Below are 55,500 nucleotides of genomic sequence, written 5' to 3' on the forward strand. Positions count from 1 at the left end.
CCAAACCGTCGGTTTCTGGTTCGCGCTCGGCCACTCCACCGTGGTGTTCGTGCTCGTGGCGTTGCTCGCGTTCGGCGTGCGGGCGCTGGCGTCCAACCTGGAGGACGAGGATTCGGCCCTGCAACGCTGGACGGGCCTGTGGGGCACCAGCGTGTCGGGCACGTTCCTGATCCTGATCGGCCTGCTGAATCTGGTGTCGCTGGTGGGCATCTGGCGGGTGTTCCGGCAGATGCGCCGGGGCGAGTACGACGAGGCGCAGCTGGAGCGGCAGCTGGACAGGCGGGGCCTGCTCAACCGGGTGCTGCGGCCGGTGATCGGCCTGGTGCGCAAGCCCAGGCACATGTATCCGGTGGGCGTGCTGTTCGGGCTCGGTTTCGACACCGTCACCGAGGTCGGGCTGCTGGTGATCGCGGGCGGCGCGGCGGCCACCGGGCTGCCCTGGTACTCGATCCTGGTTCTGCCCGTGCTCTTCTCGGCGGGCATGGCGCTGTTCGACTCGCTCGACGGCTCGTTCATGAGCTTCGCGTACGACTGGGCCTTCGCCGAGCCGGTGCGCAAGATCTACTACAACCTGGTGATCACCGGGCTGTCGGTCGCGGTGGCGCTACTGATCGGCGGGCAGGAGATCGTCTCGATCTTCGCCGAGAAGCTCCGAGTCGAATCGGGCATCGTGGCCTGGATCGGGAATCTCGATCTGGGTGATCTCGGCTACATCATCGTCGGGCTGTTCGTGCTCACCTGGGCGGTCGCCATCGCGGTATGGCGTTTCGCCGGAGTGGAACGGCGCTGGCAGGACGGTCTGGCCCCACGGTGAGCGCCGCGTACCGACCCGGACACGGCAATGGCCTGCTACCCACCCTCGGGGGCTCTGGCAGGATGGGTCGCATGCTGTCTCGGCGGGGCGTGCGGCGTTGGGTCTCCAGCGCTTTGATAAGCGCCGCACTTGTCTCCGGTGCGGTGGGGCTCGGCGCTCCACAGGTCACGGCCGCGCCCGGCAATACTCCGCCGGTGAACACCGGGTCCTCGGACGGTCCCGGCCCGGCCGAGCCGACCAGTAAGCAACCCTCGACCCCACGGATCGAGCGCGTGGAACCGATCAACGATCGGTGGCTGCGGGTCTTCGTCGCCTCGCCCGCGATGAGCCGTGTGGTGGAGGTGCAGGTACTGCTGCCGCGCGACCAGTCGCGCCCGCGTCCGACCGTGTACATGCTCGACGGACGCAGCGCCAGCCCCGACAGCAACAACTGGACCGAACTCGGGCACGCCGACCGCTTCTACGCGGACAAGGACGTCAACGTGGTGCTCACCGTCGGCGGTCCGGCCAGCTTCTACACCGACTGGCAGCACCCCGACCCGGTGCTCGGCACCAACAAGTGGGAGACGTTCCTGGCCAAGGAACTGCCCCCGCTGATCGACGCGAAGTTCGACGGCAACGGCACCAACGCGGTCATGGGCGTCTCGATGGGCGCGGAGGCCGCGATGATGCTCGCGTTCCGTCAGCCGACCCTCTACCAGGCGATCGCGGCGCACAGCGGCTGCTTCTCGATGGGCACCGACATCGGCCAGGCGCAGGCGCGGGCCGTCGTGGCCACCTACATGGGCGAGCCGGACAACATGTTCGGCAAGCAGGACGATCCGGCCTGGCTGGCGCACGACGTCACCCTGCACGCGGACGCGTTGCGGGGCAAGACGATCTATCTGTCGGTCGGCAGCGGCCTGCCCGGCGTGCACGACGTGCCGGGAACCCCGAACGTCGACCTCCCCAGCGCCATCACCTTCGGCGGCCCGCTGGAGGCCGCTACCAATGCCTGCACCCGGCGGCTCACCGACCGGCTGCGGTCCCTCGGCATCCCGGTCACCGCGCACTTCCGGGCCACCGGCACGCACTCCTGGCCGTACTGGGAGGACGAACTGGCCCTCTCCTGGCCCACCATCGCGCCCGCGATCGGCGTCCGCTAACCGAGGAACCGCGCGAGCACCTCGGGCTCTCTGGCGAAGCTCAGGAACAGATCGTTCTCGTGTGGGTCGCCGATGGTGACGCGCACCCCGTCGGCCCCGTACGGACGCACCAGCACGCCGGCGGCCGCGCTCGCCTCGCCGAACTCCGCGCTGCGCGCGCCCAGCGGCAGCCAGACGAAGTTCGCCTCGCTCGGCGGCACCGCGTACCCGGCGTCCACCAGCGCGTCGCGCACCCGTTCGCGTTCGGTGACCAGAACGTCGGTGCGATCCAGCAATTCGTGCCGTGCCTCCAGCGACGCGATCGCCGCCGCCTGCGCGAGCCGGTTGACGCTGAACGGGATGTGCACCTTCAGCAGCGCCATGATCACGGCCGGGTCGCCCACCGCGTAGCCCACCCGCAGTCCGGCCAGGCCGTATGCCTTGGAGAAGGTACGCAGCACAACCACATTGGGCCTGGCGCGGCGGATCTCGACGCCGTCGGGGTGGTCGGCCAGCCGCACGTATTCGTAGTACGCCTCGTCCAGCACCACCAGCACGTGCGACGGCACCGCGTCCAGGAACCGGACCAGCTCGGCCTTGCCGACGGCGGTGCCGGTGGGGTTGTTCGGATTGCAAACGAAGATCAACTTGGTCCGCTCGGTGACAGCGGCGGCCAACGCGTCCAGATCGTGGACCTGGCCCGCCGTGAGCGGTACCTGCACGGCGGTGGCGTTGCCCACCTTGGTGACGATCGGATACGCCTCGAACGAGCGCCAAGCGAACAGCACCTCGTCGGACGGGGACGCGCAGGTGATCTGCACCAGCTCCTGGCACAGCGCGACGCTGCCGCAACCGACCGCGACATTCTCGAAGCCGACCCCGAGGAACTCGGCCAGCGCCGCGCGCAGCTCGGTGACCTGGTTGTCCGGATACCGGTGCGCCAGCTCGGCCGCCTCGGCGATGGCCTTGGCCGCGGCGGGCAGCGGAGGAACGGTCGTCTCGTTACTGGCCAGCTTGACCGCGCCTGGATTGCTGCGGCCGGGGGTGTACGCCGGGATCGATTCGAGGTCCGGCCGGATCTGCGCTGTCACACTCCAACCCTAATCCGCGCCGTGGTAGGCCCGATCGGCGTACCGGAAATTATCTGGGCTATAGGCCCTCACGTGCAATTTCTACCGAAGATCAGCAACTCGCCCTACGCTGGTTTCATGTCGGGCACCTACGACGATTTGGCCCCGCTGCGGGGTAGCGACCAGGAAGACGTGCGGCCGACCAGCGGTGGGCAGGTGCCCATCACGGTGGTGGAGCCAGAAGGAAATGCTCGCGGCGGAATCGTGCTGCTGCACGAGTCGCGGGAGTTCACCGGGGCGTTACGCGACCTGATGAACGCATTGGCAGGCGAGGGCTGGACGGTGATCGCGCCCAAACTCTTCCATGGGGTGGACGGCGAACCGGGCACCGGCGTCTTCGGCGACGAGCTGTTCCAGGACTTCGACGCCTGTTTCGACTGGCTCACCCGCCGCGGGGTGTTCCCCGACACCATCGGCGTGCTCGGGTTCGACACCGCGGGCACCGCCGCGTTCCTGGTCGCGACCAATCGTCCGATCGGCGCCGCGGTGAGCGTCGCGGCGCCCGGCATCACCGAGCCGCTCACCGACCAGGCCGACGCCCTGGTGTGCGCCGCGCCGCACCTCCAGGCCCCGTGGCTCGGCCTGTTCGGCGCCGACGACCCGGCCACCCCGCCGGCCCAGGTCGACGAGCTACGCGACGCGACCGCTCGCGCCGCCGTCGCCAGTCTGGTCGTCACCTACCCCGGCCTGCACCACCGCGCCGACACCTCCGAGCCGGACGACGGCGATGCGGTCGATTCGCAGACCAGAATCTTCGATTGGTTCGACAGTAACCTACGCTGACCAGCCGTTTTGTGATCTGGACGGTAGCTCCTGTAACCTTTCTGCTCGGCGGTTCGAAAGGACCGGTGCCCTCGGAAGAGAAGGCTCCAGGAGGCGTGCCAGAGCGGCCGAATGGGACTCACTGCTAATGAGTTGTCCCTTCACGGGGACCGGAGGTTCAAATCCTCTCGCCTCCGCCACACCCGGGAAACCGGGTACAACTGAATAACACATGCGCCCGTAGCTCAACGGATAGAGCATCTGACTACGGATCAGAAGGTTAGGGGTTCGAATCCCTTCGGGCGCACAAGATCAGAAGACCCCTCGCCGGGACCATCCGGGCGGGGGGTTTCTTCATACAGTCCGAGTACCCACGTGGCCGGAATGCTCGTTAACAACTCGATGCGCCGAGCGACCGCGACCTGATCACGCGGCTTGCTGCGGCCGGACTCCCATCCGGCATAGGAACCGGGCGTGACGCCGAGGTTTTCGGCGAACGCTTTCTGATCGAGGCCCGTGGTCTGACGAGCCTTTCTGAGTCGGTCGGAGAATTCCCACGCAGGGATGATCTTGACCCCAGTTGCGCGGCTTGCGCTGATTGCCATGGGAAAAGTATGGCAGAACTATGAAACCCAGGCAAAGCACGCTATATCACCCCAAGTTGTAATGTACGCTGGTTGACTGAATATATCCCAGTATACTGCACATGCGTCATGCAAAACGGCATATTGGTATTTCGCATGAGACTTGGACCTACTTGGCACCTGTCAGGCTGCGGCAATCCTCGGCATAAGCCACGGCTACCTGCCCCGCAAACATGGCGCACAGGTGGGTCACTGGCTGGGCAGTGGAGAGCCCGTCACGCCCGGCGCCGCATATGTCCCGACAACACGAAAACCCCGCCACCCTCGTCTCAAAGCAAGGGGCGGGGCTCTTCCGTGTTCGTCTACGGGCGCGTGAACTCGCCATCGGCTACGCCAGCGGTGAACGCGTCCCACTCGCCGGGGGTGAAGACCAGCGCCGGGCCGGTCGGGTTCTTCGAGTCACGGACACCGACCATGCCCCCGTCCAGATGCGCGACCTCCACGCATTCGCCGCTGCCCCCCGAACTGTGGCGTGACTTGAACCACTTCGCCCCCGTCAGGTCGACTTCAGCGTTCACTGCTATAACTCCTTGCTAGCTCTCTCAATAGGGTGCGGCTCGCGCGGGCATCCATAGTCGCTCCGGCCAGCGTACGGAACGTGTGTCGACAGCGCTGCACGTCCTCGCGCTTCTCTAGATACGCATCCCCCGTGTAGCTCTCTGCGTAGATGACAGATGGTTCCACTGGTCTGCCTTGTGAGTCCTTCGGGAAGGTCATCACAATGAACGGGGTGACGAGCCTGCCGGTTGGCAAGCCAGCTTCTTGCCTGAGTATGCGTAGCTCGATGTTGTCACGCGTACTCATGTCCGCCGCGTGTCGGCACTGATCGGCCATCACCTGCGGGTTGCCGACGATCGTCCGCAGTGCGTTCTCGTGTATCACGGTCGTGAGCTTGCACGGGTTTCGGGGTCGCGTGAGTAGATGCTGACGCCGGGCGCGAACTGCTGCCAATCGCTCTAAGTCCGCCTCCGAGACTTGAGGTTGTCTGGCTCGGTTCATGGCCTGCGCGTAGTCGTGAGTTTGAAGCAGACCGGGGATGATGAGCGGCTGAAATATTGCCAATTCACCGGCGGCAGACTCAAGTTCGACGTACGTGTTGAACTTCGGTTCTAGTACGTCACTGTAGGCTCGCAGCCAAGAACGGACCGGGGCCTGTCCGGCAAGTTCCTTCCACGCCACAAGGTCTTCCGCGTCGACCCCGTACAGTCCGCCCAGGGCGTGAAGGTCTGTCGCTCTGACCGTCTTGTTGCGCCCGTTCTCCAGCCTGCTGATGGTTGCGTTACCCCAGCCGAGTGTCCGCGCGGCCACCTCCAAGCTCAGGCCCGCCCTCATCCGTGCATCTCGTAGCAAACGGCCCAGTTGCCTACGCGGCAGGGTGGTTTCGGTGTCTTCTGGCCCGTCATCGTCTTCGGTCACCCCGTGCGATCCCCTTCCGCGTTGCAATGCAGCTTCCTTCCGCAACGGAAGGAGCGTAGCTCTGTCGGCGGAAGGCTTGCTGCGGTTTCGCGTGAGTTTCGCGAACCGATCGCACCGCGTACCAAACATCGGCCCTCGACAACATGCTGTTTTGCATGGCAGCGACTACCCGACTCCGCAAGGCGCAGGCCAATGCGATGGAGGTACGGGCATGGGGAGCATCAACAAGCGGTCTAGGAGGTCGGCCGATGCCGAACAACGAGCTTCCACAACGAAACCCGTTCGTCGGTCCACCTATCGCGCTGGCGGTCGATGTTTCTGCCGAGGTTGTTGAGCGGTACCTGAACGCCCTACACGAGTGGCAACCCGAGCGGACCCACACCGACCAACTTGACCAAGAGACCTAAACCGATGGAACACACACCGTTCGGGGACACACCCCGGTCCCGCTGCCACTTCTACCGGCGTGTATGTGATCTGCCCGCAGTGATCGACCCACCCGAGCTGGGACGCATAATCATGCGATCGTCGCACGTGGGGGCACTGACCATGCCTGCGCCGTTGGGCCGCGCTGTCAGAGACGCGATGCGGCGGCGTAGAGACGCGTTAGGGCCGATCGTGGCGCATCCTCGCTCGAACAGGTGGACGTATCTGATCAGGCCCGACCTTCCTGAGGACACGAAGCTTTTCGCGGAGCTGTTCCGGATCAACGTGTCGATTGTCCGGGAAGGTGGGACGGTCGCGTTGCCGTCGCCAACGGCGGAGTCCGGCGCGGTGCGGCGTTGGATCGAGACACCCCGTGACCGGTTCCGCCCGTCTGGAATGGTTGTGGTCGAGTGCATCCGGGCGTGTGGTGGTCGGGGTAGGCGTTGGGCGGTCGCTCATGTCTGACTGCACGGTTCCGCTGTCGCGGTGCCGATGGTGGAAGACAGCAGACGGCGCACCCAACGGGCAGCGTGGTTTCGTGACGCATGTCAGATGCCCGGACAGCCGACATTGCCTGCGCCTGGTCCCGTTGGTTGGCGGCAGGATCGGGGAGCACGACCGCAACATCGGCGGTGTCTGCCCGTGGATCGGGTTCCGGGTGGTTGATGACCGGAGGAAAGCGTGATGACTTCTCCTCTGCCGAACGATCCGGATGTGCATTTGTCGGTGTTCCTGCACGGTGCTCGGTTCGACTTCGCGGCCTGCCTCACTGCCGCTCTGATGTTCGTTCACGAGCATCGGGAACGGCACTATGTCGACGCCGTGAACGTGCTCCCTGATAGCGCTGAGGGCTGGCCCAGGCTGCCGTGTGAACGGCTGTATGTCGAGCGATGATGGTTCCTTGCCCGGTGACCGTGCACGCGCGACACTGACCTGTTCGGACCATGACGAGAAGCGAGGTAGACGTGGGGAATGACGAGCAGTTGACCATGGATCTCGGCGTACCCGTCGAGCGGACCGAATGGGGGAAATGGGTTGATCCGGCCCGCCGCAAGGCGCAAGCCCAGAAGTTCATGGACTACGCGGGCGTACGTGAGATTCCTTCGGAGCCGTGGCCGGAAGACTCGGCGGAGGTGAAACGGCTCAACCCCATTGTCGCGGAATTGTTCCCGGACATGGCTACCGCGATGGCTCCCGAGAACGCCGACATGGCCGACGCATTCATTTGCTTCATCGGCGAATGCTTCATCAAGTTCGCGGGGGCTGAATGGATCGAATACGAATGGCCCGGCAGAGAATACACGTTCTATGAAGGCATAAATCCCGCACTTCGGTTCGACACAGACGATGAAGATGAAATCACGGCATGGTACCTGTTGGACAGCATGATTGGATACAACCCCGAAGATCACGAAGGGATGTTCTCGGATATGGCCGCAGCCATCCGTGAATATGCGGGTTATCACGACGAGAAGCGTAGAGAAGATTCCAGCGCCTAACGTAGTCATTCACCTTCAGTCAACTGCTTCACGCCTCCGGGGGGCGCGGCAATGCCCGAGTACGACAGGGACCGCCATAACTACAACAACAATGAGCGTGGCAGGATATTTGAAAATGGCGCGGCTCAGTACTTTCGCGACCGTGAAAACGGATACGTTCAGCAGTCGCGAATTTTCAGGGTTCCGAATGTAGGTAATGTTAGGTTCGACAAGATCAGGGACGACCGAGGGCTGATCTTCACGATTGAAGAGAAGTCTGGGAGGGTGGAGAGTAAGAAGGATAAGAAGCAGCTGGAGGTTGTTCGAGCGCTTCTCGAAAAGGGTGACATACAGCAACACGTACTCCGGACCGTCGAGGGCGAATATAGGTCGCCGGAAGTGCAGAAGCTTATAGATGGTTTGGTCCGCGACTTCAAGGAAAAGTTCACGCATCAGGTCATCCCTCGGCATGTTGCCCGCGAGATTTGGGCGATCGGACTGCAAAGGGAAACGGGTAAACAGCTCGAATTGCCCGGTGTCCGCGAGAAGGCGGGGCAGGAAAAGGCTCAGGAGCTACAGAAGCGGCGGGATAAAATCGCGTTGCTGGCGCGAGCGCGTGCGCGAGCCGAAAAATTCGGGAAGATGCTGCGGTTCCGGGAAGGTGCCACGCGTGGCAGGGCGGATGCCCCGCAGAAGATCGAACGTGATCGGCAAGCGCGAGAAGAGGCCGAGCGAGTCAGGCAAGCACGCGGAACCGATGAGCGTGCACGGATTGAACGTGAGGCCGCTGAACGGGTGGCACTGGAATTCCCGGTGCCTGAACAGTTCCAGGAACGGGAAGCCGCCGACACCGGGGAACAGGTGGCCCGAGATGCGGCCGCCGCTGCCAGCCTGGAGCGCGCAGCAGCGGACGCCCGCACGGCGGAGGAGAAAGCTCGCGAAGAAGCCCGCCAGGCCCGCGAGGCAGACGACAAGGAACGCGCGGAAGAACTGGCACGACTGCAAGCCCGGGGAGTGCCTCCAGAAGTCGTGAAGCTTCTCGGGCTCGGGCAGGCGCAGCCACCGTCAGCGGCGGTGCGGGAGCACCTTGGTCATGCGCCGGGCCTTGTGCGCGGCGGTACCGGGCAGGGGCAAGAACGCTCACGCGGAATATCGCGCGAGCCATAGCCGACTCCCGCCGCTGCTCGCAGTCACGCCGGGGAATGGGTGCAACTGATTTTCGCTCAGGAGCCAACGTTCACCGAGGTAGATCAGACGCCGACCTCCGCGTGCCTCGAACAGTTCCAACGCTTCGGACGCCATCGGATCACCCCATCCGGGAGGGCGGCACAGCAACAGCACCGAGTCGCCATCCCAGCTCTGCTTCGAACTCATCGAGACCACCGACTGGATACCAAGCGTCGCGTTGACCCTCCGCCCCCGGAAACGAAGCATTCGGTACCTTGTGCGGCGGCTCGGAATCAACGGCCCGCGTATGCACCGCACACCGACCTCGGCAAGCAGCCTCGCCCAGTAGCCCCGCGCCCAGCTCGAAAACCGTCCGCGATTTGCTGCATGTTTCACCCAGTCGAGCGTCTCCGGTGACGGGATCGCGTAGGCGTAAGGTGCTCTACAAGATCGTTTGAACGAAGCCCAGCCGGACGCTGCCGGTCGCGCTTCCGCCATTGACGACCCGCCGTTGCCCATCTGCTCCGACGGCAGGCCCCACGATGTCCCAGCACGGATTCCCCGAGGCCGACTCACCCCGGTCATGTAGTAGACAAACCTCAGGTCGAACGCTGCGTCCGTCTCTGCATTGCTCGTCCCTGACAGCATCGGTGCCGTGTCCAGGTACTCGGCCACTCTCGGATACTCAGCTTTCAGCCGAGACTCGTCTCCGAGCAGTTCGGCCAGTTCCGTTCGACGCTCCGGCGTCAGCGCGAGACCAGTCATGAACCCGATTCTCCGTGCGCTTGCGTTGCGCGAGTTGTTGCCGAATTTCGCCATACAGGATCAAGAGCGCCTGCGGCGCCGCTGACGCGGCGCCGCCGCGCTTCGACGCGCAACGCTCGCTCGAAAGGGCCCCGCTCGCGGCGCGTCGGCGCGTCGGCTCCGCGTCTGCGACGTGGCAGGACGACCGGTGACCCTGTCTGGCTGCTTTCTCAACAACCGAGCAGTGCTGGGCACGCCGGGAGCCGTACCCGACTTGCCTCCCGGGGCCGCACACGCCTCTGGCCGGTCCCAGCCCAGCCGACCGGCCGTGGTCACCACGGATCGCCCAGTGCTCGAGGCAGCTTCAGTCAGAGTGGCGAGATGCCGCGTCCGAAGCGCCTGGGAATGCCGGCATCGTCTGGGGACGGCACTGTGTACTGGATCGGAGGACGCTTGGCGAAAACCTCAGGGTCCTCATTCTTCAGAGAGGCCATCACCTTCTCCTGAACCAGCTTGATCTGCACATCCAAGTAGTTGACCCAGCATCGAGCGAGATCCCTCAATCCGAGTGCCAGCTCGACGCCGAGTGGCAGCCCCCTGATAGTCAGCCAGCCGACAGCCGCGGACGGGTCGGTCTGCCCCTCCTCCGCATGAAACAACCCGCCGACCATCACTGCCTCAAATGGGCTTACCGAATGGGCGACATGCTTGTCTCGCATGTCGCAGACGAATTTGTGCATCTTGCGGGCAGCCCCGGGCTCACTCTGGGGCAGTTGGTCCAGTGCAGAGACCTCGAGTTTCCCGCGAACCCCGCTGCCGAAGCATCGCGCGTACGCAATCACCGCTGCCGAAAAGAGCGCCTGTCGATGGACCCAGGGCTCGTCGTCCCCATCTTCCCTCGTCAGCTCGGCCAACTGGTCGAATGCCTCGGCGACGAACTTCATATCCTCCAAAATGCCCACGAAGTTGTAGAGCTCATCAACCTGCGGCACATCCTCGATGTTCACGAGCGTGTTCCAAGACTGCTCCGACGTGTTGCTCACGCGAACACTCCATTCTGGGATGACACCGATGCAACCACCGTGAAGGCACCTCACTGGGACACCCAAATTGGCATCACCCGGACGATGACTTGGCCACAACGATAGCGATAGGGACCGACACGTCCCATCTCTATCGGGACCAGGCTGCTGTCGGTTCAAGCTGTGCGGCCGCTGGCCGCGTGGCCCTGCTGACTGGTGGCCTGCATTGTGTTCCCGCGCCACTCCAGCGTCAAGAGCGCCTATCGGCGTCTGCTTCGCTGATGGCATGCGACACTCTTGACCCTGGAGCCTCTACGCGCGAAGGGGCAGGCCCTTACGGGGCAGGCGGTGAGCCAGCCCCCGGTATGTGCAGCCCACCACCCAGCAGGGGTCAGCGCAAGTCGTGGCAGCGGATCACCCAAATAGGCGCTGTCATTGGTGCTCCCGCGACAAACGGACAGACGGCGTCGCGCCCACGCGATAGTCTTGCCCGATGGAGCGGGAGTCATTCGACCTGGTAAACGGACGTTTTCACGTCGACGGATACCCGGATGCTGTGAAACTCGCACAGCTGGATGGAAGCAACCGCCGAGCGATGCAAGCTGCCGCGCTGGCAAGCCATGTCCAGGACCTCGAATTTGCTCATTCAGCTGTAGCGCGCCTGATCCAGTTCCCTGACGATCCCCCGATCGTGCGCGAATCGCTCTGGCGGGCGGCCATCGTGGCGTACTGGAAGGCATTCGACCCATCATCCAAGCGTTTCAGACGCCCGCTCAAACCCGAGGACATCTACGCGGCTGGCCTACCTCGAGACAACTTTGAGCACTTCAAGAAACTTCGGCATCAAGTTGTCGCGCACAACGACGGCACCTTCGATGCCCATTCTGTCGGGGCCGTGATCGGACCCAGCGAGGAGCGGAAAGTCGAGCGGGTTCTACTGATCGATGCGACGATCCTGCATCTGAACGAGGGAGGCGTGAACAACCTCCGGCTGCTCATCGAGCATGCACACAAGTGGGCAGCGGAGAGGCTGGATCGGTGCTGCGACCAGTTGGCCGACCAACTGCGGACACAGCCATACGAATCGCTACTAGCCCTCCCGGACGCCGCGATCACGCCGCCTCGAATCTGATTGCCGCTGACGAAGAGCGTCCGCAGTTCGTCCGCAGCGCGGCCCGCAGCCACCAAGTCCAGCCAACGCTGCCAGTACTTGAAGGCGCAGGTGGAGGCACTTAGCCGACATCTGCCAACGCTCGCAAACGTCCAGCAGACAGTTCGAGCTCTACTCCGACACCCGGCGAACGACCAGCATGTCGTCGGAGTAGTTGAACCTTCCTACGCCCTCGATCAGAGTTCCGTCCGACCGATGCCACTGACCTTCGAAGTAGTGGGCAGTCAGGAACTCGTCAGGATTGCCGGGCACGCTACCCTCACGACGCTGCGGTATATGCTGCCCGACACTGCCGACCTTCATCCAGATGTCGTCCGAGTCAGGCGCCTTGATGACGTCGCCTTCGATGATGCTGGTTACGGGTACCTCTTCAGTCTCCATGGACTGAACCTACCGAGTACGACCGACAGCACGTGAGTCACTACACCCCAGGCTTTTTCGCGACCTTCGGCCGCGTGGCCCTGCTGACTGGTGGCCTGCATTGTGTTCCCGCGCCCCTCCACCGTCAAGTGCGCCTGCGGCGTCAGCTTCGCTGATGGCATTCGCCACCCTTGACCGCGGAGCCTCTACGCGCGAAGGGCAGGCCTTACCGGGCAGGCGGTGAGCCAGCCCCCGGTGTGCAGCCCACCACCCAGCAGGGCCATGCCGTTGTGACGATGCCACGAGAGTGACACAAGAGCCCCGTACACAGCCGGACAGCCGAGTACCGAACCGCTGAGACACGCGACTTCAACGGCCAGCCTGATACCTCTGAAATCAGTCCGAGGCTGCCTCCGGAGCAGATGGCCGCCGACGACACTTCTGACGACAACGGCGACGACATGAGCCACGAGCCGACGTCATCGCCAAGCAACCATCTCCTGTATCGCCCCGAGCCTGGAACCCCGCCTGTACCTACGGATCAGAAGGGTTAGGGGTTCGAATCCCTTCGGGCGCACCCAGGTAGAAGGCCCCTCCGGTACCGACGGAGGGGCCTTCTGGCTAGGAATAGTTGTCCAGCATCTCGGTGGACCACCGAGCTTGCCGAATCTCTCCCCGTGGACCGCACTGCGCAAACCATGGCTTGATGTCCAACACGGGTGTGCCGTCTACCGCGTCCAGCTCGGCTACGTGCAGGTCCAGCCCGTCCACTCGGAGCAGTCGAGCACGGGAGACCCCGAGCCAGTTGATGCGCGGCATGTTCCGATGCGCGAAGATGCCGACCTCCGGCCATGTTGGATTGTCTCGTGCACTGGAACCATCGAAACCCAGATCCGTCGGGTCGGTCAAGCGGAACCGGAACACGATCTCGAGATGGCTGAACTCCTCCAAGCCTTGCACCGACTTCACGGTGAACCGGCGATCATCGATACGGATGATCGCCTCGGTACCCCAGTGATCGTCTGTAGCTTCGCGGCGACCACCGATGACATGGGCAACGGGCGCTACCTCGAACACTTCGTCTGTCATACGACCTTGTCCTACTTCCCACTGGCGGCTAGGTACTCTGCTGCTTGCTCGTGAATCTCGCGTGAACCAGCCACGGGGTGGCCGAGTGTGGTGCCTCGGCCGAGATGGTTACGTCGCGTCCGGCATCGGCCTACCGGTTCGTACTTCTTCCGGCGGTCGCTTCCGTGATGGACAACGGAGGGGACGCGGGGAAGACGACCGGCAGCTCTGTCACAGCCCGGTGGAACGGGCCCGGCCGCCACACCAGCTGCTCGGGTGGCACAGCCAGTCGCATCTCCGGGAGGGCGTCGAGAAGCTGGTCGATGGCCTCCTGCACGATGAGGTAGGCCACGGACTTGGCCGGGCAGGCATGTGGTCCGGTGCTCCACGCCAGATGCGAGCGATTGCCGGTTCGATCCCCGCCACGGATCTCGGGGTCGTTGTTGCACCCGGCCAAGCTGATCAGCACCGGCTGATGCGCCGGCAACCAGGTGTTGTCGATCAGGATCGGCTGCCGTGGGTACGTCGCGCAGAAGTTGGCCAACGGCGGGTCGTTGAACAGCACCTCATCGAGCGCGTCACGCGTCGACATACTTCCACCGAGCATGTCGCCCCCGAACCGGTCGTCGGTCAGCATCAGCAAGAGGGTATTGGTGATCAGATTCTGCTGCGGCTCGATACCCGCACCGTAGAAGCTGATCAGTTGGGAGAGCATTTCCGTGTCATCCAGGCCGGCGGGATGATGCGCGAGCCGCGAGGTGACGTCGTCCGCGGGCTCCGCGCGTCGCAACTGAATCAACTCCATCAGCGCCTCGCTGAGCGTCTGCATGCCGCGGGCAGCCTCGACAGTGTCGAACAGCGCGGCCATGCCGGTCGCGACCCGCCGCCCCAGTTCCGTCGAGCAGCCGACCATCTGGTTGAGTGCCTCGAAGACGAGCGGAAACGCGTACTGCGACACCAGGTCGGCCGAACCGGCCGTAGCGAAGTCGTTGATCAGCGGGATCGCGATCTTCTCGACCGTGGCATGTAGAGCGTGCAGATCGATCCCGTCGATGCTCGCGGTATACGTCTGTCGATAGCGAGCATGTGCTGCTCCGGTGTTGCGCAACGCGTTCGGATGCCACTCCATCATCGGCTTGATGGGGGAGTCGTCGGGGATGCTCTGCTGCCAGGTCCGCGGATCGGCCGGAAAACGGTCGGGGTCGTTGAGGATGCGCTGTGCGGTGCGGTATCCGATCACCAAGGTCGCAGGCACATTCGGTGCCAACTCCATCGGAACGAGCGAGCCGTGCTGCCGGCGCATCTGGCGGTAGCCGCTGTGCGGATCAGCGGCGAACTTCCGGCTACGCAGACAGACTTGGGGCGTGTCGGTATTGATCGGCGACCCCTGGACAGGGCAGGTTCGGGAAGCGGTGGTGTGGGCCGCGGGTATCGAGGAGTTTGCTGTGGTCATAGATGCGACTCCAGGCGAGGGAACAGGAATCCGGCGAGGGTGATCGGTGAGCCGCCGGCACGTGGGTGGGTCATGCGCGCCGACTTCTCCGTGCCTTCGTTGCAAACATCACGCTAGTGGGCCCGGGCGGCCGAACCTACTGTCGGAAACGACATATTTGGTACTGAAACCGACATGATTGGTGACGCCGCTCCCGGCTGGCGCTGATGATCGCCCACCGATCGAGCTTCGCCGAGCAACTGTCGGGCCGCGTCTCGCCTCCGCGTTGCCCGGCGATTCCGGGCTGGATAGCCCTCATTCGGATTCGGCTCCGGGCCGGATGGCCCCATGCGGGATTCAGCGAATCTGCGCCCGTGCCCGGTGACGCTGTCCGAGAGCCGTGGTCTTGACCGGCGCGAGTGGTCACTACGGAGTGGTCTTCTCGGCCGACGCCGCGGCGGTGTTCCCCTGGTTGGGTTACTTCCAGGCCGGAAGGGGCGGCAGGTCGCCGGTGAGATCGGCGCCCGTGCTGCGGCCGAGTAGCCAGGCGGCGAGGGAGGAGGCCGCGCCGGAGATGATCTGGGTGGTGGGGGCCGTTCCGATGGTGGCGGTGAAGTCGGAGTCCGTGGCTCGGAGGGTGAACGGCTCGACGGGATTGTCGGCGGTGAGACGGGTGAGGTCGGCGGTGGCCTGGGGGAGGATGCGGGCGACGAAGGGGGTGGGCCAATCGGACGGGTGATAGCCCGCGTTCAGGTCGACGTGGTGAATCTCGACCTCCTGCAAGCGCATCCACAGGACTTCGGTCGCTGGGATCGGGCGGCCCTGGCGGGTGCGGACCTGTGCTCGCCAGGCGTCGTCGGTGAGTGAGCGGGCCAGGGCGAGGAAGCGGGTGGTGGCCGCCTCATTGTCGGCGAGGTGTTCGGGGAACGGGCGGCGCGCGCCGGCTTCGATGTCGTGGTCGCGCAGGAAAGGGCTGGCGTATTGCGGGATTTCGACGCCGGTGTGTGCCCACAGCAGCAGGTTGACCAGGCTGTCGGCGTTGCGGGCCAGGTGGGCCAGGACGTGGCCGCGGGTCCAGCCGGGCAGTGCGGAGGGTTCGCTGACGGCGTGCTCGTCGAGGCCGCGGATGGTGTCGAGCAGCCGGGTGGTCGCCTCGGCGACGGTGTCGAGCTGAACGGGGGTCTGCGCGGCGGCGGTGGTCACGGTTTCGACCCTAGCGAGCGAGGACCCGGCTCGCCGCGAACGACGGGCCGGGTTCGCGAACCTCGCCTACCCGCCGACGATCGCGTCGGCTTCGATCTCGACCAGCAGGGCCGGGGTGATCAGGGCCTTGATCTCGTACATGGCCGTCGCGGGACGGATTTCGCCGAACACCTCGGCGTGCGCCTCGGCGACCTCGGGCCAGCGCGCGATATCGGTGACGAAGATGCGGGTGCGCACCACGTCGGCCAGGCTCGCGCCCGCCTCCTCCAGCGCGGAGCCGATGCGCCGCAGGGTTTCCCTGGTCTGCTCGCCGATGTCGTCGCCGCCGACGGCCGTGCCACCGGGCGCCGAGGCGGTCGTTCCGCTGACCGCTATGACATTGCCGAGCCGGACCGCCCGCGAGTAGCCGACGATGTCTTCGAACTCCGAACCCGAGGAGATGTTCACGCGATCACTCATGCGCGAAAGCATCGCACGGGCGCCGGCGCGGCCACGTGGCGGACAGCCGGTCGCCGCAGGCCCGTTGGGCGGGGAGGTGCGAGGGCGACCCGGCGTGGCCCTGCCAGCGCGCCGAGTTCACCGCCGTTGGTGCTCAGGGCGACCGGTCGGCGTACACAGCACGGTGGTACTGCCGTTTGCGCGTGGCCGACTAGCTCGGTTCGGCCCGCTCGCGTCCCTCCACGACCACCGCCGCGGCCAGCGCGATCAGCCACAGCGACATCGCCCCCACCTGAATCCGCTGGGCGATCCCGAGGGCGTAGTTCCCTGGCAGGTTGTCGGCCACCAGCATCCACACCGTCGCCAGCGCACCGATCACCAAAACGACGAGACCGAATTCGCGTAGTACCCGCCAGCGCCGATAGCGGAACGCGGCGACGCTGAAGGCGGAGGCGGCGACCGCGATCGAGGTGACCGCCAGCGTGCTCGTCAGGGCGTGCGGCTGATGCAGCTGCGGGAACAGCTCGCGCGGGCCGCCACACCCGCTCTCGCCGGGGGTGCAGTCGCGCAGCGGTAGCAGGACGTCGGCGATGGTCGAGGCGCCGAAGCAGAACAGCGCGATCCAGCCGATCGTGGTCGCTCCGCGGCGCGGCAACACCAGAAGTCCGGCGATCGCGGCAGGTATGAGCAGCGCCCCCACGATCAGGTCCGCGGTCGCGAACACCTCCCGGTACGGCTTGCCCTGCGCGTCCAGTTCGCTGAGGAACGTGTCGACCGGGTCGAGGCCGATCGGCAGCACGAATTGGAGCACCCAGGACGAGTAGCAGAGCCCTGCGATCGCGATGGCCGCGGCGACCAGCACCGTTGCCGGTCGCACGGGCCGAACGGCGATCTCCTGGCCACCCGTCACGCCCCCATTGTGCTGGTTGCTAGAGCGCGCCGGACAGCGGCAGGCCGCACACGTCATTACCATCCGGGACACAGGGTCTTGTCAGCTTCGCCCGGCACGCTGGACGACAGCTGCAACTCGAGGAGGTCCCCATGCTCGGTTTCGCGACTGCCGCTGCCGGAATCGCGGTCATGACGGTGATGGTGGCGTCCGGCTACCTGGCCGCGCACGCCCCCCGCTCACTCGTGCGGGTTCGACACCGCTGACAGCGCCGCTTGGACGCGGTCGGCCGCGCTGACGGGATCCTCGTGCTCCCAGACGCGGACCACGTGCCACCCCGCCGCGATCAGCGCCGCGTCGGTGGCGCGGTCTCTGGCGACGTTGCCCGCCAGTTTGGCGGCCCACCATTCGGCGTTGTTCTTTGGATCGGTGGCGTGCTGCGGGCAGCGGTGCCAGAAACAGCCGTCCACGTAGACGGCGACCCGCCGCCGCGGAAACACCAGGTCGGCGCGTCGGCGCTGCCCGCGGATCGGTGCGCGGTCGACGAAATACCGCAGCCCGCGCCGATGCAGTTCCCGGCGCAGAGCGAGTTCGGGATCGGTTCCGGTGCGCCGTTGGCGCGCCATCCGCGCACTGGTGATCGCGTCGGTGAGGGGCCGCCGGTTCATGCCGCCCAGCCGCCCATCCGGTCCAGATGGCTCTCCACGTCGGCGAGGAAACCGGGCGGAAAACGCAGACTGCCCATGGTGGTGCGGCGCAGGAAACCGGCCGTCGCGCGGGCGGAGAGCAACTGCGCCTCGGTGAGGAAGTGGGTCAGGTCCTCGTACGGCTCGTGCACCGGCCACGTGGAGACCGGCACCCGATAGGCCGCACCGCCGTGCCCCCACGCGGCGACCGGCCACGGCGTGCCCGGCGCCAGCGGTTGATCGCCGGAGATCGGATCCAGCGGCGCGGCCAGCCGCGAGCCCACCCAGGCCGCCATCCGCACGCTCACCGCGTTGCCCACCAGCTTCCAGCGGTGGCCCTTCCGCACGCCCGGCACCTCCGTCGCGGGCGCAGTCCATCCCGCGTCGAAGCCCTGCAGGCGTTCGGCGTCGGCGATGCCGGGCGTGACGATCTCCCCCGACGGCAACCGCACCGCGGGCGGGCTGGCGATGCCGAGCGCGGAGCCGCCCTTCAGCGTCGGTACCGCGTTCACCGCCCAGCCGAGCCCGCGCACCCCCTCGGTCCAGTAGAAGCCGCATGGATCGATCTCGGGATCGCCGATCGTGCGGGGACCGGCGTCCTCGCCGAACAGCACCGCGCGCGGGTCCTCGGTGCGGGAAGCCAGCATCAGTACCCGCTGCCTGCGCTGGGGCAGGCCGAACGCGCGGGCGTCCACCACCCGGTAGGCCCAGGTGTAGCCGAGTTCGTCGAGTGCGCCGGTGATGTGCCGCATGGCCGCGCCGCGGCCCAGTTGCAGCATGAACGGCACGTTCTCGATCAGCAGCCAGCGCGGGCCGCGCTTGCGGCGCACGAGCCGGAACACCTCGTCGACCAGACCCGAGCGCGTGCCGGTGATGCCCGCGGTGCGCCCGGCCTGGGACAGGTCCTGGCACGGGAATCCGGCCGCGACCAGCTCCGTCCCCGCCGGGATCGCGCGCAACCGGGTGATGTCGGCGTGCAGCGGCACATCCGGGAAACGTGCGGCGAGCACGCCTTGGGCACCGGGCTCGATCTCGCACAGCAACTCGGTGTGCCAGCCGTGCCTGCCGAGGCCGAGCTCGAGCCCGCCGATCCCGGCGAACAGCCCGACCATCCGCGCGCCCGTCAACGACCTTCCCTTTCTCGCGTCCACACCGGCCGCCGCCCACGCGTCCCGTGCCCGGGGAGCAGGTTACTCGAGTCGTCGGGGCGATCCCCGAAGTACGCGACCATCGCCTCCGGCACCTGGTACGGTCCGCGTGTCACGCAGTGTGATCGGTGCGAATTCCCAATAATGCACAGGGGTGGTCGCACACGGACGTGATGACCGGCCGTTCCGCCTGCGCTCCAGTGCCATCCGTGCGGGCCGCCCACGATCCTGGTGGCGCGCCTGCGCGCATTGCTTTTGCTCGACGAAGTTCCAGAGCGACGCTAGGGAAAGTGAGCGAAACATGCAGATGCCTTCCACCAAAAACGGACAGTTCCCCTCTGTGGTGGTGACCAGCCTCGCGGCGACCACGTCCATCGCGGGTGACGTGGATTCCACGTGGAAGGGCCTGCTCAACGGCGACAGCGGCATCGACGTCCTGGAAGACGATTTCATCGACGAATTCGAGCTGCCGGTCCGTATCGGCGGGCACCTCAAGGTCCCGCCCGCCACGTATCTGGACGTGACGGAGGCCCGCAGGCTCTCGTACGTGGAGCAGCTGGCCCTCGTGCTCGGGCGTGAGGTCTGGCGCAACGCGGGCAGCCCCGAAGTGGACAAGCACCGTCTCGGGGTGGCCATCGGTACGGGGCTCGGCGGCGCGGAGGCGATGATCCACGCTCGGGACAAGCTGCGCAACGGGGGCTACCGCAAGGTGTCGCCCTACACCGTCCAGGCGGTGATGCCCAACGGCGCCGCGGCCTGCGTCGCGCTGGAACTCGGTGCGCGAGCCGGTGTGACGACGCCCGTCTCGGCGTGTTCCTCCGGTGCGGAGGCGATCGCCAACGCGTGGCGGATGATCGTCATGGGCGACGCCGACGTGGTGGTCACCGGCGGCGTGGAGGGTTCGATCCAGGCGCTCGCGATCGCGGCGTTCACCATGATGCGCGCCATGAGCACCCGCAACGACGCGCCGAAGTCCGCCTCGCGTCCGTTCGACGCCGACCGGGACGGGTTCGTCTTCGGCGAGGCGGGCGCGCTGATGGTGCTGGAGACCGAGGAGCACGCCAAGGCTCGCGGCGCGACCGTTCACGCCCGGCTGATGGGTGCGGGCATCACCTCCGACGGCTTCCACTTGGTCGCGCCGGACCCAGCGGGCGTCGGGGCCGCGCGCGCGATGACGCGGGCGATGCGGACGGCCGGTCTGGCCAAGGACGATGTCGCGCACGTCAACGCGCACGCGACCGCCACTCCGATCGGCGACACGGCGGAGGCCCGCGCGATCCGCGAGGCAGTGGGCGACCACGCGTCGGTCTACGCGCCCAAATCGGCCCTCGGTCATTCCATCGGGGCGGTCGGTGCGCTCGAATCGGTGCTCACGGTGCTCAGCGTGCGAGACGAAATCGTGCCGCCGACGCTGAATTTGGACACGCTGGATCCCGAGATCGATCTCGACGTGGTGCGCGGGAACGCCCGGCCCGGCCGTATCGACTACGCCCTGAACAACTCTTTCGGATTCGGCGGGCACAATGTGGCGCTCGCCTTCGGCCGGTACTGACCGCCAGGTGACCGGGACACCTGTTGGCCTTCCCGACGCTTCGTTATCGACCTGTGTTCGGTGTCATTGCACGGCCTGAGTGTCTGTGCGCTGGAAAAGGATAAGGCGATGATCGACGAAACCTTCGACGACTATTTGGACGATCAGGGCAATATCGAAATCCGCGGGGACAAGACCCTGATCGACTTCGTCGACAAGCACAGCGCGGAGAACGGCGACGGCCTCGCCTACCGCTTCATCGACTACTCCCGGGAACGGGACGGCGAATACCACGAACTCACCTGGCAGCAGTTCGGTGTGCGCCTGCGCGCGGTGGCGGCCCGGCTGCAACAGGTCACGCGGCCGGGCGACCGGGTGGCGATTCTCGCTCCGCAAGGGCTCGACTACGTCGTTTCGCTGTTCGCCGCGGTGTACGCGGGCAATATCGCGGTTCCGCTGTTCGATCCGGAGGAGCAGGGCCACACCGACCGCCTGCACGCGGTGCTGGGCGACTGCGCTCCCGCCGCGATCCTGACGGTGGGCTCCGCGGCGGGTGGCGTGCGGAAATTCTTCCGGCACCTGCCGCCGTCGCAGCGTCCGCGGATCATCGCGGTGGAGGCGATCCCGGACGGCGTCGGCGCGTCCTGGGTGCGCCCGGAGGTCAACATCGACAGCGTCGCCTACCTGCAGTACACCTCGGGATCCACGCGGACGCCCGCGGGCGTGGAGATCACCCATCGCGCGGTGGGCACGAATCTGCTGCAGATGATCGATGCCATCGGCGTCACCGAGAATTCGCGCGGGGTCACCTGGTTGCCGCTGTTCCACGACATGGGCCTGCTGTGCGTGATCCTGCCGACCGTCGGCGGCGGGTTCATCACGATCATGTCGCCGAGCGCGTTCGTACGCCGCCCCTATCGCTGGATCAAGGAACTGGCCGCGGCCTCCGACGGCGCGGGCACCTTCGCCGCCGCGCCGAACTTCGCGTTCGAGCACGCCGCGGCGCGCGGCAAGCCCAAACCCGGGGAGGAATTGGATCTCTCCAATGTGATCGGGCTGATCAACGGCAGTGAGCCGGTCTCGGTGTCGTCGATGAAGAAGTTCAACGAGGCGTTCGCGCCGTACGGGTTGCCGGAGACGGCGATCAAGCCCTGCTACGGCATGGCCGAGGCGACGGTGTTCGTCTCCGCCACCAGGGCCGAGGACAAGGCGAAGGTCGTCTATGTCGACCGGACCGAGTTGAACGCCGGACGGATGATCGAGGTGGACGCGGACGCCGACAACGCCATCGCGCAGGTGTCCTGCGGATATGTCGCGCGGTCGCAGTGGGCGGTGATCGTCGACCCGGAGCACGGCACCGAGCGCGGTGACGGCGAAGTCGGTGAGATCTGGCTGCACGGCGAGAACATGGGCATCGGGTACTGGGGGCGGCCGGAGGAGACCGAGGCCACCTTTCGCGCCAAGCTGACCGCTCGCCTGCCCGAGGGCAGTCACGCGGAGGGCACGCCGCAGGACGCCAACTGGATGCGCACCGGCGATTTCGGCGCGTATCTCGACGGTGAGCTGTACATCACCGGGCGGGTCAAGGATCTGGTCATCGTCGACGGTCGCAACCACTATCCGCAGGATCTGGAGTTCTCCGCTCAGGAATCCAGCACGGCGCTGCGCCCCGGCTTCGTCGCGGCGTTCTCGGTGCCTGCCAACGAACTGCCCGCGCTGGTCTTCGAGCAGGGCAACCACTCCGGCCTGACGTTCGACGCCGAGGACACCTCCGAGCAGTTGGTGATCGTCGCCGAGCGCAATACCGGCGCTGGCAAGCTCGAGTCGGAATCGATTGCCGACACGGTGCGGGCCGCGATCGCGCGGCGCCACGGAGTCATGGTCCGTGACGTGCTGTTGGTGCCCGCGGGTTCGATTCCGCGCACGTCCAGCGGCAAGATCGCCCGACGCGCGTGCCGGGCGGCCTATTCGGAGGGCACGCTGCGCGGCGGCCACCAGCAGCAGGCGTTCCCGGACGAGGCGCAGGACTGGGATTCCGAGACCGTGGTGATCGGCTAGAGCCGGATCTCCGTCTCACATTCGAATTCCCGGACGTCGGCGCCGACGATCTGGGCGTCGAGGTCGCCCGAGGTGCCCGTGCCGCGGAAGCGTTCCACCGCGGCACGGGTCCTCCAGCGCTCGTAGACGTTGACCCGATCGGGTTCGAGCAGGTCGGCGCCGAGCGTGAAGTCCAGGCAGTCTTCGGTGGCGCGGGCGAGCGCCATCACCTCCCGGCAGTGGTCGAGGTAGCGGTCGCGATCGGTGACGCGCAAATATCCGGCGACGATCAGCATGCGACGAAGTCTAGATCCGGCGGGCTTGACCTCGAGGTCGCTCGAGGTTGTTGTCTGGGTGCGTGAGTGCCGAACCCCTTGCCGCGCCCAGCGCCCTGTCCAGCACGGATGCGTCGCAGCGGCCGAAAAATCGGTTGGTCGACGCCCGCTGCGGTGCGACCCTGGAATGTCGGACCCCGATGCGAACATCACCGGAGGTCCTGCTCTCCGCCGCCAGTCACATACCTCGAGGGGGAGTTTTGTCTGTCGCACTGGACGTTTCGTCGGCCGAACCGGAGGCCGACAGAACGGAGCGGCCCGCCGCCATGGGCCGCCTGCATTCCTTGCGCCGATTCCGGCCGTATCTGCGTCCGCATGTCGGCATCCTGCTCGCCGCCAGCGGCCTCGCGCTGCTCGCCGGGCTGACCGCCGTCGTGATCCCGCTGATGATCGCGCGGATCATCGACGGCCCGATCGCCCACCGCGATTTCGCGGGCGCGCTCGGGCCGGTGGCCGTGGTCCTGGCGCTCGGACTGCTGGAAGCCGGTGGGGTGTGGGGACGCCGCTGGCTGATCGCCGCGCCCGCCACTCGCTTCGAGATCACGCTGCGCGCCATGATCTTTCGCAAGCTGCAAGCGCTGTCGATCGGCAAGCACGACGCGTGGGAATCGGGTCAGCTGCTCTCGCGTGCGATCGATGATCTGGCCACCATGCGCCGGTTCGTGTCCTTCGCGGGGCCGTTCCTGCTCATCCACACCGTGATCATCCCGGTCGGCCTGCTCGTGCTGATCGGCCTGAACCCGCCGATCGGCCTGATCTTCGCGGTGATCTCGATCCCGTTGACGGTCATCTGCATTCGCTTCGAGCGCCGGTATGCGGTGGCCTCGCGGCGTTCGCAGGACCAGTCCGGCGATCTGGCCACCACGGCCGAGGAATCCGCGCAGGGCGTGCGGGTGCTCAAGGCGTTCGGGCGGGGTGCGTTCTTCGGCCGCCGTTTCACCGCCCAGGCGCACGAGCTGCGGCAGACCGAGCTGCTGAAGGCACGCCTGGACGCCACCTTGTGGTCGAGCATGGTGAGCTTGCCGCAGCTGGCCATCGCGTTCGCGCTCGGCTACGGCGGTTACGCGGTGGCGCACGGCACGATGACGCTCGGTACCTTGATCGCGAGCATCACGCTGGCGACCTTTCTGCAGTGGCCGATCATCTGGACCGGCTTCTTGCTCGCCGAACTGAACGATGCGCGCACCGCGGCCGATCGGTACTGGGAGATCATCGACACCCCGGTCGACATCACCGACCCGGCCCGCCCGGTGGACTTGCCGGAGCATGTTCGCGGCGAATTGCGTTTGGAGGGTGTGCGTTTCGCATTTCCCGACGCCGAACACGAGGTGCTGCGGGATGTCTCGCTGCGCGTGCGGCCCGGCGAGACGGTGGCGCTGGTGGGGGCCACGGGCAGCGGCAAGACGGCACTGCTGAACCTGATCCCGCGCCTGTACGACCTGACGGGTGGCGCGATCACCATCGACGGCATCGACATCGCGGCGATGCGGGTCGCCGACCTGCGCTCGCTGGTGTCGGCCGCGTTCGAGGACCCGGTGCTGTTCTCCGCCAGCGTGCGGGAGAACGTCGCGCTCGGCGATCCGGCCGCCACGGACGCCGACGTGCGCCGCGCGTTGGAGGTCGCGCAGGCCACCGAATTCGTGGACGACCTGCCCTGGGGTCTGGACACCAGGATCGGCGAGCAGGGCCTGAGCCTGTCCGGCGGTCAGCGCCAGCGCCTCGCGCTGGCCCGCGCGGTGCTCACCGGCGCGGGCGGGGGCAAGCGCAGCCGGATCATGGTGCTCGACGACCCGCTGTCCGCGCTGGACGTGGAGACCGAGGAGCGGGTGCAGGCCCGCCTGCGCACCGTGCTGGCCGACGCGACGACGCTGCTCGTCGCGCATCGTCCGTCCACGGCGGCGCTGGCCGATCGGGTGGCGGTGCTCGCCGACGGCCGGATCGTCGCCGAGGGAACCCACGATCAATTGCTGCGTACCAGCAGAAGCTACCGCGAACTGATGGGAGGTGAGTAGCGATGAGTACCACGACCACGGTCACCAACGACGACGCGCCGGAGGATGTTTCGACCCGTGCGGAAGCGGCGGCCGACTGGCGCGGCATCGCGGGCGAGGACAAAGAGGTCACCGAGACCGGGAACCTGGTGCTGGCCGGACGCTCCCGGCGGCTGCTGCTCGACCTGGTGAAGCCCTATCGCAAGCTCGCCGCACTCGCGCTGGTGCTCATCGTGCTGGACAACATCGCGATGGTGTCGGCGCCGCTGTTCATCGCGCACGCGCTGGACACCGGCATCGCGCGCGGGGTGGAGGGAAACTGGGCGCCGCTGACGTGGAGCGTGGCGGGTTACCTCGGCTCGGTCCTGCTCGGTGTGGTCTGCACGTTCTCCTTCCTGCGGGTGTCCGGCAGACTCAGCCAGAGCGTGCTGTTCGACCTGCGCGTGCGCGCGTTCACGCATGTGCAGCGGCTCAGCGTCGCCTTCCACGAGAAGTACACCTCGGGCAAGGTGGTGGCGCGGCTCACCGGCGATATCGAGACCTTGCAGGAACTGCTGGAAAGCGCGCTCAACCAGGCGCTGAGCGCGATCCTGTCGGTGCTCACGATCGCGGCGCTGCTGATCTACCTGGACCAGACCCTGGCCGCGATCGTGCTGGCCGGATTCGTCCCGCTGGTGGTGGTCACCCGCTGGGCGCAGCGCAGGCAGCGGGCGGGCTACCGCCGCACGCGCGCCGCGATCGCCAAGGTGGTGGTGCAGTTCGTCGAGTCGATGGGCGGCATGCGGGCGGTGCAGGCGTTCCGCCGTGAGCAGCGCAACGAGTCGGTGCTCGCGATCGAGGACGCCGAATATCGGCACGCGACCACCGTCGCGATGCGCGGCATGGGTGACTACGCGGGACTGACCAAACTGCTCGGCAACCTGACCACGGTGATCATCATCGTGGTCGGCGCCTGGCGGGTGATCGAGGGCGATCTCGCGGTGGGCGTGCTCGCGGCCTACCTGCTGTACCTCAACGAGTTCTACGGGCCGCTGGACGAGCTGGCGCAGGTGTTCAACGCCTACCAGTCCGCGGCGGCGGCGCTGGAGAAGATCTCCGGCGTGCTCGAGGAGGAGCCGTCGGTGCCGGAGCCCGCCCATCCGGTGGCGCTGGAGAAGGCGTCCGGCGCGGTGCGGATGGCGAAGGTGTGGTTCGGCTACGGGGCGCAGGCCGCCGATGCCTCGGCGGGGGTGTCGCCCACACCGGGGGACGCCCCACCGGTGCCGTCCACGGAACCGGGAAAGCCCGATCGCCGGACACGACCGGTGCTGCCGGAATTCACTCTGGACATCCCGGCCGGGCAGGTGATCGCCCTGGTGGGTGCGACCGGCGCGGGCAAGTCGACGCTGGCGAAGCTGCTGACGCGGTTCTACGACCCCTCCGGCGGCGTGATCACCCTGGACGGCGTCGATCTGCGCGACCTGTCCGACGCCGACCTGCGCCGCAACGTGGTCATGGTCACCCAGGAGTCCTACCTGTTCTCCGGTTCGGTGGCCGACAACATCCGGCTCGGCAGGCCGGAGGCCACCGACGCCGAGGTCTTCGCCGCCGCGCGCGCGGTCGGTCTGTACGACTTCGTGCAGGCGCTGCCCGAGGGCTTCGCGACCGACGTGCGCAAGCGCGGCGGCAGGCTCTCGGCGGGCCAGCGGCAGCTGGTCGCGTTCGCGCGGGTGTTCCTCGCCGATCCCGCCGTGATCGTGCTGGACGAGGCCACCTCGAGCCTGGACATCCCCAGCGAGCGGCTCGTGCAGCATGCCCTGGAGACGGTGCTGCGCGGCCGCACGGCGGTGATCATCGCGCACCGCCTGTCCACGGTGGCGATCGCGGACCGGGTGCTGGTGCTGGAGTCCGGCCGGATCGTCGAGGACGGCGCGCCGGAAGCCCTGATCGCGGGGACCGGCCGGTTCGCCGACCTGCACGCGGCATGGCGGGAGTCGCTCGTGTGATGAGCGGCGGTTGTGCGGGCAGGGGCTGGGTGTCGCTTACGGTAGATACGTGACAACCCCAGCCCCCGACCCCGAGAGCCCCGCCGCGAGCCCGCAGGAATCCCGGTGGCCGGCGATCCTCACCTGGCGCGCCCACGACGCGACCCGGATGGAGTCGGTGCGGGTGCAGCTCAACGGCAACCGCATCCGCGCCGCCGGGCGCATGATCGGCGGCGCGAGCGGGGAGCACCCGGCGTTCAGCGCGTCCTACGACCTGGTCACCGACGAGAACGGCGCCACAAAGCGGCTGTCGCTGCGGACCACGACGGCCGCCGGTGAGCGGCACGCCTCGATCGCCCGCGACGAGGAGAACTACTGGCTCGTCGACGCGGGCGGCAACCACGTGCGCTCCACCTTCGCCGGGGCCCTGGACGTGGACGTGGTGCTCAGCCCGTTCTTCAACACCCTGCCCATCCGCCGCTACGACCTGCAGCACGCGGTCGAGGACGTGCAGGTGCCGGTGGTCTACGTGCGCCTGCCCGACCTGCTGGTCCAGGAGGCCACGCTGATCTACAGCAGCGCCGCCGACGGCATCAGCGTGCTGTCTCCGGTCTCCAGCGCCACGGTCACGGTGGACGCCGACGGCTTCCTGCTGGACTACCCGGGCCTGGCCGAACGGATCTGACGGCGCGAGGTCAGGTCAGCCGCGTGATGACGCCACCGCGCTCGCCTGCCGCCCGCAGGTCTTCCAGCCAGTTCCGGTCGCCCGGCCGGACATCCGTGATCTCCCAGCGCCGCGCGGATTCGTAGCGTCCGCGCGCGTCGTGCCCGGCCTCGACCAGATCCGCGAGGGACGTCTCCTCGCGCAGGCTGTCGCGGGCCGCGCCGAGTACGGTGAGTGTCTCGTCCAGAACCTCCAGCAGCGCCGCCGAATTCGGTTCGCAGATCGCGCGGACCAGGTCGGGCGCTGTGCCCGCCACGCGGGTGCCGTCCCGGAACGACCCCGCCGCCAGTCCCAGCGCGAGGTCACCCCCTGCGGCGCCCGCCACGGCCAGTGCTTCCGCCAGCACGTGCGGGAGATGGGAGATGCGCGCGACGGCCCGATCGTGCTCCCCCGCCACCACGGGTACCACCACCGAGCCGCAGTCCAGCGCGAGCCGCACCACGCGGGTCCACGGGTCGACCCGAGTGCCCTCGTCCACGCCCACCGCCCACACCGCGTCGCGGAACAATTCCGGATCGGTGGCGGCCCAGCCGGATTCGGACGTACCCGCCATCGGATGACCGCCGACGTATCGGTCGGCGAGATTGTGCTCACGCACGGCCGCCGCGACCGGCGCTTTCACGCTCACCACATCGGTGAGCGCGCACTCCGGTGCGAAGGTCGCGATCGCGGAGAGCATGTGGTCCACCGCGGGCATCGGCACCGCGATGACGATCAGCGCGCCGGTTCGCGCGGCACGACGCAGCGCGGCGGGCAGGTCTTCGGTGACGTCGAATCCGTCGGTGCGAGCGGCCTGCGCCCCCGCCGCGGACCGGTTGTATCCCCACCCGTCGTAGCCCGCGGCGACGGCCGCGCGCAATAGCGACCCGCCGATCAAACCGGTCCCGAGGACGCATACGGGTGCTTTCTCCGTCGAAGTCACCGGAACAGATTGGCATACGACTTCAACATTTCAGCTCGAGCAGACTACCGTTGCGGCCATGGCAGCACAGCGCTCGGGCACGAACAGGGCGGCGTCGGACGATTACGACGACGTGGAAGGGTTCGCAGTGGCGGTTGTCCGCGAAGAAGGCAAATGGCGGTGCAGTCCGCTGAGCCGGGACGCGCTCACCGATTTGTCCGCCGCGGAGAACGAACTGAAGGCTTTGCGCAGCTCCGGGGCGGTGTTCGGTTTGCTCGACATCGACGACGAGTTCTTCATCGTGCTCCGGCCCGCGCCGAGCGGAACCCGGATGCTGGTGTCGGACGCCACGGCCGCGATCGATTACGACATCGCCGCCGACGTCCTGGAAGCCCTGAACGTGGAAATCCCGGACATCGATCCGGACGAATTGGACGACGTCGAGCCGTGGGAGGAGGGCGACCTCGGCGTGCTCGCCGACCTCGGTCTACCCGAACCGGTGCTGAGCGTCATCCTCGCCGAGACCGATCTCTATCCGGACGAGCAGCTCGGCATGATCGCCCAGCGTCTCGGCTTCGCCAACGAACTCTCCGCGGTGCTGGACAAGCTGCCGCGCTGACGTGGCTGCCCTGCCGAACGCCCCGATCCGCTCGGACGCCGACATGGTGCGGGCCGCCCTCGACGCCGCGGCAGCCGCCGGGGATCGTGACGTGCCGGTCGGCGCGGTCGTATTCGACTCCGCGGGCCGGGAACTCGCGCGCGCCGCGAACGCACGCGAAGCGCTCGGCGATCCCACCGCGCACGCCGAGATCCTGGCGTTGCGGCGCGCCGCCGCGGTGCACGGCGACGGGTGGCGGCTGGAGGGCGCGACCTTGGCCGTCACGCTGGAGCCGTGCACGATGTGCGCGGGCGCGCTGGTGCTCGCGCGGGTCGGCCGCCTGGTCTTCGGTGCGTGGGAGCCGAAGACCGGCGCCGTCGGGTCACTGTGGGACGTGGTCCGTGACCGTCGTCTCAACCATCGGCCCCAGGTCCGCGGCGGGGTGCTCGAGGACGAATGCGCGGCCGTGCTCGACGAGTTCTTCCGCACCCAGCGCTGAGCCGGCGTTTCCGCGGGTCTCCTGGCGATTTAGCGATCCGGCGAGGGTCCGGTATGGTTGTCGGCGGTGGCGTGTCCGAGCGGCCTAAGGAGCACGCCTCGAAAGCGTGTGAGGGGTAACCCCCCTCCGAGGGTTCAAATCCCTCCGCCACCGCCAGAGCCCCTTACCTGTTCGCGCAGGTGAGGGGCTTTTCTCTTCTCGTGTCTCTTCTCGTGCACGGCGAGTTCGCCGCCAGTCGAAGGAGGTCAACCCGATGACCGGACCAGACCATCACTACTGGATGAACCGGGCCATCGAGCTCGCGCGGTTGTGCCCGGTGGCCGAAGGCGCGTTCTCGGTGGGCGCGGTGATCGTCGCCGACGGTGCGGAGATCGCGACGGGATACTCTCGCGAGTCCGACCCCAAGGAGCATGCCGAGGAGGCCGCGCTCGGCAAGCTGGACCCGGAAGATCCGCGGCTGGCTCGAGCGACGCTCTACAGCACGCTGGAGCCCTGTTCGGAGCGGGGGACCAAGGGGCGGGCGCCGTGCACCGATCGGATCCTGCGGGCCGGCATCCCGGTCGTGGTGATCGCCTGGCGGGAGCCGTCGACCTTCGTGGTGAACTGCGTCGGAGTGGAGAAACTCCAGCAGGCGGGGGTCACGGTGCTGGAACTTTCCGAACTGGCCGAGGCGGCGATGTCGATGAACCGGCACCTCGATCTGTCCTAGGCGCTCAGTCCTTCCCAGGCCCAGTCGTTCCTAGGCGCTCAGTCGTTGTAGTCCCAGTACTGCAACCACCGCACGGACGCGAACAGCAGCAGCGTCACCGCGTAGAGCCCGACGACCACCGCCGCCCCCACGACGCTGATCCGCCGCCCCGCGCCGTCGATCGGGTCGAGCCACCGCCGGAAATAGCTCGCGACCGCGGGCGACAGGTAATAGCTCATCAAGCCCACGCTCACGATCTGGCTCAGCCACAGCGCCAGCCACGGTTGCGCTCCCAGCCGGTCCAGCACCGGGCCGAGGAAGCGCGACAGCGCCATCACCGTCGGATACAGCACCAACAGCACCAACATGGCGGTCTTCCACGTCGGCGTCATCCTGGTCTCGCCATCGACCGTTCGCACCGTGGAACCGAACGGCGTGGTGTGCGCGTCCACGGTGAAATCCTCGATCAGCTTCGAGCGCAGTTCCGGCAGAGCGGCCGCGCGTTCCTCCGAGCGCATCCATTCCGACAACTGCCGTGCCGTGCGGAATCGGAGCACCGAGAACCAGCGCCCGCCCTTGGACGGAAAAAGCGCGGCGCCTTCGAATCCTGGGAACCGAGAACTCGCCGCGACCAAGCGCGCCTCCATCGCCGTGAATTCGGCCTCCTTTTCGCGTGCGACATGGTGCCGGAATACGCCGATACCCGGCGGTGGAAGCTCGCCTTCGATGACTACCAGATCAGAACTCTTGCAATGGAAGCCGAGTGTTTCGCCTTCGGACAATGCTTCGGCGCGTTCGGTCGAGTCCAGGTATTCGTGTAGCGACGGCTCGGATCGGAAAGTAACGCTGAATCCCGGCTCGAGGAGCGGGCCTTCGGTCACCGCTACCGACGAGTGCGCGAATCCATCCTTGTGACGGGCGATTTCGGTCAACCGTGCCAACCAGATGCGAAAAGCCGCTTCGTCCGCGGGCCGGTGAAATACCGTGACGGCGGTGGCGGTGGCGTCCATCGACGGCGTCAGCCTACGTCGATGCGGCGGCCCTGCACGTAGACCTCGGCGATCGCCGGTTCGCGAATACCCATCAGCAGCGCGAACAGCGTCTGATCCCGGGCCAAGGCGGGGTCTTCGGAACGAATGCCGTGTGCCAGTGTGTCGTCCAGCGCCGGAACGCGCGCCGGTTCGACCACGAGGAAATCGGCTTCCTTACCGACGTCGAAATTCCCGAACCGGCTTTCCATGTCCAGGGCACGCGCACCGGCCAGCGTGCCGGTGAACAGCATTTCCGCCGGATGCATCGAGACGCCGTGCTCGCCGGGCTCGGAGATATGCACCTTGAACGCGGCCGAAAGCACCTGTGGAATCAGCCATTCGTCGCCGCCGCCGTAATCGGTACCCGCGGCCACCGTCACGCCCGAAGCGAGCGTTCGCTGCCACGGCATCGTGCCGGAGCCCAGGAACTGTTGCGAGACCGGGCAGTGCGCCACCGACGTGCCGGTTTCGGCCATCCGCCGCAGTTCGCTGTCCTGGCAGTGCACGCAGTGCGCGAGGATGCTGCGCCTGCCGAGCAGGCTCTCGCCGCCCACCGCCGAGCCAGGCAGGAACTTGCCGTCGTAGGTGTCGAGATAGGTGGCTACGCCGTATGCCTGCTTGGTGGCATCGACTTCGCCGGTTCCCGGGCGATTGTTCTCGTTCAGATGACTGTGGAAATAGACTCCGCGTTCGCGCACCGAATCGTACAGCTCGCCGAGGTTTTTCAAGGTCCGGCGAGTCACCGCGAGGGAAAAGCGCGGAACTATCGCCACGTGCGATAACGCCGTATCCACGTCACCGGTGTCGGTGGCATGCCATTTGTCGATCTCTTCGCTCGTCAGGCGTATGGCGTCGTCCTCGCCGGTGATCAGTGGCGCCGCCGAGGGCTCTCCCGTCGTCTGGATCCCGCGTCCGCTGACCATCCGCAGACCACGGCGCCGGGTCTCGGTGAACAGTGCGTCCTGCGCGTGCGGAAAGGCCGATCCGAAGACCATCGCCGCCGTTGTTCCCGCCGAGATGCGCCGCGCACAGAATTCGGTGGCCGCCAGCCGCGCGAATTCCGGCTCGGCGTAGCGGGATTCGGCGGGATAGATGCACAATTCCAGCCACTCCAGCAGTTGACCGCCGCCGTAGGCGTCCCCGGCGAAAGTCTGCGGGAAATGGATGTGCGCGTCGACGAACCCCGGCAGCAGGAATCCGGGCCGATGATCGAACACTTCTGCGTCGCGGTACGCGGCCGGGATATCGGATCCGGCGCCGCAGTATGCGACGCGGCCGCCCTCGTCGATTATCAGAGCACCGTCCGGCACCTCGACCAACGCGTCGGCCGCATCGCCGGCAGCGGGACTTCCGGCGATGTGGAAAATGTGCCCCAAGTGGACTTGGCTCACCATTCGAGGAGAACACAAATCCACCCGGTAAGCGAGCGGATCGATCGAAATGGAATCAGACGCCGCGGGAGAACAACGTGACCGGCGGCGGCATACGGTAACCGGCGAGTTTGATGAACCGAGCGCCCACGCTGCGCTGTCTGCCCTCCAGCGGGCCCGCTCCGACGGTGTTCATCATCCGGTTGATCACGTTGAAGCAGGTGCCCACCCAGACCGCCTCGTCGAAGGCCTCCCGGGAGACGCCCGCCAGGCGGACCACCGCGGCGTCCTCGGGCGTCAACCCGTCCGGGTCGCGGGCCATCTTCGCGAGGAATCCGAGCATGACGCGCGCTTCGGGACGCAGCGGGGAGTCCGCGCTGTCGGCCAGAGCGCGAGTCACGACGTCGGCGTCGACATACGCGCCCGCGATCGCCTCGTGCGAGGTGGCGCAGAACGGGCACTCGTTGGCCTGGGACGTCCGCGTCGCGAAGATCTCGCGTTCGGCCACGGTCCAGTACGACGGTCCGCGCATGGCGTCCTGGATGAGTTCCGACAGCGGCGAGCCGAAGAAACGGTGCCGGTAGAACAGCACTTTGAGCACGGCGGGAACCTCGACGCCGCTGAAGCGCCGCATGGTCCACAGCACGAGTTTGGTCGGCCGGTCGTGCCCGGATCGGACTGCCTCGAGCCACATCTCAGTACCCTTCCCAGGCCAGTCGCGCGGCGCGCAGACGCCGGTCGGCCGCGCCGTAGGCGGCGAGCGCGGTCGCCTCGAAGATGTCGTCGTCGGTGTGCCCGGCCGCTCGCAGCGCCGCGATCTCCGCCTCGGTGACCCGGTAGGACCGCTCGGCCACCAGGTCGGCGAAGGCGGCGAGTTCGGGCGGGACGTCGCCGTCGGAGTCGGCCGTACCGGCTGCTCTGGCTCGCAGGCTCCGGCGGACCCCGCTCGCCAGTCGTCCCGGCGCGGATTCGAGGTGCTCGCCGAACCGCTGCCACTTCTCACTCATCGAGCCACCCATGGGCCCATTCTGGCCGAGCCGCGCCGCCTTCGCCGAGTATCGCGAGCGCGCAGCGGAACTCGCTACCGGTCCGCGTCCTTGCGCAGCACGACCGTGCGGCGCTCCAAGTCCACGCCGACCAGCGGCGGCGCACCCTGGTCCTGCTCGTCACGCAGCATGGACACCGATTCGCGATGGTCCAGCTCCATCCGTTTGGTCGAGTAGAACAGTGCGGTGAACTCGTCGGTGAACGTGCCGGAGACCGGGGTGCGGCGGCGTTTGCGGCGCTTGTTCACGGTCAGTTCGTAGACCGCCACCAGCACCAGCAGGATCACCCATCCGGGGATCGACCACTGCAACACCGACGCCATGTCTCGACGCTAACAGGGGGCCGCATCGAGCCGTGCCGTACGAATCCGAAAATTGCCCGTTTCGCCGCGGGTAACCCCCGGAATCCCGGGTATACGCCCGATACGGAAAGTGCGGGAAGGACGCGATGCCAGATGCGCCGTCGGACAATCCGCGCGGGAACGATGCGCGAGAGAAACATGAGAATCGGAAGTGTAATCGTCTTGATCTGGTTGCTGATCGGCGTGATCGCCGCGGCACAACGTCACTATTTCGACAGCGGACCGGTCAACTGCGCCGGTTTCGGCACCATCGTGGTCACGGTCGTCTCGGGCCCGCTCAACTACATGGGCGTGAATCCGAAGGTCGCCGATTGCAATGTCCCGCAACCGAGCCCGTAAATAGAGGCGGGTCACGACGGACGGCCGGGTATGTGCGCCACCCGGCCGTCCGTTTTCGTACGCCCAGGCGCGCCGCGCGACCGGATGGTCCGATCCCCGTGCGGCCGATGGGATAACTGCGGGGAAGCCGGGTATCTCCCGCGCACGGGGGAGCACGGAAGGAACCGATGAGATGCGTGATTACGAATCTCGTGCGCGTGCTAGACGCGGTCCGGGCGCCGGGTCCCGGCTGCTGGGGTTCCTGCTGATGGCCTGGCTGGCGATCGGATTGCTCGCGGCCGGGCAGCGACACTATTTCGACAGCGGCCCCCCGATCAACTGCGCAGGGTGGGGCACGATCGCCCTCACCGCACTGGCGGGCCCGCTCAACTACGTCGGCGTGAATCCACGGGTGGGAGCCTGCGACATTCCGCAACCGAGCCGGTGAAAAGCACTCGGCCCCGCCCCCCGAGGCTGGGGTGCGGGGCCGAGCGACGGTTTCCGGATCAGCTGACGCTGACCGGCTCCTTCTCCGTGTCGGACGAACGCTGCTGCAGCACACGCAACTTCGCGCCCTCGACGTCGATGTCGGGCAGGATGCGGTCGAGCCACTTCGGCATCCACCACGACCACTTGCCCATGATCACCAGCAGCGACGGAATGAGCACCATCCGGACCACGAACGCGTCCAGTAGCACACCGGCCGCCAGCGCGAAGCCCATGGACTTGGCCGTCACGTCGGTCTCCATCAGGAAGGAGCCGAACACCGAGATCATGATGATCGCCGCCGCGGTCACGACGCGTGCGCCGTGGTGGTAACCGGCGACCACCGCCTCCGTCGGCGACTTGCCGTGCACGAACTCTTCGCGCATCCGGGTCACCAGGAACACCTGGTAGTCCATCGCCAGGCCGAACACCAAGCCGATCAGCATGATCGGCAGGAAGCTGACCAGCGGATGCGGATCCTCGATCAGGCCGAGCGCGCCCTCCTGGAAGATCAGCACGGTCGCGCCGAAGGTCGCGGCCATCGACAGCAGGAACCCGAGCGCCGCGGTGAGCGGCACCAGGATCGACCGGAACACCAGGATCAGCAGGACGAACGCGGCGCCGGCCACGAGCGCCAAGTAGGGCACGATCTTGCTGAGCAGCACATGGTCGATGTCGGCGTAGATCGCCGTGGTACCGGTGACGCCGTATTCGATGCCGTACTCGGCCTTCAGCGCTGCTTCGGCCTCTCGGGCGTCTTGCACCAGGTCCTTGGTGTCCTGGTTGTTCGGCCCTGACTTCGGCACACCGTCCAGCAGCGCGCCCGCCTTGTCCTCGCTCCACTGCGGCGCGGTCACGTAGTCCATGCCCGGGTAGGACGCGAGCTTGGCGCGCAGAGCGTCGACTGCCGCCTCCCGGTTGTCGGCGGGGACGTTGGTCAGATCGACGGCCACGTTCAGTACGCCGTTGCTGCCTTCGCCGAAGCCTTCGGTGCGCAGCTCGTAGGCTTTGCGGACGGTGGAGGTCTTCGGCATGCTGTCCTCGCCGGGCAAGCCGAGATTCAGGCCTGCGGCGGGGGCGGCGAGCGCGCCCAGCACCACGACGCTGAGGATGAGAGCGGCCCACGGCGCCTTGCCGATCAGCTTGCCGAAGCGCATGCCGTTGGTGACCGAGTTGTCGTCCTCGGGGTCGTGCTGTGCCACCAGTGGCAGCTTCGGCTTGAACAGGAAGCGGCCGAACGCGCCGATCAACGCCGGCATCAGCGTGATCGCGGTGAGGACCGCGAACGCGGCGGCGATCGCGCCACCCAGACCCATGAAGGTCATGAACTTCACGCCGACCACGCTCAGGCCCCCGAGCGCGATGATGACCGTCAGGCCGGCGAACACCACCGCGGAGCCAGCCGTGCCGAGCGCGGTGCCCGCGGCCTCTTCCGGCGAGTCCTGCACCGCCAGTTCGTGCTTGTACCTGGACACGACGAACAGCGCGTAGTCGATGGACAACGCGATACCGATCATCGAGGCGAGGAATGTGGTGAAGCTGGGCACTTCGATCACCGACGTGCCGACCATGATCAGCGAGGTGGCCGCGCCGAGGCCGACGATCGCGGTGACGATCGGCACGAACGCGGCGACGATCGCGCCGAACGCCACGATCATCACGACCAGCGCGACGGCCATGCCGATCATCTCGGACTTGCCGCTGGGGCCCTCTTGCTTCTGCGCGATCGAGCCGCTCATCTCGACCGTTAGCCCGGCGTTGCGCGCGTCGGCGGCCACGTCATAGGCCGCCGCGCGGTCCTCGTCGGTCACGTCGGAGAACGTCTTGATCGTGAACGGGACGTTGATCACCGCGACGGTCTCGGGGGCGGTCTTGCTGAGCACGTTCAGCGGGGCGCCACTGCACTGCGCCGGGTCGGGGTTGGCCAAACAGCCCATCTGGTCGGCCGCTTCGATCGGATTGACGATCGGCTTGCTGTGATCGACGATCTCGAGCTGGCCGAGTTTGGCGATGAACGCGTCCAGCGCGGCACGGTTCGCCGGGTCGGTCAGCTTCTGCCCCTCCGGCGTAGCGGCGACGTAGGTGCCGGTGACCGCGTCGAATTTGAACGCTGCGGAGGCGCCGGGGAAGTGCTTGTCGAGGATCTCGTTGGCACGTTCGGAAGGCAGGTTCGGCAAGCTGAAGTCGTTGGTCATCGGCTTGCTGAGCTGTGCGCCCAGGCCACCGAGGAGCACGAACAAGACGAGCCAGACGGGAAGGACTATCCATTTCCGGCGGAAAGCGAACTTTCCCCATCTATACAGATAAACGGACACGAGTGGTTACTCCTAGCGATGACTGGGACCGTGCTGGTTCTGCGTGTAGACAGCACTCGCGGGGGTGCCCTGCCTGCCTCCGCCTCCACTGACGCTTTCTGCCTACCGTGCGGTAGGTAGACTACCCAGGAGCTAAGCGGAGGTACAACCTCTATTCTGCGGACGACATTCGCTCGATGCGAAGGTGATGAGAGGATCATCGGATGGCTGTGCGTGACACACCCGGCGCTGTCGCCGCAGGTGGAGGCACTAAAAACGCGATTCGGGACGCTGCGGTGAAGCTGTTCGGAGCCAAAGGATTCGAGCAGACCAGCCTGCGCGAGGTCGCGGATGCGGTAGGAATCACAAAGGCGTCGCTCTACTATCACTACGCGTCGAAGCTCGATCTGCTATTGGCGATCATCGATCCGATCGTCGATCACATGCGTTCGGTCGTGGACGATCTCGACCAGGTGCCGCACGACGCCGAGAGCATCCGTCAGGTTCTGCGGACGTATCTGCGCGGCCTGATCCATCACCGCGACGCGGGGGCGCTGGTCGTGCGCGACACCGTGGCGATCATCAACGCCATGGCCGACCGCTATCCGGATCTGATCAACGCCAGCCGGGCGCTGCGCGAGTGGCTGGCCGGGCCGAACGCCACCGAGGAGGCGCAGCTGCGCGCCTGCGCGGCGCTCGAGGTGATCGGTGTGGCGCTGGTGTCCAAGGAACTCGTGCCTGGTGCCGACGACTCGCTGGTGGAATCGTCACTGCTGGACGCCGCGACCTGCGTGCTGGCAGGCGGCGGCGCCGCGTAGATTCGAGTCATCCCACCTCGACGCCAGGAGTCACCGCTGTGCACATCACCGCGAAGGTCGATTACGCGGTGCGGACGCTGCTCGAAATCGCCAGTGCGCCGCGGCTGGACCAATCCGTGACCGGGCTCGGCGCACCCCTCGTGCAGGTCGCCCCCGCGGTCAAAGCCGAAGCGATCGCCACCGCCCAGCGGATTCCACCCAAGGTGCTCGAGTCGGTGCTCGGCGAACTGCGCCGGGCCGAACTGGTGATCAGCAGGCGCGGTCCGGACGGCGGCTACTGGCTGGCCAGGCCCGCCGCCGAGATCTCCATCGCCGACGTGATCCGCGCGATCGAAGGCCCTCTCGCCTCGGTGCGCGGCGCGCGGCCGGAGGATGTCCACTACGCCGGCGCGGCGCAGCCGTTGCAGCGGGTGTGGATCGCGCTGCGGGTCAATATTCGTGCGGTTCTGGAGAACGTCACCATCGCCGACATCGCGAGCGATCAGCTGCCCGGCTTCGTCGACGCGCTCACCGAGGACCCGGGCGCGTGGGCGCGCCGCTAGCTGCGCGCACCCCGACGGGAGGGCATTCATGCAGGTCAACAAACCCCACGACGTATCCCGGCGACAGCCGGTAGCCTGCGATTCATCATGCTGACCAGACTGCTCCGCACGCATCTCCAGCCTTACCGCGCCCAACTGGCGGGGGTCGTTGTGCTTCAGCTGATTTCCGTCATCGCGATGCTGTATCTGCCGAGCCTGAACGCCGACCTGATCGACAACGGCGTCACCAAAGGTGATCTCGGCTACATCTGGACCACCGGGCTGTGGATGCTCGCGGTCACCGGCGTCCAGATCGTCGCCTCCGCCGCCTCGGTCTATCTCGGTGCGCAGGCGGCCATGGGCGCGGGTCGCGATCTGCGCGGCGCGTTGCTGCACCGCGTGGGCACGTTCTCCGCGCGCGAAGTGGGGATGTTCGGCGCGCCCTCGCTGATCACCCGCAATACCAACGACATTCAGCAGGTTCAGCTGCTCATCGTGATGTCGGCGACCATCCTGGTGATGGCGCCGATCATGTGCGTGGGCGGGATCATCATGGCGTTGCGCGAGGATCTCGGCCTGTCCTGGCTGCTGCTGATCGCGGTGCCCGCGCTGGGGCTGTCCATGGGTGTGCTGATCTCCAGGATGGTGCCCGGCTTCCGCGACATGCAGGCCAGGATCGACGAGGTGAACCGGGTGCTGCGCGAGCAGATCACCGGTATCCGCGTGGTCCGGGCTTTCGTGCGGGAACGGCAGGAGACCTGGCGGTTCGGCCTGGCCAATACCGAACTCACCGACACCGCGCTGCGCGTCGGCCGGTTGATGGCGCTGATGTTCCCAACGGTCATGCTGATCAGCAATGTCACCGCGGTCGCGGTGATCTGGTTCGGCGGGCGCGCGATCGATGCGGGGCACATGCAGATCGGTTCGCTCACGGCGCTGCTGTCCTACATCATGCAGATCCTGATGGCCGTGATGATGGCCTCCTTCCTGGCCATGATGGCCCCGCGCGCCGCGGTGTCCGCCGACCGGATCGGCGAGGTGCTCGACACCGAATCCTCGGTCCACCCGCCACGACTGCCACAGCCGTTCACCGACGACCCGGCCGTCGTGGACGTCCAGTTCGCCGAGTTCGCCTTCCCCGGCGCGGAGAAACCGGTGCTGAAAGCCATCCGGTTCCAGGCGCGTCCAGGCACCACCACCGCGATAGTCGGCTCCACCGGCGCGGGCAAGACCACGCTGATCAACCTCATTCCGCGGCTGATGGACGTCACCGACGGCGCGGTCTACGTCGGCGGTACGGACGTCCGCCACATCGACCTGGAGGTGCTGCGCGCGCAGATCGGACTCGTTCCCCAGAAGGCGTACCTCTTCTCCGGCACCATCGCGAGCAACCTGCGCTACGGCAATCCGCACGCCACCGACGACGAACTCTGGCGTGCGCTGGAGATCGCGCAGGCGGCAGATTTCGTCCGCGAGATGCCGCAAGGCCTGCAGACCCCCGTCGCCCAGGGCGGCACCACCGTGTCCGGCGGCCAGCGTCAGCGGCTGGCCATCGCGCGTGCGCTGGTGAAGAAGCCGCGGGTGTACCTGTTCGACGACTCGTTCTCCGCTCTCGACGTCGCGACCGACGCCAGGCTGCGCGAGGCGCTGAAGCCGGAGACCGCCGACGCCTCGGTCCTCATCGTCGCTCAGCGCATCGCCACCATCCGGGACGCGGATCAGATCGTGGTACTCGAAGACGGCGCGGTGGCGGGTATCGGCACCCACGAGCAGCTCATGCGCGACTGCGCGGAGTACCGGGAGATCGTCGAGTCGCAGCTGAGTGCCGAGGAGGCGCGATGAAGAACGACCGCGACCGAGTGCGGGTCTCCCGCGGTGAGCAGGAGGCGCGATGAGACCCGGAATGCCGACTCCCGGCTCGCCGGACACCAAGGCGAAATCGTTCGGCCCGTCCTTGAAACGGTTGTTGCGCAGGCTCACGCCGGAGCGGTTCTATGTCGGGCTGATCATCGCGCTCGTCATCGTCTCGGTGGTACTGAACACCCTCGGCCCCTACATCCTCGGCAAGGCGACCAACCTGGTCTTCGACGGCGTGGTCGGCAAACAGCTGCCGCCGGGCGTGAGCAAGGACCAGGCGATCGAAGCCCTCCGGGCCGAAGGCGACGACACCTTCGCCGACATGCTCGGCGCCATGGACGTGGTGCCCGGCGTCGGCGTGGACTTCGGTGCGGTGGGCCGGGTGCTCGCTCTGGTGCTCGTGCTGTACATCGGCGCCGCCGTCTTCGGCTGGCTGCAGGGCTACCTGCTCAACATCGTGATCAACCGGACGGTGAAGCGGCTGCGCAGCGACGTCGAGGACAAGATCCATCGGCTTCCGCTGCGCTACTTCGACACCGCGCCGCGCGGTGACGTGCTCAGCCGGGTGACCAACGACGTGGACAACGTCTCGCAGAGCCTGCAGCAGACCATGAGCCAGCTGCTCATCTCGGTGTTCTCGGTGCTGGGCATCCTGGTCATGATGTTCTGGATCTCGTGGGTGCTCGCGGTGATCGCGCTGCTCACCGTGCCCGCCGCCATCGTGGTCACCGCGCAGATCGCGAAACGGTCCAAGCCGCACTTCGTCAACCAGTGGAAGTACACCGGCCTGGTCAACGCCCAGGTCGAGGAGGCCTACACCGGGCACGAGGTGGTCACCGCGTTCGGCCGCAACCGCGAGGTCGGCAAGGAATTCGACGAGCGCAACGAGGAGCTCTACCAGGCCAGCTTCAAAGCGCAGTTCATCTCGGGCCTGATCATGCCCGCGATCATGTTCCTGGGGAACGTGAACTTCGTGCTGGTCGCGCTGGTCGGCGGCCTCAAAGTGGCCACCGGCAGCCTCTCGCTCGGCGAAGTGCAGGCGTTCATCCAGTACTCCCGCCAGTTCAGTCAGCCGCTGACCCAGCTCGGCGCGATGGCCAACCTGCTGCAATCCGGGGTCGCCTCGGCCGAGCGGATCTTCGAGATCCTCGACGCCGAGGAGCAGAGCGCGGACCCGGTGATGGCCGTCGCGCGCCCGGTCGACCGCGGCCGGGTGGAGTTCGAGGCCGTCTCGTTCCGCTACGAACCCGACAAGCCGGTGATCGAGCGGCTGTCGCTGGTGGCCGAGCCAGGACACGTGGTCGCCATCGTCGGCCCGACCGGCGCGGGCAAGACCACGCTGGTGAACCTGCTCATGCGGTTCTACGAACTGGACGCGGGCACGATCACCGTCGACGGCGTCGACATCACCGAGATCACCCGCGACCATCTGCGCTCGCGCATCGGCATGGTCCTGCAGGACACCTGGCTGTTCCGCGGCACCATCCGGGAGAACATCGCCTACGGCAACCCCAACGCGAGCGAGAAGGACATCCTCGCCGCGGCGCGCGCCGCCTACGTCGACCGTTTCGTGCACGCGCTGCCCGACGGCTACGACACGGTCATCGACGAGGAGGGCTCCGGCGTCAGCGCGGGCGAGAAGCAGCTGATCACCATCGCGCGCGCGTTCCTCGCCCAGCCGTCCATCCTCATCCTGGACGAGGCGACCAGCTCGGTGGACACACGCACCGAACTGCTGGTGCAGCACGCCACCGCCGCACTGCGCCGCGACCGGACCAGCTTCGTCATCGCCCACCGCCTGTCCACCATCCGTGACGCCGACCTGATCGTCGTCATGGAAGCGGGCCGGATCGTGGAACACGGCTCGCACGAACGCTTGCTCGAGGAGCGCGGGGCGTACTACCGCCTCTACAACGCCCAGTTCGCTGGGGTTGTGTAGTTTTGCCGCGACCTCGTCGCGGCGGTGGTGTCGGCCGGTGAGCGGTGGCCTGGTTCGGGTGGGTTCCGTCGAACTGCGAGGATATCGAGGTGTCCGGTCCCGAATCCTTCTCCTTCACTGTCGGTGCGCGTCTGGACGGGCGGCACGGCCGGTCCGGGGTGATCACCACGCCGCACGGGTCGATCGCCACGCCCGCCTTCGTTCCGGTGGGCACCAAGGCGACGGTCAAGGCGGTGCTGCCGGAGACGATGCGCGAACTCGGCGCCCAGGCGCTGCTGGCCAACGCCTACCACCTCTACCTGCAGCCGGGCGCCGACATCGTGGACGAGGCGGGCGGGCTCGGCGCGTTCATGAACTGGCCGGGACCCACCTTCACCGACAGCGGCGGATTCCAGGTGATGTCGCTGGGCGTGGGCTTCAAGAAGGTGCTGGCGATGGAGGCGGTCGACGTCCGCAGCGACGAGGTGATCGCGCCCGGCAAAGAACGGCTGGCCACCGTGGACGACGACGGGGTCACGTTCCGCTCACACCTCGACGGTTCGGCGCACCGGTTCACCCCCGAGGTGTCGATGGGTATCCAGCACCAGCTCGGCGCCGACATCATGTTCGCCTTCGACGAACTCACCACGCTGCTCAATACCCGCGCCTACCAGGAGCGATCGGTGCAACGCACGCACGAGTGGGCGCAGCGCTGCATCTACGAGCACGAGCGGCTGACCGCCGCGCGCACACACCGTCCGTACCAGGCGCTGTTCGCCGTCGTCCAAGGCGCGCAGTACGAGGATCTGCGCCGCAAGGCATGTCGCGGGCTCGAATCGATTCGCGGCGGCGCGGGAACGGGATTCGACGGCTACGGCATCGGCGGCGCGCTGGAGAAGCACAATCTGGGCGCTATCGTCGGCTGGTGCTGTGACGAGCTGCCCGAGGACAAACCTCGGCACATGCTCGGCATCAGCGAACCGGAGGACGTCTTCACCGCCATCGAGAACGGCGCCGACACCTTCGACTGCGTGAATCCCTCCCGGGTCGCCCGCAACGCCGCGATCTACTCCGACACCGGCCGGTTCAACATCAACACCAGCCGCTTCCGGCGCGACTTCACCCCGATCGACGAGAACTGCGACTGCTATACCTGCGCCAACTACACCCGCGCCTACATCCATCACCTGTTCAAGGCCAAGGAGATGCTCGCGGCCACGCTGTGCACGATCCACAACGAGCGGTTCACCGTCCGCCTGGTCGACCGCATCCGCGACAGCATCGAAGGCGGGTACTTCGATGAGCACAAGGCCGAGACACTGGGCCGCTGGGGAAGCGGAAGGGTCGGCCGGGCGACAGAGGGCACCGGCCGCAAGGACGATCAGTAGCTCGACAGCGTCCGCGATCGTCTCGGGTGACCCGCGCCCTCCTGTATGCGGTCGAGGACTTGGGGGTCCCGGTAGTCGCCGCGGGTTTCGTCGTTCTGCGCGTCGGGGATCAGACGCAGACAGGACGCCAGATCGTGCCGCAGAAGAAGCGGTTCAGGTCGGCCGAACCGCTGGAAATCTCGCTGTTGCCGATCGCCTGGGGCTCGACCGGGGCCTGAGCCTGCGCGGGAGCGACGGACATCAGCACCGCACCGGCCAGCAGGGCGCCCGCGACGATGTGGCGATTGACTCGAATCATCTCAAACCCGATCTCTTTGAGTTAGTTTCGGTCACGAATATGACCTCGCCGGCTGAATCGAGCGTCGCCTTCCGTCCGTTACAAACACCTCCGGCACGCGGCCGGGCCCCGCGTTCGAGGCGCAGAGAGAATGCACGACTACCGGGACCCCGACTTCGTCAGGTGCGCAGCGGATCGACTTCGGTTGCCGCGTAGGTGGGTTCGTGCTTCTTCAGGAACGCGATCACCCGGTACGTGACCGGCAGCACGATCACCTCGCAGAGGGTTTTCCAGACGAAGCCGACGATCACGTAGTTGACGAACTGCTGCCAGGTGTCGATGCCGATCGCGCCTGCGGCGATCGAGCAGAAGATCAGCGTGTCGGCGAACTCCCCGACGATGGTCGATCCGATCAGCCTGGCCCACAGATACTTTTCCTTCGTCCGCTCCTTGATCAGCACCAGCGTCGCGGAATTGAGCAGCTGGCCGACGAAGTATCCGGCCAGACCCGCGGCGACGAGCCGCGGCGTGGTCCCGAGGACGGTGCGGAACGCCTCCTGGTTCTCGTAGAAGCTCGCGGCGGGCAGCCGGATCGCGATGGCGAAGCACGCGACCGTCAGCAGCAGGGCGGCGAAGCCGTAGTAGATGGCGCGGCGGGTCGCGCGGAAGCCGTACACCTCGCTCAGCACGTCGCCGAGGATGTAGGCCAGCGGGAAAAGGAAGAAGGCGCCGTCGGTGGCGATCGGCAGGATTTGCAGCGGCCCCAGCGACACCGACCGATCGCCGAGGAACTCCACTCCCTTGCTCGCGCAGATGTTGGAAATGATCAAGGTCGCAGTGAACAGGGCCACGATCGGTGCGTAGTATCCCCGCGCCACCTGGGCAAATGCCGCATGGTCCGCGGGGCGTCCAGGCCCGTTGTGCTCTTGGGTGGTTTTCGACTCACTCACCCGCATCATCCAACCAGGTTGTGGAATACGCTGTAGCAATGACGAATCCCGGCGATTCCGACGAGTGGTGGAAGCAGTACGGCGGCCAAGGCGTGTCGCCGGAGTCCGGTGGGCAGAGTTCGGTTCCGCAATACCCGAGCCCTGAGCAGCAGCCGTCGGGCTACCCCTCGGCGCCGCAGTACCCGGTCCAGCCGCCCTCGCAGCCGATGACGCCGCCTCCGCAGCCGCAATACCCGTCCTACCAGCAGCCCGCACAGCCGTATCCGCAGCCGAACTACGGCTACCAGAGTCCCTACCAGCCCTACGGGGTTCCGGCGCAGGGCACCAACGGCATGGCGATCGGTGCGCTGATCTCGTCGCTGGTCGGGTTCGTCACCTGTGGGATCGGCTCGATCGTCGGGATCATCCTCGGGGTGGTCGCGCTGAACCAGATCAAGCAGAGCGGCCAGGAAGGGCGCGGCATGGCGCTGGCCGGCATCTGGATCGGTGTCGGTGCGATCGTGCTCGGCATCCTGTGGTTCGTCGTGGTGATCATCGCGGGGGCGACCAGCGCGTAGCGGCGGAGCCGGGAAAGCGAACAGGGGCGCACCCGGTTCGGGTGCGCCCCTGCGCGTTCGATGCCGCCGTGGCGGATCAGGCCTTGACGACCTGGGTGCCGCCGGCGAACTTGTCGTGCCAGCCCTGCTTGTTCGGGTCCTGCGAGATGGTGATCATGATGTAGATCGCCAGGCCGAGCGACACGAGGCCGCCGACGCACGGGATGATGTTCGCCGCGACGAACAGGTTGCGCTTCAGCGAGGTGACCGGGTCGATCTTGGCGGCGCCGCCCGGAGCGAGCACCTTCAGGCCGAGGATCTTCTTGCCGAGCGTGGTGCCCTGCGAGGTCTCCATGCCGACGAAGTAGCCGAGCTGGACCAGGGTCCAGACCAGGCCGAGACCGATGGTCAAACCCACCGAGTTGTTGACCAGGAGGTACAGGATGAAGTACGGGATCATCAGGATGATCGCGTCGATCACGCGGGCGCCGATGCGGGTGCCGAGGTCGCCCGGCTGGCCGCCGTAGTTGTTGAACCCGGGCTGCTGCGGGTACTGACCGTAGGGATCCTGCCCGTACTGCGGCTGCTGTCCGCCGTACTGCGGCTGCTGTCCGTACTGGGGCTGCTGGGGCTGCTGTCCGTATTGCGGCTGCTGCCCGTACTGGGGCTGCTGCCCGTACTGGTCGCCGCCCTGGGGGTACGGCTGCCCGTACGGCTGCCCGCCCTGCGGATACTGGTTGGGGTCGTACCCACCGCTTGTCATAGTTGTTTGTCCTCGTCGATTGATCAGTAGTTGGACGATGCGTACGTTACGGACATGGGCTGCTTCGCAACAACCCATTCACATCGAGTATCCACGGTTCGCGGGGTAGCTGCCGGGTGTGGAAACGCGCGAGTAGCTCGGACGACGATGTCGCGGTGAAGCCGAGCGAAGCGGCCAGTGCCGAGACTACTTCCTCCGGCGTGTTGCCGAGCGCCAAGCGTTCGCGGAGTGTCACGGCCCCATCCCGTTTCGCCAGTCGCCGCCCTTCGGTGTTGAGCACGAGCGGCACGTGGGCGTAGCGCGGCACCGGCAGGTCGAGCAGCGTGGCGAGATATGCCTGGCGCGGGGTCGACGGCAGCAGGTCGTCGCCGCGCACCACCTGGTCGACGCCCTGTGCCGCGTCGTCCACCACGACGGCGAGGTTGTAGGCCGGGATGCCGTCGCCGCGCCGCAGCACCACGTCGTCGACCGGGCCGAGGTAGCGGCCGTGCAAGTCGTCGTGCACTTCGAACTCGGTGGCCGTGGCGCGCAGGCGCAGCGCGGCCGGGCGACCCTCGGCGCGCAACCGCGCACGCGCCGTCGCGCTCAGCGTGCGACAGGTGCCGGGGTACGCGCCCATCGGCCCGTGCGGCGCTGTCGCGGCCTTCTGGATTTCCTTTCGAGTGCAATAGCATTCGTAGGTGAGCCCGGCGGCCACGAGACGCTCGACAGCCGCCTCGTACTGCGGCAACCGGTCGGACTGGCGCAGCACGGGCCCGTCCCAGTCCACGCCGATCGCGGCGAGGTCGTCCAGTTGCCGCTGCTCCGCGCCGGGACGCACCCGGTCCAGATCATCGATCCGGAGCAGGAAGCGGCGGCCGGTGGAGCGAGCGAACGCCCAAGCCAGCAGCGCCGTGCGGAGATTGCCCAGGTGCAGGTCCCCGGACGGGCTCGGCGCGTACCGTCCCGCGCCCGGCTCAGCCACGGGCTCGGTCGGTAGACGATGAGCTGCGCACGCGGGCCATGGTAGAAGCCACGCGCTCAACCGCGCAGACGCGGCCGCAGGTCGGCCTCCGCCGGTTCGCCGCCTGCCTCCAGCGTGGCGAGCAGCGACTCGGCGTGCGCGACCAGTCCGGCGAGGTCGATATCGTAGGGCGCCTGTTCGCCTTCCGGGCGGTATGCCGTCAACCGCGACACCGCGCGGGCGAGCAGTGTACGCGCCCCCTTCGGATTGCCGCGCTGTATGTGGGTTACACCGACAGCGAACTGCGCGAGCGCCTGCCACAGCATCCGCTCGGCGAACGGTCCGTTCTTCCACGCGGCCTCTAAAACCTCGTGTGCGTTGAATGCAAGTCCGTCGTCCAGCAGTTGCTGGGCGAAGGTCAAGGTTTGCTGGGGTGGAAGCTCGAGATCGTCAGGAATTCGGGCAACTCCGGTGCTGCCGAGCGGCAGCGGGCGCCCGAGGCGGTCGCGTGGACGGGCACTACGGGCGCGACCTGCGTCGTCGCGATCGCGTTCGACCATAGGTTCCATCATGCACGGCCGCTGTGACTGCGTCGACGTGGGCTGCGGCAGGATGTGAATTGTCGTCTGATAACAGAGCAATCACATCCGTTAAAAACATTGTGGTACGCCAGTGCGGGGAATGAATGAGGAGAGCTGGCAATGCTTCCGCAACTCTCTTGCTTCGCAAACGTGTGTGGTTGCGATGATTGAATAGGCAAGAGCCGGGCAAACTTTCGAAGGACCTGCTAGTGTTACCGCGCGGGGACAGGCCCCGCGCGAGGTTAATTTCCTCTCGAACTCGATGTGCGATATCGACGCACCGAGAAAGTGCGCTCCGGCACGGGGTGCACCACGGGATTCGGCTTTCGGAGTCGGGTGCCGATGCTAGCTGGAACGATGTCAGGAGAAATCTCGCTCTCGACGCAGCAAAGGAGCTAGTGCCGTGGAGGTTGATTGGACGGGCGCTGTGTGGCGCAAGAGCACATACAGCGGTCCGGATGGGAACTGCGTGGAAGTCGCTTTTCTCGTCGACGGCAATGTCGCGGTTCGTGACACCAAGGACAGTGGACGTGGCCCGGTCTTGGCGTTTGCGCCGGGCGAGTGGGACGCATTCCTAGTGGGGGTCTCGGGGGGAGAGTTCCGGCGCGGCTGAACCGCTCCGGAGTCGCCTGAACAAGGCAAAGCGGGCCCCGGGTCGTATGGACTCGGGGCCTTCGCGGTTTCGGCACGGGCTGTGCGGGCGCCGAATTCTCAGTGTTCTCCTTGGGCGGAACCGTTTCCGTGGCCGTTCGCCCGATCCTGAACCTTGCGCAGCACGGCGAGCTGTTTGCGTTCCTCTTCGTGCTCGGTCTCGAAGTGCTTCGCGCTCTCGTCGCGCGGGTCGGCGCGCAGGAAGCTGCCCGTGCCGGGCTTGCCCGCCGCACCGAGCTTGCTCATCTTCTTCGGAACCGGGGCGCCCTGGTACTGCAGCGGAATCGGGTGGCCGTGCGCGTCCAACGGGCCGAGTGGCTGGTGCACCTCGATGTACTCGCCGTGCGGCAAGCGCTTGACCACGCCGGTCTCCACTCCGTGCTCGAGCACCGCGCGGTCGCTGCGCTGCAAGCCGAGGCAGATGCGGTAGGCCAGGAAGTAGGCGATCGGCGGCCCGAGCAGGATGCCGATACGGCCCACCCAGGTCGTCGCGTTCAGTGAGATGTCGAACTTGTAGGCGATGATGTCGTTGACGCACGACAGCGTCAGCACCACGTAGAACGCGATCGCCATGGCGCCCAGCGCCGTGCGAACGGGCACGTCGCGGGGGCGTTGCAGCAGGTTGTGGTGCGCGCCGGTGTCGCCGGTGAGCCGCTTTTCGATCCATGGATAGGAGATGAGCACGGCGAATACCAAACCCATGAGCACGGCGACCCAGAACACCGCGGGCACCGTGTAGCGGCCGAGGTACAGCTCCCACGGCGGCATCAAACGGGCCATGCCGTCGGTCCACATCATGTAGAAGTCCGGCTGCGAACCCGCCGACACCTGCGACGGGTTGTACGGGCCCAGGTTCCAGATCGGGTTGATCTGGAAGAGGCCGCCCATGATGCCCACGATGCCCAGGGTGAAGGCGAAGAACGCGCCCTGGTCGGCGGCGAACACCGGCACGATCCGCGCGCCCACCACGTTGTTCTCCGTGCGGCCAGGGCCGGGGAACTGGGTGTGCTTCTGGTACCACACCAGGGCCACGTGCGCGGCGATCAGCGCCAGGATGATGCCGGGGAACAGCAGCACGTGCGCCACGTACAAGCGCGGGATGATGATGTCGCCGGGGAAGTCGCCGTCGAAGATCAGCCAGTGCATCCAGGTGCCGATGATCGGGATGCTCATCGTGATGCCGGAGAACGCGGCCCGCAGGCCGGTGCCCGAGAGCAGATCGTCGGGCAGCGAGTAGCCGAAGAAGCCCTCGAACATGGCCAGGATCAGCAGCAGCGAACCGATCACCCAGTTCGCCTCACGCGGCTTGCGGAACGCGCCGGTGAAGAAGATCCGGAACAGGTGCACGATGATCGAGGCCGCGAACAACAACGCCGCCCAGTGGTGCACCTGCCGCACGAACAGGCCGCCACGGACCTCGAAGGACAGGTTGAGCGCCGTCTCGTACGCCCGGGACATGGTGACCCCGCGCAACGGCTGGTAGGAGCCGTTGTAGACGACCTCGCTCATGGACGGGTCGAAGAACAGCGTCAGGTAGACGCCGGACAGCAGCAGGATGATGAAGCTGTAGAGCGCGATCTCGCCGAGCAGGAACGACCAGTGGGTCGGGAAGACCTTGTTGATCGACCGCTTCATGAACGCGGCGGCGCGATACCGCTCGTCCGCCTCATCGGCTTGGTTGGCGGTTATCCGAGATAGAGCTGTAGCCATGGCTGACACCCCGCCCTGGGTGAGAGTGGAATCCGTTCCTACTACAGACGGTAGCAGAGCTGGAAGGCGGAATCGATGGGGTTTTCCGGTGAATTGTGGAACAAGATCATTCACATCGTCCGGGCTCCCCGGGCCCTGCCGGATCCGAGTCGATATCGTTTTACTTGTGAGCGCGATGACACCGCAGGACGCGACGATCTATTGGCTGTCCAAACGCACGCGCAACGACCTTTTTCTGCTGTATTGCTTCGCCGATCGGGGACGGCCGACCGAGGAACTCCGCGCCACGGTCGCCGAACGAAGCGCGCGGATCGCCGACCTTCGCGTCCGGCTGCGCGAACTGCCCGCGGACATCGACTACCCGGCTTGGACGCGGTGTGAATTCGGTGCCGGGCAATTCTTGGAACACGAACTGGTGGAGCGTAATTGGTCACGTCTGCTGGACGCGGTCGGCGAACTGCTCGGCACCGGCGTCGATGCCGCCGTGCACCCGTGGCGACTGCACGTGTTCCGCGGCATCGCCGGTGCGCCGGGACTGGAAGGAGAGCCCGCGCTGGTGGTGGTGCTCCAGATGTCCCATGCGCTGGCCGACGGGCGGCGGGCCTCGGCCATCGCCCGTGTGTTGTTCACCGAGGCGGAGAATCCTGTGGTCCGGGACCGAAGCCGAGCCGGAACGAGGGCGTCCGATCACATGCCGACCCGGGAAGGCGGCGGAGTCGATGCCGCAGGTGGCGAGACATCCGTCGACCCAGCTGGGAGCAGGCTCACGCCGCGGCTGTCCGCGTTGCTTGCGGGAGGCGGCGAAGTCGGCTCAGCGGTAGCGGCCCGTGGGCGGATGATCGGTGCTGCGGTATCGGCGGGACTGTCATCCGCTGGGGTGCTGGCCGATTCGGCTCTGGCGCTGTTGCGCATGCCGGTTCGGGTGTCCGCCACCGCGGTGCGTGGCTACCAGGCGTTCCAGGCGCAGCAACGGCTGGCACGGATGACCGAAGCGGGCGAATTGCCGCCACCGGGGCCGGATTTCCCGCCGAGCTTGCTGAATCGTTCGACAGCGGAAGGAGTCCGGCGGCACGAAGCTCGGATACTCGCGTTTCCGGCCGAAGACTTGCGCGTCCCTGGTCGCACCGTCACGGTCGTCGTCCTGACCGCGGTGTCGCTGGCGCTCGCCCGTTACCTGGCCGACCGTGGCGAGCCGCCGGAGCGCCTCGGCGCGCAGGTCCCGATGGCTCTGCCCGAGCGCACCGCCGCGCGCAACAACTACCGCAACCTCGGCGTCGACCTGTTCGTCGACGAACCGGACCCGCGGCTGCGCGCCGACAAGATCGCCGCGGCGCTCGCCGACCGCCGCGTGCGCGCACGGCACCCGCTGCTGTCGGCGCAGGACCGGGTCACCGCGACCGTCCCGGCTCCCATGCTGCGCAGGGACGTGGACCGCTATCCCCTCGACGCCGTTCCCGACTCGATCGCGGGCCACACTGTCGTCTCCAGCGTCGATCGCGGCGCGGCCGACCTTTCCTTCGGTGGCGGCGACGTGCGCTGCACAGCAGGCTTCCCGGCCCTCGGCTCCGTCATGCATCTCACCCACGGGGTGCACGGTCTCGGCGACACCGTCACCGTCTCCCTGCATGCCGACCCCGAGGTCCTGCCGGACATCGATGCCTATGCCGCGTACCTGCGTGCCGCGCTGCTCGAAGCGCACCTCATCCAGCGCGACCCTGCTCCGGCGGCGCCGCCGGTGTGACGCTCGCCTGCCCGCTGGTCAAGAACGGGCGAGGGCAGGCTGGGGCGTGGCTTGGTGGACTTCGGCGGAGATCTTGATCTCCAGCTCCAGCCGGGTGGCGTTGATGACCGATCGTTCTTCCTCGACGGTGTTCTCGATCGCCCGCGACCACAGCGCCTGGATCTCCGCGATCTCCTCGGGGGTGGCCTCGCCGTCGAGTTCGATCCTGCGGCGCTGCGAGCTGATGTTCAGCGCCGCGGTGAGCGTACGCATCAGGTCCTCGCAGCGGTTGGGGATCTTGCGGTGCGACACGACGCGCAGGCTGCTGATGAAACCCCGGGAGCCGGTGATGATCTGCCGTACTTCCGCGTCGAGCTGATCCAGCTCGTCGGCCTCCCAGCGATCGCAGCGCAACAGCTGCTGGCGGACATCGCTCGAGATGGCCAGCACGGAGGAGACCGCGGTCAGCACCGACTCCCGCCGCCATTTGTCGTGCTCGCGCCGCTCGGCCGCCGCGTTGGTCGACTCCACGGTGCGCTGCGCCGCGTCCAGGGTGACCCGGTTCCGCTCGTCCGCGGCGGTGAGCGCCGCACGGTTCGTGCGGTTGTTGACCAGCACGCCGACCAATGCCGCAATGGCGACGATGAGGGAACCGAAGAGCGGAAGCCACTGAGTCACGGGGACGATCATTCCATCGGAAACGAAAGTCGCACAGCCTAGATCGGGCGAACCGGGAAGGACCTACGCGAACAAGACCGCGGGCCCTGCCGCGGCCGTGGTCGTGAGTGCAACAGACGAGTCACGCGCCCGCGCATCGCCTACACGGCGAGGCATCGCTCACGGGTTGGGCGAATACTCACGGGTTGGGCGAATAGTCGACATCTCAGCGTGCCCAGTCGGTGGGGCCGCGATTGCCCAGCTCGGCTGGCCGGCGGCACGGCGGTGCCTGTCCGATGGAAAAAGGCCAGGTCGGACGCGATCAAGCGTCCGACCTGGCCTTTCATGGCGGAGGATAGGGGATTTGAACCCCTGAGGGCGTTAACCCAACCCGCGTTCCAGGCGAGCGCCATAGGCCACTAGGCGAATCCTCCGTGGAGCAGCATACCGGTAGCCCCCGGCCGGTCGCCAAATAGGTGGGGTGGAAGGGGTGAAGTGCCTGGTCGAGGCGGGTTGTAGACCCGGAGGATGGGATTGCGGGCGGGAGGCGCTACACTGGCCGACGGATCCCGCGCGGCGCGCATCCTGTGAACTCCCCCAGGGCCGGAAGGCAGCAAGGGTCAACGGGCTCTGCCGGGTGCGCGGGGTCCCCTTATTTTGGAGGGCCTGCGCAGGCGGATGCGCGGCTGCCTCGCCTTTCGCTCGACCGGTGCGGCTGTGGGCGGACCCGGCCCGAGCCGACTCCCGTCGGTCGGCGGATAACGCCCCCAATTCCGGGCATGGCACGGGTAACGTGAACACCGTCCGTGGATGCACGTGCGTCTGCACGGACAACAGTTCGGTCGCCGCCGCACATCGGTCCGGCCAAACCCATTCGTCCCCTCGCTGCTTGAAAGGCTGCCCAGGATGCCCCGGCAAACGCAGATCGGTTTGATGAGCCATGAGGAGCTCGTGCTCGAGCACGAGACCCAGAACGCGAACTACGCGACGCTCAAGACCGAGAAGCTCACGCTGGACCTGACCCGCGGAAAACCTTCCCCGGAGCAACTCGACCTGTCCGCGGCGCTGCTGCAACTGCCCGGCGAGGGCGATTTCCGCGACGGCACCGGCACCGACTGCCGTAACTACGGTGGCCTGCACGGTCTCCCGGAACTGCGCGCGATCTTCGGTGAGCTGCTCAACATCCCGGTGGAGAATCTGCTCGCGGGCAACAACGCCAGCCTCGAGCTGATGCACGACGTGATCACCTACGCGATGCTGTACGGCACCAACGATTCCGAGCGTCGCTGGGCCGCCGAGGACACGCTGAAGTTCCTGTGTCCGGCCCCCGGTTACGACCGGCACTTCGCGATCACCGAGGCACTCGGCTTCGAGATGATCCCGATCCCGATGCGCCACGACGGCCCGGACACCCACGCCATCGCCGAGCTGCTGGCGAACGACCCGCAGATCAAGGGCCTGTGGGCAGTGCCGAACTACTCCAACCCGACCGGCGTCGTCTTCTCCGAAGACGTTGTCCGCGAACTCGTATCGATGCCCGCGGCCGCGCCGGACTTCCGGCTTTTCTGGGACAACGCGTACGCGGTGCACCCGCTCACCGACACCGCGGCCCCGGTGATCGACGTGCTCGGACTGGCCGCCGCTGCCGGAAACCCGAACCGCCCCTTGGTGTTCGCCTCCACCTCGAAGATCACCTTCGCGGGCTCGGGCGTGAGCTTCATCGGTGGTTCCACCGCGAACCTGGAGTGGTACCTCAGCCACGCGTCGAAGAAGAGCATCGGCCCGGACAAGATCAACCAGCTGCGCCATCTGCGCTTCTTCCGGGACGCCGACGGTGTGCGCGCACATATGCAGAAGCACCGCGCCATCCTGGAGCCGAAGTTCGCCCTGGTGCTGAAGATCCTCGAGGACCGCCTCGGCGCGTCCAAGGTGGCGTCCTGGACCGAGCCCAAGGGCGGCTACTTCATCAGCCTGGACGTGCTGGAGGGCACCGCGGCGCGGGTGATCGCGCTCGCGAAGGAAGCGGGCATCGCCCTCACCGCGGCCGGTTCGGCCTTCCCGTACCGGAACGACCCGGAGGACAAGAACATCCGGATCGCGCCGAGCTTCCCGAAGCTGCCCGAGCTGGAGAAGGCGATGGACGGGCTGGCCACCTGCGTACTGCTCGCGGCCACCGAGAAGCTGCTCGGCAAGTAGCGGCAGACCGAAACCGACCAGCGGCGCCCGGCACGGATCCCGTGCCGGGCGTCGTCGACTTCGTGCCGGGCCGAGGCGGCCGCGTGATCGTGCCGGATGCTCGGGGGGTCGCGCTGGGCCGATCGCAGGCGAGGTAGTCGCCTACCCGGTCTCCAGCAGTTCCTTGAGCCGCGCCAAATCGGCACGGTTCGCTCGCCGGATCGCCGCCTCCAGCAGGGGTGCGGCGAGTTTCTCGAATCCGCTCGGCTCGCCCCGATTGCGCAGTGTCATGCGGGTGCCGCCCTCAGGGGTGTCCACCCAGGTGTAGGTCGTCTCCATCGGAAACGGCCCCTGCGCGGTGCGCATCACCAACCGGGAGCCGGGCACGTAGTCGACGACCTCGTAGGTATAGGCCAGCCTGTGGCCGAGGAAGTGAGCGACGAACGCCGCCCGCGTGCCGACGCGCAGCGGCGGCTCCGTTTCGCAGGTGACGCCGCGGATGCGCGAGTACCAGGCGGGCGCGTGCGCCGGATCGGCCGCGTACGCCGCGACCAGCTCCCGTGAGCGGTCGATCGTGACCTCGGTCAGTACGTCGACGGCCATCGGCCCGGGTCAGTGCGGTTTGTGCGCGAGAACGGCGAACATGGTCACCGAGAGGTGGATGTCGCCATTGGCCGCGCCCGCCTCCAGGTCGGCGAGCAGTTGCTCGCGCTGTGCCTCGGTGATCGAACCGCGCGC

At 66.9% G+C, this 55,500-nt stretch carries 57 protein-coding genes, 4 tRNA genes and 1 other RNA gene (2 of these 62 running past the window's edge); 30 read left to right on the top strand and 32 right to left on the bottom strand.

Going from position 1 to position 55,500, the window contains the following annotated elements:
• Together IU450_RS04765 and IU450_RS04770 are read left to right on the top strand one after the other, a co-directional pair.
• Positions 1-814: the 3' portion of a HoxN/HupN/NixA family nickel/cobalt transporter gene (locus IU450_RS04765; protein WP_195148703.1), read on the top strand. Its footprint begins 218 nt before the window's first position; the window shows 814 of its 1,032 coding nt (coding positions 219-1,032); its start codon lies off the left edge, out of view; its stop codon occupies positions 812-814.
• A gap of 71 nt (positions 815-885) precedes the next feature.
• Positions 886-1,959, top strand: a complete 1,074-nt coding sequence (locus IU450_RS04770; RefSeq protein ID WP_195031236.1) for an alpha/beta hydrolase — start codon at positions 886-888, stop codon at positions 1,957-1,959.
• Here IU450_RS04770 and hisC read toward each other — a convergent pair.
• Positions 1,956-3,029, bottom strand: coding sequence for a histidinol-phosphate transaminase (gene hisC, locus IU450_RS04775; protein WP_195148480.1), 1,074 nt, complete (start codon positions 3,027-3,029; stop codon positions 1,956-1,958). The genes IU450_RS04770 and hisC overlap by 4 nt on opposite strands.
• Before the next feature lie 117 nt (positions 3,030-3,146).
• On the opposite strand from hisC, the gene IU450_RS04780 reads away from it, so the two are divergent.
• The 3 genes from IU450_RS04780 to IU450_RS04790 all read left to right on the top strand — a co-directional run bounded on the left by IU450_RS04780 (position 3,147) and on the right by IU450_RS04790 (position 4,137).
• On the top strand, positions 3,147-3,851 hold the full coding sequence (locus IU450_RS04780; RefSeq protein WP_195148481.1) for a dienelactone hydrolase family protein: 705 nt from the start codon (positions 3,147-3,149) through the stop codon (positions 3,849-3,851).
• A gap of 89 nt (positions 3,852-3,940) precedes the next feature.
• A tRNA-Ser gene (locus tag IU450_RS04785) sits at positions 3,941-4,030 on the top strand.
• A gap of 34 nt (positions 4,031-4,064) precedes the next feature.
• Positions 4,065-4,137 (top strand) — tRNA-Arg (locus IU450_RS04790).
• Here IU450_RS04790 and IU450_RS04795 read toward each other — a convergent pair.
• From IU450_RS04795 to IU450_RS04805, 3 genes are all read right to left on the bottom strand, one after another.
• Positions 4,103-4,435 carry a helix-turn-helix domain-containing protein gene (locus IU450_RS04795; RefSeq protein ID WP_195148482.1) on the bottom strand — a complete coding sequence of 111 codons (333 nt, stop codon included), beginning with the start codon at positions 4,433-4,435 and terminating at the stop codon, positions 4,103-4,105. The genes IU450_RS04790 and IU450_RS04795 overlap by 35 nt on opposite strands.
• Positions 4,436-4,776: 341 nt before the next feature.
• Positions 4,777-4,992: a DUF397 domain-containing protein gene (locus tag IU450_RS04800; protein WP_195148483.1), complete on the bottom strand. Its 216-nt coding sequence runs from the start codon at positions 4,990-4,992 to the stop codon at positions 4,777-4,779.
• Entirely contained in the window at positions 4,982-5,890 is a 909-nt protein-coding gene (locus tag IU450_RS04805; RefSeq protein WP_195148484.1) for a helix-turn-helix domain-containing protein, read from the bottom strand. The genes IU450_RS04800 and IU450_RS04805 overlap by 11 nt, the downstream gene beginning before the upstream one ends.
• A 1,110-nt stretch (positions 5,891-7,000) precedes the next feature.
• On the opposite strand from IU450_RS04805, the gene IU450_RS04810 reads away from it, so the two are divergent.
• From IU450_RS04810 to IU450_RS04820, 3 genes are all read left to right on the top strand, one after another.
• Positions 7,001-7,210, top strand: coding sequence for a hypothetical protein (locus tag IU450_RS04810; RefSeq protein WP_181723245.1), 210 nt, complete (start codon positions 7,001-7,003; stop codon positions 7,208-7,210).
• 71 nt (positions 7,211-7,281) lie between these two features.
• Positions 7,282-7,815, top strand: a complete 534-nt coding sequence (locus IU450_RS04815; protein WP_195148485.1) for a hypothetical protein — start codon at positions 7,282-7,284, stop codon at positions 7,813-7,815.
• 51 nt (positions 7,816-7,866) lie between these two features.
• Positions 7,867-8,961, top strand: coding sequence for a hypothetical protein (locus tag IU450_RS04820; RefSeq protein ID WP_195148486.1), 1,095 nt, complete (start codon positions 7,867-7,869; stop codon positions 8,959-8,961).
• Here IU450_RS04820 and IU450_RS04825 read toward each other — a convergent pair.
• Positions 8,935-9,726 (bottom strand): hypothetical protein, encoded by a 792-nt coding sequence (locus IU450_RS04825; RefSeq protein WP_195148487.1) that lies wholly within the window; start codon positions 9,724-9,726, stop codon positions 8,935-8,937. The two genes, IU450_RS04820 and IU450_RS04825, sit on opposite strands and share 27 nt — an antisense overlap.
• Positions 9,727-10,073: 347 nt before the next feature.
• A complete protein-coding gene (locus IU450_RS04830) occupies positions 10,074-10,748 on the bottom strand; it encodes a hypothetical protein (RefSeq protein ID WP_195148488.1) in 675 nt (224 codons plus the stop codon).
• Between the two features lie 472 nt (positions 10,749-11,220).
• Between IU450_RS04830 and IU450_RS04835 the strand changes: the two genes are divergently transcribed.
• Positions 11,221-11,859 carry a hypothetical protein gene (locus tag IU450_RS04835; protein ID WP_195148489.1) on the top strand — a complete coding sequence of 213 codons (639 nt, stop codon included), beginning with the start codon at positions 11,221-11,223 and terminating at the stop codon, positions 11,857-11,859.
• Positions 11,860-12,009: 150 nt separating this feature from the next.
• Here IU450_RS04835 and IU450_RS04840 read toward each other — a convergent pair whose 3' ends face one another.
• The 8 genes from IU450_RS04840 to IU450_RS04875 form a co-directional block, all read right to left on the bottom strand.
• Positions 12,010-12,279 (bottom strand): hypothetical protein, encoded by a 270-nt coding sequence (locus IU450_RS04840; protein WP_195148490.1) that lies wholly within the window; start codon positions 12,277-12,279, stop codon positions 12,010-12,012.
• Positions 12,280-12,879: 600 nt separating this feature from the next.
• Positions 12,880-13,347, bottom strand: coding sequence for a TrmO family methyltransferase domain-containing protein (locus tag IU450_RS04845; RefSeq protein ID WP_195148491.1), 468 nt, complete (start codon positions 13,345-13,347; stop codon positions 12,880-12,882).
• 130 nt (positions 13,348-13,477) lie between these two features.
• Entirely contained in the window at positions 13,478-14,779 is a 1,302-nt protein-coding gene (locus IU450_RS04850) for a cytochrome P450 (protein WP_195148492.1), read from the bottom strand.
• A gap of 456 nt (positions 14,780-15,235) precedes the next feature.
• The gene (locus IU450_RS04855; protein ID WP_195148493.1) at positions 15,236-15,961 is read right to left on the bottom strand and encodes a maleylpyruvate isomerase family mycothiol-dependent enzyme; all 726 of its coding nucleotides are present in this window, start codon (positions 15,959-15,961) and stop codon (positions 15,236-15,238) included.
• A 66-nt stretch (positions 15,962-16,027) separates the two neighbouring features.
• Positions 16,028-16,420, bottom strand: a complete 393-nt coding sequence (locus IU450_RS04860; protein ID WP_195148494.1) for a RidA family protein — start codon at positions 16,418-16,420, stop codon at positions 16,028-16,030.
• A gap of 190 nt (positions 16,421-16,610) precedes the next feature.
• Positions 16,611-17,309 (bottom strand): DUF998 domain-containing protein, encoded by a 699-nt coding sequence (locus IU450_RS04865; RefSeq protein WP_324197527.1) that lies wholly within the window; start codon positions 17,307-17,309, stop codon positions 16,611-16,613.
• Positions 17,310-17,527: 218 nt separating this feature from the next.
• Positions 17,528-17,956: a very short patch repair endonuclease gene (locus IU450_RS04870; protein WP_195148496.1), complete on the bottom strand. Its 429-nt coding sequence runs from the start codon at positions 17,954-17,956 to the stop codon at positions 17,528-17,530.
• Entirely contained in the window at positions 17,953-19,086 is a 1,134-nt protein-coding gene (locus tag IU450_RS04875; protein ID WP_195148704.1) for a DNA cytosine methyltransferase, read from the bottom strand. The genes IU450_RS04870 and IU450_RS04875 overlap by 4 nt, the downstream gene beginning before the upstream one ends.
• Before the next feature lie 337 nt (positions 19,087-19,423).
• Here IU450_RS04875 and IU450_RS04880 point away from each other — a divergent pair, with 337 nt between their 5' ends.
• Positions 19,424-20,674, top strand: coding sequence for a KasA/KasB family beta-ketoacyl-ACP synthase (locus IU450_RS04880; protein ID WP_195148497.1), 1,251 nt, complete (start codon positions 19,424-19,426; stop codon positions 20,672-20,674).
• Between the two features lie 108 nt (positions 20,675-20,782).
• Positions 20,783-22,711, top strand: coding sequence for a long-chain-fatty-acid--AMP ligase FadD32 (gene fadD32, locus IU450_RS04885; protein WP_195148498.1), 1,929 nt, complete (start codon positions 20,783-20,785; stop codon positions 22,709-22,711).
• Here fadD32 and IU450_RS04890 read toward each other — a convergent pair.
• Positions 22,708-22,986, bottom strand: a complete 279-nt coding sequence (locus tag IU450_RS04890; protein ID WP_195148499.1) for a putative quinol monooxygenase — start codon at positions 22,984-22,986, stop codon at positions 22,708-22,710. The genes fadD32 and IU450_RS04890 overlap by 4 nt on opposite strands.
• Before the next feature lie 305 nt (positions 22,987-23,291).
• Between IU450_RS04890 and IU450_RS04895 the strand changes: the two genes are divergently transcribed.
• The 3 genes from IU450_RS04895 to IU450_RS04905 are packed head-to-tail and all read left to right on the top strand — an operon-like array spanning position 23,292 to position 27,665.
• On the top strand, positions 23,292-25,037 hold the full coding sequence (locus IU450_RS04895) for an ABC transporter ATP-binding protein (protein ID WP_195148705.1): 1,746 nt from the start codon (positions 23,292-23,294) through the stop codon (positions 25,035-25,037).
• A 2-nt stretch (positions 25,038-25,039) separates the two neighbouring features.
• Entirely contained in the window at positions 25,040-27,001 is a 1,962-nt protein-coding gene (locus tag IU450_RS04900; RefSeq protein ID WP_195148500.1) for an ABC transporter ATP-binding protein, read from the top strand.
• Positions 27,002-27,050: 49 nt separating this feature from the next.
• A complete protein-coding gene (locus tag IU450_RS04905; protein ID WP_195031254.1) occupies positions 27,051-27,665 on the top strand; it encodes a putative glycolipid-binding domain-containing protein in 615 nt (204 codons plus the stop codon).
• Between the two features lie 10 nt (positions 27,666-27,675).
• On the opposite strand, the gene IU450_RS04910 is transcribed toward IU450_RS04905, so the two are convergent.
• A complete protein-coding gene (locus IU450_RS04910) occupies positions 27,676-28,626 on the bottom strand; it encodes a prephenate dehydrogenase (protein WP_195148501.1) in 951 nt (316 codons plus the stop codon).
• Positions 28,627-28,684: 58 nt separating this feature from the next.
• Here IU450_RS04910 and IU450_RS04915 point away from each other — a divergent pair, with 58 nt between their 5' ends.
• The 4 genes from IU450_RS04915 to IU450_RS04930 all read left to right on the top strand — a co-directional run bounded on the left by IU450_RS04915 (position 28,685) and on the right by IU450_RS04930 (position 30,411).
• On the top strand, positions 28,685-29,224 hold the full coding sequence (locus IU450_RS04915) for a tRNA adenosine deaminase-associated protein (protein WP_043718077.1): 540 nt from the start codon (positions 28,685-28,687) through the stop codon (positions 29,222-29,224).
• Positions 29,225-29,267: 43 nt separating this feature from the next.
• Positions 29,268-29,702: a nucleoside deaminase gene (locus IU450_RS04920; RefSeq protein ID WP_195148706.1), complete on the top strand. Its 435-nt coding sequence runs from the start codon at positions 29,268-29,270 to the stop codon at positions 29,700-29,702.
• A 65-nt stretch (positions 29,703-29,767) separates the two neighbouring features.
• Positions 29,768-29,858, top strand: a tRNA-Ser gene (locus tag IU450_RS04925).
• 97 nt (positions 29,859-29,955) lie between these two features.
• The gene (locus IU450_RS04930) at positions 29,956-30,411 is read left to right on the top strand and encodes a deaminase (protein ID WP_195148502.1); all 456 of its coding nucleotides are present in this window, start codon (positions 29,956-29,958) and stop codon (positions 30,409-30,411) included.
• Positions 30,412-30,449: 38 nt separating this feature from the next.
• Here IU450_RS04930 and IU450_RS04935 read toward each other — a convergent pair whose 3' ends face one another.
• The 5 genes from IU450_RS04935 to IU450_RS04955 form a co-directional block, all read right to left on the bottom strand.
• Positions 30,450-31,400, bottom strand: a complete 951-nt coding sequence (locus tag IU450_RS04935) for an antibiotic biosynthesis monooxygenase (RefSeq protein WP_195148503.1) — start codon at positions 31,398-31,400, stop codon at positions 30,450-30,452.
• 8 nt (positions 31,401-31,408) lie between these two features.
• Positions 31,409-32,815: an amidohydrolase family protein gene (locus tag IU450_RS04940; RefSeq protein ID WP_195148504.1), complete on the bottom strand. Its 1,407-nt coding sequence runs from the start codon at positions 32,813-32,815 to the stop codon at positions 31,409-31,411.
• Positions 32,816-32,867: 52 nt separating this feature from the next.
• Positions 32,868-33,485: a carboxymuconolactone decarboxylase family protein gene (locus IU450_RS04945; protein ID WP_195148505.1), complete on the bottom strand. Its 618-nt coding sequence runs from the start codon at positions 33,483-33,485 to the stop codon at positions 32,868-32,870.
• Between the two features lies 1 nt (position 33,486).
• Positions 33,487-33,798, bottom strand: coding sequence for a hypothetical protein (locus tag IU450_RS04950; RefSeq protein WP_195148506.1), 312 nt, complete (start codon positions 33,796-33,798; stop codon positions 33,487-33,489).
• A 74-nt stretch (positions 33,799-33,872) separates the two neighbouring features.
• Positions 33,873-34,160 (bottom strand): DUF6191 domain-containing protein, encoded by a 288-nt coding sequence (locus tag IU450_RS04955; protein WP_195148507.1) that lies wholly within the window; start codon positions 34,158-34,160, stop codon positions 33,873-33,875.
• A 177-nt stretch (positions 34,161-34,337) separates the two neighbouring features.
• Here IU450_RS04955 and IU450_RS04960 point away from each other — a divergent pair, with 177 nt between their 5' ends.
• Positions 34,338-34,538 carry a hypothetical protein gene (locus IU450_RS04960; protein WP_043685242.1) on the top strand — a complete coding sequence of 67 codons (201 nt, stop codon included), beginning with the start codon at positions 34,338-34,340 and terminating at the stop codon, positions 34,536-34,538.
• A 172-nt stretch (positions 34,539-34,710) separates the two neighbouring features.
• Positions 34,711-34,965, top strand: coding sequence for a hypothetical protein (locus tag IU450_RS04965; RefSeq protein ID WP_324197528.1), 255 nt, complete (start codon positions 34,711-34,713; stop codon positions 34,963-34,965).
• Between the two features lie 58 nt (positions 34,966-35,023).
• Here the strand turns inward: IU450_RS04965 and IU450_RS04970 are convergent, their stop codons facing one another.
• A complete protein-coding gene (locus tag IU450_RS04970) occupies positions 35,024-37,318 on the bottom strand; it encodes an MMPL family transporter (protein ID WP_195148508.1) in 2,295 nt (764 codons plus the stop codon).
• Between the two features lie 203 nt (positions 37,319-37,521).
• Between IU450_RS04970 and IU450_RS04975 the strand changes: the two genes are divergently transcribed.
• From IU450_RS04975 to tgt, 5 genes are all read left to right on the top strand, one after another.
• On the top strand, positions 37,522-38,115 hold the full coding sequence (locus IU450_RS04975) for a TetR/AcrR family transcriptional regulator (protein WP_195148509.1): 594 nt from the start codon (positions 37,522-37,524) through the stop codon (positions 38,113-38,115).
• A gap of 38 nt (positions 38,116-38,153) precedes the next feature.
• Positions 38,154-38,657, top strand: coding sequence for an RrF2 family transcriptional regulator (locus IU450_RS04980; RefSeq protein ID WP_195148510.1), 504 nt, complete (start codon positions 38,154-38,156; stop codon positions 38,655-38,657).
• 87 nt (positions 38,658-38,744) lie between these two features.
• Positions 38,745-40,478 carry an ABC transporter ATP-binding protein gene (locus IU450_RS04985; protein WP_195148511.1) on the top strand — a complete coding sequence of 578 codons (1,734 nt, stop codon included), beginning with the start codon at positions 38,745-38,747 and terminating at the stop codon, positions 40,476-40,478.
• Positions 40,479-40,527: 49 nt separating this feature from the next.
• Positions 40,528-42,432: an ABC transporter ATP-binding protein gene (locus IU450_RS04990; RefSeq protein WP_195148512.1), complete on the top strand. Its 1,905-nt coding sequence runs from the start codon at positions 40,528-40,530 to the stop codon at positions 42,430-42,432.
• Positions 42,433-42,521: 89 nt separating this feature from the next.
• Complete coding sequence (tgt, locus tag IU450_RS04995; protein ID WP_195148513.1) at positions 42,522-43,799, top strand: tRNA guanosine(34) transglycosylase Tgt; 1,278 nt, start codon at positions 42,522-42,524, stop codon at positions 43,797-43,799.
• Positions 43,800-43,908: 109 nt separating this feature from the next.
• On the opposite strand, the gene IU450_RS05000 is transcribed toward tgt, so the two are convergent.
• Together IU450_RS05000 and IU450_RS05005 are read right to left on the bottom strand one after the other, a co-directional pair.
• Positions 43,909-44,097: a hypothetical protein gene (locus IU450_RS05000; RefSeq protein WP_195148514.1), complete on the bottom strand. Its 189-nt coding sequence runs from the start codon at positions 44,095-44,097 to the stop codon at positions 43,909-43,911.
• 158 nt (positions 44,098-44,255) lie between these two features.
• A complete protein-coding gene (locus IU450_RS05005) occupies positions 44,256-45,035 on the bottom strand; it encodes a queuosine precursor transporter (RefSeq protein ID WP_195148515.1) in 780 nt (259 codons plus the stop codon).
• Between the two features lie 29 nt (positions 45,036-45,064).
• On the opposite strand from IU450_RS05005, the gene IU450_RS05010 reads away from it, so the two are divergent.
• Complete coding sequence (locus IU450_RS05010) at positions 45,065-45,583, top strand: DUF4190 domain-containing protein (protein ID WP_043685328.1); 519 nt, start codon at positions 45,065-45,067, stop codon at positions 45,581-45,583.
• A gap of 76 nt (positions 45,584-45,659) precedes the next feature.
• Here the strand turns inward: IU450_RS05010 and IU450_RS05015 are convergent, their stop codons facing one another.
• The 3 genes from IU450_RS05015 to IU450_RS05025 are packed head-to-tail and all read right to left on the bottom strand — an operon-like array spanning position 45,660 to position 47,828.
• Entirely contained in the window at positions 45,660-46,325 is a 666-nt protein-coding gene (locus IU450_RS05015) for an RDD family protein (protein WP_195148516.1), read from the bottom strand.
• Positions 46,326-46,371: 46 nt separating this feature from the next.
• A complete protein-coding gene (gene gluQRS, locus IU450_RS05020) occupies positions 46,372-47,289 on the bottom strand; it encodes a tRNA glutamyl-Q(34) synthetase GluQRS (protein WP_195148517.1) in 918 nt (305 codons plus the stop codon).
• A gap of 56 nt (positions 47,290-47,345) precedes the next feature.
• Positions 47,346-47,828, bottom strand: coding sequence for a DUF309 domain-containing protein (locus IU450_RS05025; RefSeq protein WP_195148518.1), 483 nt, complete (start codon positions 47,826-47,828; stop codon positions 47,346-47,348).
• Between the two features lie 448 nt (positions 47,829-48,276).
• Here IU450_RS05025 and IU450_RS05030 point away from each other — a divergent pair, with 448 nt between their 5' ends.
• A complete protein-coding gene (locus tag IU450_RS05030) occupies positions 48,277-48,462 on the top strand; it encodes a DUF397 domain-containing protein (protein WP_372478713.1) in 186 nt (61 codons plus the stop codon).
• Between the two features lie 98 nt (positions 48,463-48,560).
• Here IU450_RS05030 and IU450_RS05035 read toward each other — a convergent pair whose 3' ends face one another.
• Positions 48,561-50,210 (bottom strand): cytochrome b, encoded by a 1,650-nt coding sequence (locus IU450_RS05035; RefSeq protein WP_195148519.1) that lies wholly within the window; start codon positions 50,208-50,210, stop codon positions 48,561-48,563.
• Between the two features lie 166 nt (positions 50,211-50,376).
• Between IU450_RS05035 and IU450_RS05040 the strand changes: the two genes are divergently transcribed.
• Entirely contained in the window at positions 50,377-51,951 is a 1,575-nt protein-coding gene (locus IU450_RS05040; protein WP_195148520.1) for a WS/DGAT domain-containing protein, read from the top strand.
• 18 nt (positions 51,952-51,969) lie between these two features.
• Here IU450_RS05040 and IU450_RS05045 read toward each other — a convergent pair whose 3' ends face one another.
• Both IU450_RS05045 and IU450_RS05050 read right to left on the bottom strand, forming a co-directional pair.
• On the bottom strand, positions 51,970-52,608 hold the full coding sequence (locus IU450_RS05045; protein ID WP_195148521.1) for a hypothetical protein: 639 nt from the start codon (positions 52,606-52,608) through the stop codon (positions 51,970-51,972).
• Between the two features lie 325 nt (positions 52,609-52,933).
• A tRNA-Ser gene (locus tag IU450_RS05050) sits at positions 52,934-53,021 on the bottom strand.
• Positions 53,022-53,148: 127 nt separating this feature from the next.
• Between IU450_RS05050 and ffs the strand changes: the two genes are divergently transcribed.
• Both ffs and IU450_RS05060 read left to right on the top strand, forming a co-directional pair.
• Positions 53,149-53,243: signal recognition particle sRNA small type (gene ffs / locus IU450_RS05055), an RNA gene on the top strand.
• 250 nt (positions 53,244-53,493) lie between these two features.
• On the top strand, positions 53,494-54,783 hold the full coding sequence (locus IU450_RS05060; RefSeq protein ID WP_195148522.1) for an aminotransferase class I/II-fold pyridoxal phosphate-dependent enzyme: 1,290 nt from the start codon (positions 53,494-53,496) through the stop codon (positions 54,781-54,783).
• A 141-nt stretch (positions 54,784-54,924) separates the two neighbouring features.
• Here IU450_RS05060 and IU450_RS05065 read toward each other — a convergent pair whose 3' ends face one another.
• On the bottom strand, positions 54,925-55,365 hold the full coding sequence (locus IU450_RS05065; protein ID WP_195148523.1) for an SRPBCC family protein: 441 nt from the start codon (positions 55,363-55,365) through the stop codon (positions 54,925-54,927).
• Positions 55,366-55,374: 9 nt separating this feature from the next.
• Positions 55,375-55,500, bottom strand: partial view of a methyltransferase domain-containing protein gene (locus tag IU450_RS05070; RefSeq protein ID WP_195148524.1) — the final stretch only. It continues 681 nt past the right edge of the window; 126 of the gene's 807 nt are visible here — the last part of the coding sequence; its start codon lies beyond the right edge, outside the window; the stop codon is at positions 55,375-55,377.

Origin of the sequence: Nocardia abscessus, from assembly GCF_015477775.1 — a bacterium.
Classification (GTDB): Bacteria; Actinomycetota; Actinomycetes; order Mycobacteriales; family Mycobacteriaceae; genus Nocardia; species Nocardia abscessus_A.

What these genes read in the sequence shown, in the direction of transcription:
- IU450_RS04930 (WP_195148502.1), top strand. Translation starts at nt 29,956, where the DNA reads ATGACCGGACCAGACCATCACTACTGGATGAACCGGGCCATCGAGCTC.
- IU450_RS04900 (WP_195148500.1), top strand. Translation starts at nt 25,040, where the DNA reads ATGAGTACCACGACCACGGTCACCAACGACGACGCGCCGGAGGATGTT.
- IU450_RS04850 (WP_195148492.1), bottom strand. Translation starts at nt 14,779, where the DNA reads ATGACCACAGCAAACTCCTCGATACCCGCGGCCCACACCACCGCTTCC.
- IU450_RS05015 (WP_195148516.1), bottom strand. Translation starts at nt 46,325, where the DNA reads ATGACAAGCGGTGGGTACGACCCCAACCAGTATCCGCAGGGCGGGCAG.
- IU450_RS04840 (WP_195148490.1), bottom strand. Translation starts at nt 12,279, where the DNA reads ATGGAGACTGAAGAGGTACCCGTAACCAGCATCATCGAAGGCGACGTC.
- IU450_RS04950 (WP_195148506.1), bottom strand. Translation starts at nt 33,798, where the DNA reads ATGAGTGAGAAGTGGCAGCGGTTCGGCGAGCACCTCGAATCCGCGCCG.
- IU450_RS04795 (WP_195148482.1), bottom strand. Translation starts at nt 4,435, where the DNA reads ATGGCAATCAGCGCAAGCCGCGCAACTGGGGTCAAGATCATCCCTGCG.
- IU450_RS04820 (WP_195148486.1), top strand. Translation starts at nt 7,867, where the DNA reads ATGCCCGAGTACGACAGGGACCGCCATAACTACAACAACAATGAGCGT.
- IU450_RS04920 (WP_195148706.1), top strand. Translation starts at nt 29,268, where the DNA reads ATGGTGCGGGCCGCCCTCGACGCCGCGGCAGCCGCCGGGGATCGTGAC.
- IU450_RS04770 (WP_195031236.1), top strand. Translation starts at nt 886, where the DNA reads ATGCTGTCTCGGCGGGGCGTGCGGCGTTGGGTCTCCAGCGCTTTGATA.
- IU450_RS05010 (WP_043685328.1), top strand. Translation starts at nt 45,065, where the DNA reads ATGACGAATCCCGGCGATTCCGACGAGTGGTGGAAGCAGTACGGCGGC.
- IU450_RS04810 (WP_181723245.1), top strand. Translation starts at nt 7,001, where the DNA reads ATGACTTCTCCTCTGCCGAACGATCCGGATGTGCATTTGTCGGTGTTC.
- IU450_RS04945 (WP_195148505.1), bottom strand. Translation starts at nt 33,485, where the DNA reads ATGTGGCTCGAGGCAGTCCGATCCGGGCACGACCGGCCGACCAAACTC.
- IU450_RS05000 (WP_195148514.1), bottom strand. Translation starts at nt 44,097, where the DNA reads ATGATTCGAGTCAATCGCCACATCGTCGCGGGCGCCCTGCTGGCCGGT.
- IU450_RS05035 (WP_195148519.1), bottom strand. Translation starts at nt 50,210, where the DNA reads ATGGCTACAGCTCTATCTCGGATAACCGCCAACCAAGCCGATGAGGCG.
- IU450_RS05060 (WP_195148522.1), top strand. Translation starts at nt 53,494, where the DNA reads ATGCCCCGGCAAACGCAGATCGGTTTGATGAGCCATGAGGAGCTCGTG.
- IU450_RS04835 (WP_195148489.1), top strand. Translation starts at nt 11,221, where the DNA reads ATGGAGCGGGAGTCATTCGACCTGGTAAACGGACGTTTTCACGTCGAC.
- IU450_RS04955 (WP_195148507.1), bottom strand. Translation starts at nt 34,160, where the DNA reads ATGGCGTCGGTGTTGCAGTGGTCGATCCCCGGATGGGTGATCCTGCTG.
- IU450_RS04870 (WP_195148496.1), bottom strand. Translation starts at nt 17,956, where the DNA reads ATGAACCGGCGGCCCCTCACCGACGCGATCACCAGTGCGCGGATGGCG.
- IU450_RS05025 (WP_195148518.1), bottom strand. Translation starts at nt 47,828, where the DNA reads ATGGTCGAACGCGATCGCGACGACGCAGGTCGCGCCCGTAGTGCCCGT.
- IU450_RS04875 (WP_195148704.1), bottom strand. Translation starts at nt 19,086, where the DNA reads ATGGTCGGGCTGTTCGCCGGGATCGGCGGGCTCGAGCTCGGCCTCGGC.
- IU450_RS04975 (WP_195148509.1), top strand. Translation starts at nt 37,522, where the DNA reads ATGGCTGTGCGTGACACACCCGGCGCTGTCGCCGCAGGTGGAGGCACT.
- IU450_RS04935 (WP_195148503.1), bottom strand. Translation starts at nt 31,400, where the DNA reads ATGGACGCCACCGCCACCGCCGTCACGGTATTTCACCGGCCCGCGGAC.
- IU450_RS04880 (WP_195148497.1), top strand. Translation starts at nt 19,424, where the DNA reads ATGCAGATGCCTTCCACCAAAAACGGACAGTTCCCCTCTGTGGTGGTG.
- IU450_RS05005 (WP_195148515.1), bottom strand. Translation starts at nt 45,035, where the DNA reads ATGATGCGGGTGAGTGAGTCGAAAACCACCCAAGAGCACAACGGGCCT.
- IU450_RS04890 (WP_195148499.1), bottom strand. Translation starts at nt 22,986, where the DNA reads ATGCTGATCGTCGCCGGATATTTGCGCGTCACCGATCGCGACCGCTAC.
- IU450_RS05065 (WP_195148523.1), bottom strand. Translation starts at nt 55,365, where the DNA reads ATGGCCGTCGACGTACTGACCGAGGTCACGATCGACCGCTCACGGGAG.
- IU450_RS04780 (WP_195148481.1), top strand. Translation starts at nt 3,147, where the DNA reads ATGTCGGGCACCTACGACGATTTGGCCCCGCTGCGGGGTAGCGACCAG.
- IU450_RS04860 (WP_195148494.1), bottom strand. Translation starts at nt 16,420, where the DNA reads ATGAGTGATCGCGTGAACATCTCCTCGGGTTCGGAGTTCGAAGACATC.
- IU450_RS04960 (WP_043685242.1), top strand. Translation starts at nt 34,338, where the DNA reads ATGAGAATCGGAAGTGTAATCGTCTTGATCTGGTTGCTGATCGGCGTG.
- IU450_RS04965 (WP_324197528.1), top strand. Translation starts at nt 34,711, where the DNA reads ATGCGTGATTACGAATCTCGTGCGCGTGCTAGACGCGGTCCGGGCGCC.
- IU450_RS04985 (WP_195148511.1), top strand. Translation starts at nt 38,745, where the DNA reads ATGCTGACCAGACTGCTCCGCACGCATCTCCAGCCTTACCGCGCCCAA.
- IU450_RS04895 (WP_195148705.1), top strand. Translation starts at nt 23,292, where the DNA reads ATGGGCCGCCTGCATTCCTTGCGCCGATTCCGGCCGTATCTGCGTCCG.
- IU450_RS04825 (WP_195148487.1), bottom strand. Translation starts at nt 9,726, where the DNA reads ATGACTGGTCTCGCGCTGACGCCGGAGCGTCGAACGGAACTGGCCGAA.
- IU450_RS04845 (WP_195148491.1), bottom strand. Translation starts at nt 13,347, where the DNA reads ATGACAGACGAAGTGTTCGAGGTAGCGCCCGTTGCCCATGTCATCGGT.
- IU450_RS04940 (WP_195148504.1), bottom strand. Translation starts at nt 32,815, where the DNA reads ATGGTGAGCCAAGTCCACTTGGGGCACATTTTCCACATCGCCGGAAGT.
- IU450_RS04915 (WP_043718077.1), top strand. Translation starts at nt 28,685, where the DNA reads ATGGCAGCACAGCGCTCGGGCACGAACAGGGCGGCGTCGGACGATTAC.
- fadD32 (WP_195148498.1), top strand. Translation starts at nt 20,783, where the DNA reads ATGATCGACGAAACCTTCGACGACTATTTGGACGATCAGGGCAATATC.
- IU450_RS04990 (WP_195148512.1), top strand. Translation starts at nt 40,528, where the DNA reads ATGAGACCCGGAATGCCGACTCCCGGCTCGCCGGACACCAAGGCGAAA.